The organism is Candidatus Didemnitutus sp., from assembly GCA_019634575.1.
Classification (GTDB): Bacteria; Verrucomicrobiota; Verrucomicrobiia; order Opitutales; family Opitutaceae; genus Didemnitutus.
Genome location: JAHCAY010000001.1, coordinates 3388986 through 3446656, shown reverse-complemented (window position 1 = coordinate 3446656; position 57671 = coordinate 3388986). Strand labels below are relative to the sequence as shown.

Genomic DNA, 57671 nt, shown 5'->3' with positions numbered 1-57671 from the left:
ACACGCTCATCGCGAAAGACCGCCAGGCCGAGGCCAAAGCCCAAGCGGCACTGCCCGCCGCCGCTCCGCACGCCGCGCATTAATCCACGTCCAACTTTGGCGGGACGAGCCGCAGGGGCCGATCCACATCCCTGCGCGCAACGCTCGTCCCGCCACTTCCCTCCCATGAAAACTTTCCGTCTCTCTCTTCTCCTGCCGCTGCTCGGCGTCGCCGCTTCCGCCGCAACCGATCTCCCGCCACTGCCGCGTCCGCTCACCCTCGAAATCTCGCTCGACTACGCGCTCGCGCACAGCCCCACGCTCCTCCGCACCCGCGAACAAATCCGCGAGCAGGAAGGCGTGCTCGTCACCGCCAGCGCCGCCCGCTTGCCGAGCGTCACCGCAGCCAGCAGCGCCGCGCGCTACGACGAACACCGCCTCGAATCGCCGCTCGCCGACGACCGCGCGTGGAGCGTGAGCGTCACCGCCTCGCAGGTCATCTACGCCGGCGGCAGCCTGCAGGCGCAGCAACGCGCGCAGCGCGCCCAGCTCGACGCCGCGCGCCTCGCGTTCAACGCCGCCGTGAGCGACACGCTGCTCGGCGTCCGCCAGCAATTCTACGACGTGCTGCTCGCCCGCGAGGTCATCGCCGTGCGCGAAGAGGCGTTGAAGGTGCTGGAAAACGAGCTCGCTTACGCGCGCAGCCGCCGCGATGCCGGCACCGGTTCCGACTTCGACCTGTTGCGCGCCGAGGTTGCCGTCGCCAACGCGCGCCCGGGCCTCATTCGCGCGCGCAACAGCTACAAGATCGCGCAGGAAAAACTCCGCACGACGCTCGGCGCCACCTCGACGCCCGCCGGCGACCTCGCTGTGCAGGGCACGCTCGTCGTCCCGGCGCGCGACGTCGCCCTCGCCGACGCCGTCTCCGCCGCACGCGCGCACCGGCCGGAGCTGCAACAGCAGGAACGCCTCGTGCAAGCGGCCGATCAAGCGGTCACCGGCGCCCGCAGCGGCTATCAGCCGACGGTGAGCGCCGTCGGCGGCTACGCGTGGTCGTCGCCCTCGCTCACCACGACCGCCGGCAATCTGCACGGCTGGTCCGCGGGCTTGCAGGCGAGTTGGAACATCTTCGATTCAAAAGCCACCGCCGGCAAAGTCACCCAAGCCCGCGCCCGCGCGCAGCAATCGCGTTTCGCCCTCGAGGAGCGACAGCTCGCCGTCGAACTCGAAGTCCGCACCGCGCACGCCAGCCTGGTCGAAGCATCGGAGGTGCTTCAGGCCTCCGAGCAAGTCGTCACGCAGGCGCGCGAAAGCCTCCGTCTCGCCCAGACGCGCTACCAAGCCGGTCTCTCCACACAGCTCGATGTGCTCTCGGCCCAGTCGTCGCTGACGGAGGCCCGCTCGAATCTCGCGCAAGCGCAGCACGACTACGCCGTCGCGCTCGCCAGCCTGCAACGCGCCACCGGCGCGCCCGGCGTGTGAGCACTCCGGGAGCTTCCTCCGCACTCAGTCCACGCATTCCCCGTCGCACCCATGAAATCCACGCTCTGGCTCTGCACGCTCGTCCTCGCGCTCACCTTGCGCGCGCAGGACGACGCGGAAACTCCCTCGCTCACGCTCTCGGCACCGAGCGCCACGCTGCCCGGAACCGGCGGCTGGCAGATCCAGCTCGTCGCGCTCAACCCCGGCACATGCACGATCTATTACCGTCCCCCCGCGGCGCTGGAGGGCCGCGCACGCGCGACCGGCGCAGACCTGCCAGTCGTGTTCCGCACCGGCGACGAAGCGACCCTCGTGATCGCGCCCGGCACGTTCGCCACGCGGCTCTACACCGCGGAACAACCGCCGGTGGTCTCCGGTGACATCGTGCTCGAGTTCGCCGCCGGACTACCCGCGCCGCTCCGCACGGCTCTCAAAGTCGACGCCAGCGCCACGCCCCGCGCCGACGTCGGCGATCCCGCCCAATCGCTGCGCCACCTCACGAACCTCACACCAGCCGTCAGCGCACTCGAGCGGACGTTCGCCGGGCGCCTCGGCCTCCACGAGTCGATCTATTTCATCTACGGCCCGGACGCGCCGGCCGCGAAGTTCCAAATCAGTTTCAAATACAAGCTGATGGATCTGAACCAACCGGCACCCGGCGGCTTCACGCACACGCTGCAAGCGGGCTACACGCAGCGCTCGCTGTGGGACATCAACGCGAGCTCCAGTCCGTTCTACGACACGAGTTACATGCCCGAGCTCATGCTCGAAAGCCTCGCGCCGATGCCGACCGGGCGCGACGGCTGGCTCACGCGCCTCGGCTCGCAGCTGGCGATCAAACACGAATCCAACGGCCGCGACGGCCCGGACTCGCGCAGTCTCAACACGATCAATCTGCGCGCCGCGGCGATGATCGGCCCGATCGACGACTGGCACCTGCTCGTCATCCCCGAGGTGTTCACCTACGTCACCTCGCTGAGCGACAACCGCGACCTCAAGGACTACCGCGGCTACGGCCAGCTGCGCCTCGGCCTCTCGCGCGACGCCCGCCGGCCTTCAGTGCTCTATGCCGTGCGCGCCGGGAAGGATTTCAACCACTGGACGCACCAAGTCGACCTGACGCTGCCGTTCCGCACCAAGTGGCTGAACATCGAGACCGCGTTCCTCGTGCAGTATTTCAGCGGCTACGGTGAAAGCCTGCGCTCCTACACGGAGCGCTCGGAGACCGTCCGCGCCGGCTTCTCGCTCGTGCGCTGAGGCGAGGCGCGCCTTGCCACGACGCAACCGCTGCGTTACCCGTCGCCCATGGAGCTGCGTCACCTGCGCTATTTCAAAGCGGTCGCCGAGCTGCTGAATTTCAGCCGCGCCGCCGAGCAGCTCCGCGTGGCCCAGCCGGCGCTCAGCCGCCAGATCCGCGCGCTCGAGGACGAGCTCGGCACGACGCTGCTCGATCGCAATCACATGCGCGTGCGCCTCACCGACACCGGCCGCACCTATTACGCGCACACCTGCAAGATCCTCGCCCAGGTCGACATGGCCGCCGCGTCCGTGCGCGAAGTCACCGACGGCAGCGCCGGCGAACTGATCGTGTGCAACGACTGGCACCTCGGCGGGCGCATCGTGCCCGCGGCGTTGAACGAGTTCCGCCAGCTCCACCCGCGCATCGACGTCGTGCTGCACGACCGCCGCGTCCACGACCAGCTCGCCTTGATCGTGAACCGCCGCGTGCACCTCGGTTTCATGGTGCGCGAACTCCTCGGCAACCGCCGCGAACTCGAGTGCCTCGATATTCTCAGCTCGCAGCTCATGGTGGTCATGCCCAGCGGACACGCCTTCGCCGCGCTCCCCTCGGTGCGACTGGCCGAGCTGGCGGAGGAAACTTGGATCACGGTCGATCCCAAGGAATCGGCGCAATACCGCAGCTATTTCAACCGGCTGTGCCGCTGGAGCGGATTCACGCCGATCATCGGGCCGACCGGCACCACGCTGGAAGGCATCGCCGGACGTGTCGCCAGTGGCTACGGCATCGCGATCATGCCGGAGCACATGGTCGAAGCGATGGGCCCGGGCCTGTGCGCCGTCGCGACCGATTGCCCGCCGGTCGAACTCTGCGCCGTCTGGCACCGCGACGAGAAATCCAAGCTGCTCGAGCAGTTCATCGCCGTGTTGCGCCGCCACGCCGTCCGCGACCTTGAGAAACCGGTCTCGCCGCGCCGCAAGCGATAGCGCCCCGGTATGGCGGCATGCCCTGCAGAGGCATTTCCCTGCAGGAGCGCGGTCGGATATGCTGATCGCGCACTCATGCTCGCCGTGTTCATCCTCGCTCTGCTTACGTTGCTCGTCGTTTTCGACAGCGGCGGCGATTCGTCGACGTGAGACGGAGCAACCGGACCGATGCATGGGGCTGGGCATCAGTATTCCAACCGGCGCCATCGCCGCGTCCGTGTGAAATCGCTCGCCGGCGCGCTGACCTACCGTGCTTGGCCGCGAGCGGGCGCCGGCAAATGTAACCTAATAGGTTACATTTGCCGAAACCGCCAGAGCGAAGACCGGGGGCGACGAGGGGCGCGAGTTCAGTAGCCGGCCGCGGCATTCGTGCGGCGCGGGTCGGCGTAGCCGGCGTAGCTGCCGTCGGCGTGGCGTTCGATGACGTTGATGCCGCCGAAGCGGCGGCCGGTGCCGGGAGCTTCGCTGAGATCGACTTTCCAGCCGAGCGCGCGGAGCGCGGCCACCTCGGACTCGGGGAGCGAGCGTTCGGCTTCGACGGTGTCGTCGTCGCCGCGGCGCCAGTTGTTGTCCCAATGAATGCGTGTGTCGCCGATGGCGTCGGCAAACGGGCGGTTCAGCACGATCCGATCGATCAGTGCCTGCAACATCGCCGTCGGGATGCGGGCGGCGCCCGGGATGCCCATCGCGAAAACCGGTTTGCCGTCGTGAACCGCGATGAGCGGCGAGATCGTGCTGCGCGCGCGCCGGCCGGGCGCGAGGTAGTTCAGGCTGCGCGGCTCGCTGAAGGAGAAGTTGCTCATCGAATCGTTCATCACGACGCCCGTGCCGGGCGGAACGACGCCGGCACCGAAATGCAGGCTCTGCGATTGCGTGGCGCAGACGAAATTGCCCTCGGCGTCCGCGACGGCGAAGTGCGTGGTGGCCGCGGCGATGTCGGACGAGAAACCGCCGTCATCGAGCCACGCCGCGGTTTTCGCGGGCGCGAGGTGCGCAGCGTGGACTTGCGCGCGGAGCCGGGCGATGGAATCGGGGGCGACGAGTTTTTCGAAATTGAACCACGACTGCGGCGCGTCGGCGATGTCGCGATAAACGAGCGGCGAGATGACGCGCCAGGTGCGGCCGAGGAGGTCGAGGTTGTCGGCGCGGCGCAGCGGGCCGCCGCCGAAATTCTCCTCCTCGAGCACCTTCATGATCGTGAGAAACAGCGCCGGGCCACTCGCGGGCGGCGGCGCGGCGAGCAGACGATAGCCGTGGAAATCCAGCACGAGCGGCTCACTGATGCGCGCCTCGTAGTGCGCAAGGTCGTCGAGCGTGATCGCGCCCCCGCCCCGCTGCGAGGCGGCGACGAGCGCGGCGGCAACCGGGCCCTGGTAGAAGCCGTCGCGACCGTGCGCGGCGACGAGTTCGAGCGTGTGCGCGAGGTCGGCGTTGGCGAGGCGCGTGCCGACGACGGGCAGTTCGCGGTTCGGCAAATAGAGGCGCGCGATCTCGGCGTCGCCGCGCCGGAGCTTTTTTTCCTGTTCGGCGAAGAAGTCGCGCGTCTTGGGCAGCACAAGGAAGCCGCGGCGCGCGAGCGCGATCGACGGCGCGACGTCGTCGGCCCATTTGAGGCGGCCCCATTTCTCGTGCGCGAGCGCGAGGCCCGCCGCGAGGCCGGGCACGGCGACGGAGCCGTAACCGTAGTTGCGGACTTCGTCCGGGCGCTTCACGTAGGCGGCGACATCGACCGAGGGCGCGGCATCCATCGCGTCGATGGCGAACGTGCGGCCGGATTTCGCGTCGTGGTAGAGCAGCATCAGTTTGCCGCCGAGGCCGGAGCCGTAGGGCTCGGCGACGCCGAGGGCGAGCGAGACGGCGACGGCGGCATCGATGGCGTTGCCGCCGGCTTTCAGGATCTCGACGCCGGCCTGCGCCGCCTCGGGATGACCCGCGACGACCATGCCGTGCGGCGCGGTGACCGGTTCGACGCGGACCGGGACGGCGGCCGTCGCAGCGAGCGCGACGACGGAGGACAGAAGGCAGAGGACGGAGAACCGAGGGCGGAGGACGAGGAACGCGCGAGACATGAGAGATGAAGGCGAGGCGTGTGGCGTGATTCGCGGCGGGCCCGGCAATCGCGCCCTACCTCACGCGGCGGCAGCTACAGTCGCAGGACGTTGCGGGCGCCTTCGGCATCCGCGTTGAAGGCGCGGTCCCATTTGGCGATGATGAGCGTGGCGACGGTGTTGCCGATGAAGTTGGTGATGGCGCGCGCTTCGGACATGAAGCGGTCGACGCCGAGGATGAGCGCCATGCCGGCGACGGGCACGTGACCGGTGGCCGAGAGCGTGGCCGCGAGCGTGATGAAGCCGCTGCCGGTGACGCCGGCGGCGCCCTTCGAGGTGAGCAACAGCACCAACAGGAGACCGAGCTGATGCACGAGATCGAGCGGCGTGTCGGTCGCCTGCGCGATGAAGAGCGCGGCCATCGTCAGGTAGATGCAGGTGCCGTCGAGGTTGAACGAATAGCCGGAGGGCACGACGATGCCGACGACCTGCGGCGCGCAGCCCGCGCGCTCCATCTTTGTCATGAGGCCGGGCAGGCCGGCTTCGGACGACGAGGTGCCGATGACGATGAGCAGTTCCTCGCGAATGAATTTGAGGATTTTCCAGAGCGAGAAGCCGCTCGCGCGCGCGATGCCGCCGAGCACAACGACGATGAAGACGATGCAGGTGAGGTAGACGCAGGCCATGAGGCCGGCGAGGGACTTGAGCGAGCCGAGGCCGTATTTGCCGACGGTGAAGGCCATGGCGCCGAACGCGGCGATGGGCGCGAGCTTGGCCACGAGGTTCACCATCATGAAGAATGCCTTCGAGACCTCGTGCAGCAGGTCCACGAGCGGGCGGGACTTGTCGCCGAGCTTCGCAAGGGCGAAGCCGAAGAGCATCGAGATGAGCAGCACCTGGAGAATTTCTCCTTCGACGAAGGCGCTGACGAAGGTGTTGGGCACGAGGTGCAGCGCCCAATCGACGAACGACATCTCCTTCGCGGCCTTGGCGTATTGCGCGACGGCGGAGGCATCGAGCGACGCGGCGGTGGCGTGGACGCCGGAGCCGGGCTGGAAGACGTTGGCGACGACGAGGCCGATGATGAGGGCGAGTGTCGTGACCGCCTCGAAGTAGAGCAGCGCCTTCGCGCCGACGCGGCCGACCTGCTTGAGATTGCCCATGCCGCCGATGCCGGAGACGACCGTCGTGAAGATGATCGGCCCGATGAGCATCTTGATGAGCTTGATGAAGACATCGCCGAGCGGCTTCAGGTCGGCGCCGAGCGTGGGTTGATAATGGCCGAGCAGGATGCCCGCGCCAATGGCGAGCAGGACCTGCACGTAGAGGTGACGCAGGAATCTCATGTGGGGTAGCCGGCGCGAGGGGTGCGCGCGGACGCGGCGGAAAAAAGCCCCGCGGGTGGCGCGGGGCGAGGTTATTCCGGAAGCGTCAGAGTTTCTTGGTCAGCTGCACCGACCATGAGAGGCCGCGGGCCATGAGGTTGTAGACGGACGTGTCGTAGCCGCGGGAGTCGGCGGAGAGCGGCGGGATGCGATCGAAGAGGTTCACGACGCCGACGCGGATGGTGGTGTCGTTGGTCCACTTGTTCTTCGTCTGGAGGCGATATGAGACGTAGGCGTTGGTCATGATCGAATCGCGGACCTTGTAGCGATAGGTCGTGGTGCCGTTGCTGTAGACGGGCACGATGTAGGTCGGCGAACCGAGGGACTGCCAGGTGGCCTGCGTGGTGGTGGCGTTCACGTCGGTGTAGGTGCCGGTGTAGTAACCGGCGAGACCGGCGGCCCATTGCTTGCGGCGCCAGGTGAGGGAGGCATTGCCGCGCCACTTGGGCGTGGCGCCGCCGACGTTCGTGGTATTGGAGTCGCGGTAATCGACGCGCGGACCGGTGGCGGAGTTGTAGGCGTGGAAATCGTTCAGGTAGGTCCACGTCGTGTTGAACGTGAAGTTGCCGATCGACCACTTCGGGAAGCGATAGCTCAGGTCGAAGTCGAAGCCGTTCACGAACTCCGAGGCTTTGTTGAAGTAGGTCGTGCGCAGGATATCGATCGCACCGACGACGGCGCGCTGGTTGCCCGGCGTGCGCGAGGCGTTGTAGGCGGCGAAGAAATCGCGGTCGGCCTGCGTGACGGGGAGGCGGACGACGGCGGGGTCGCCTTGGTAGTTCGCAGTGCCGGAGCCGAGGTCGATGGAGTTGATGTTCTGGCCGGCGGCAAGCGCGGCCTGCGTGGCGGCGAGCAGCGCGGCGGTGTCGTCGGCGATGGAGCCGGAGGAGGCGATGACGTTGCTCTGACGAACTTCCCAGTAGTCGACGCCGAGCGAGAGGCCTTTCACGAACGGCACATCGACGACGATGCCGGCGGATTTGCCCTTCGACTCCTCGGGGGCGAGGTTCGGGTTGCCGGACGCGACGCTGCGGCGGTTCGACGGACCGTCGGTGGGCAGGCCGGTGACGGTGCTGCGGTAGGAATCGGTGCTGCCGGTGACGGTGCGGATGAGCGTGCCGGTGAAGAGCTGCGCGAGGTTGGGCGCGTGGAAACCTTCGTTGTAGGAGGCGCGGACCATCGCCCAGCGAACCGGTTGCCAGCTGAGGCCGAACTTGGGTTTGGTGGTGTTGCCGAAGTCGGTGTAGCGTTCATGGCGTGCGGAGGCGGTGAGCTCGAGCGATTCGACGAGGGGGAACTTCGTCTTCTGACCGACGAGAGGAATGACGGTCTCGGCGTAGGCGGCGGTAACGTGGCGGTTGCCGTGCGTGTCGGAGTTGGGCGAGAAGCCGAGGAAGTCGTTCGCCGCCGGGTCGAGGCCGGAGCCGGCGGGATTCAGGCCGGCGTAGGGCGGGCGGAAGTCGTCGTAGACTTCGCGGCGATACTCGGTGCCGACGGCGAGGCCGATGGTGTTGCCGCCCCAGAGATCGAGGACGTCGCCGCTGGCGCGCGCGTCCCAGCTGCCGAGCTTGGTGATGCCGTTGCGGATGAACTGCGAGCGGAAGGTCTGCTGCACGCTCTCGGGATTCTGGTAGTCGCCGGTGACGACGAGCGTGCCGCCTTGCACGGCGAAGGTGCGGGTGAAGGGATTGAAGGCCTTCGTGGGATCGGTCTGGTTGATGGCGGCGATGAGGAGGCTCTTGCGGGATGGGCCGCCTTCGTCGTCGGTCACGCGGGACTCGCCGTAGAGCAGCGCGGATTCCCAAGACCAGCTGCCGTGGAGTTTGCCGCGCGCGCCGGCGACGCCGCGATAGACGGTGTTGTCGACGGTCGAGGTGCGCGTGGCGAGGTCGGTGAGGCGCTTGTTGCTGATGAGGACGGCGGCGGGCGTGCCGGTGAGGCGGGCGGAGCCGTCGGCGTTGGGCGCGCCGGTGGGCGACCAGAAGCGGGAGCCGAAGGGATTAAAGGGATTATCGACCGGCACGATGATGCTGCCGTCGGTGGAGGCGGTGATGCCGTCGGGCTCGCGGTAGGTGACGGAGTGCGCACGGTAGTAGTTGAAGTCGGCGAAGAGCGTGAGGTTTTCGCGGAGGTCGTATTCGCCGGCGAGGAAGAGGTTGCCGCGCTTCGTCTCGGGCTGGAGGACGCGGTAGGCGTTGTTGTTCCAGTAGAAGTCGTGCGTGACGCCAGCGCGGCTGGGCGTGCTGGTCTGGAAACCGACGCCGGTGGCCGTGGGCACGATGTAGAACTGGCCGGAGCTGGCGACGAGCGACGAGGGAATGCCACTGGTGCGGCCGGCGGTGAACACGCCGTTGGTAACCGTGCCGATGGTGAAGTTGCCGTATTCGGTGGTGGCGGAGCGGGCGTTGAACGTGGTGTTCGTGGAGACGTTCCACGGCGCAGGGGCGCGGTAGCTCATGTCGGCCTCGGCCATGAAGGCGCGGTCGCGCGCGTAGGTCGCGTCGCGTTGGAAGAGGTCGAGCGTGAGGATGCCGCGGCCCTTGCCGTTGGCGAAATCGAAGCCGTGCGTCAGCGAAGCGCGCGTCTCGGCGCCGTCGCCGTAGCGCGTCTCGCCGTAGCGGAGCTGGAGCTCGGTGCCGCGAAATTCGCGGCGCATGATGTAATTCACGACGCCGGCGACGGCGTCGGTGCCGTAGATGGAGGACGCGCCGTCGCGGAGGATGTCGATGCGTTGGATGCCGCGGTTCGGGAGGATGTTGACGTTGGTGGTGAGCGTCGGGACGCCGGCCTCGGACTGCGAGATCGGGTGCGGCGGGAGGCGGCGGCCGTTGAGGAGGATGAGCGTGTTGCTGGAGGGCAGGCCGCGGAGGGAGCTGGAGGAATTATCGCCGCGCGCGGTGGCGCCGAGGGTCGCGGTCTCGTTGCCGGGCAGACCGGTGACCTGCGGGATCGAGATGAGGAGGTCGGCGGGCTGCGAGGCGTCGCGCACGTCCATGGCGTCGCGATCGATGACGGTGACGGGAAGCGTCTTTTCCTGGTCGATGCGTTTCAGGTTCGAGCCGGTGACGACGTATTGATCGAGCTTCACGGGCTGCTCGTCGCGCGGGGCGTCGGGCGCGGGGGCGGCGGATTGCGCGAACGAGAGCGGAACGAGCGCGAGCGGCGCGAGGAGCGCGAGCAGGCGGAGGGTGCGCGAGGTGTGGTTCATGGGCGTGCGGGGTGTTAGGTCGGCTTGGTTCAGTGCGAAAAAAGGAGGCGGGCGGCAGCGGGTGCCATGGCTTTGTTGTTGTGGGCGACACCGGGGACAGTCGAGAGCTTCCAGCGGAAGTCTGCGTCACCTGCCGCGGCGGTCTGTTGCGCGAAGCGGAAGAAGAACTGCCCGCGCGCGAAGCGATAGAGCCCCTGCGCGTCGGCCTCGGGCGTGCGGCGCAGGGATTGGTGGTTCGCATCCGTGTCCGCTTCGCCGAGTAGAACGATCAACGGAAAAGCGAAAACGCGGCGCAACGTCGCCGCATCGGCGGGCGTGCCCCGCAGGCCGTAGGGGAAAGCCCGCTCGAGATCCGGGAGCATATACCAGCCGGCGTTGGCGGCGACGGCGCGGGTGGCGCGGCTGGCGGGAACGAAATAAAGGAAGCGCTGCACGAACTGTGCGCCGGCGGAGTGGCCGTAGATCGCGTAATCGTTGCGCGTGCTGCCGAGGTGCGGGCGCGCCGCGTCGAAGACCGGCTCGATCATGCTGTAGGACCATTGTTCGCGCGGCCGCAGACGGCCCGCGGTGTCGAAGAGGTTGCCGGAGTTGAACGATTCCTCGCCGGGGAATTCGGCCTTCGAAAACTCCGGCACGATGAGCGCGAACTTCAGCGCGTCGGCCTGCTCGATCCAGTCCTGCAGGTATTCCTCGGCGTTGCGGCCCACACCGTGGATCACGACGAGCACCGGTGCATCGGCCGGCGCCGCCGCGGGGCGGTGATACCAGACGGTCAAATGGTGGCCGCCGCTGGTGAACGCGAAGCTGTCGTGCGCGGCGCGCGTCACGGTCGGCATGGCGGCGGCCAGGCTCCAGCAAAACACGATGAGTCGAGCAAAGCTCACGCGAGGATCAGCACGGTCAGTGGGGGCAACGGGGTGAGAGAGGTAAGAGTGCCGGGCCGCATGCTACCAGATTCAGGCGCGTCGCCCAGATGGGGCTCTGCCCGTCGCCATGGCGTATAACTACGTAACGAGCCACGCGATCGGCGGACGCAGCGCGCGCAGCTAGAGCGGGATGTAGCACACCGTGTTCGAGATCATGATCATGATGAACACCAGGCATGTCGTCAGCGGACCGAGGTAGATGCGACCGGTGAGGTTGAAGAAGGCGCGGTTGAAATACGGCAGCACGAACATCATCGGCACGACCGCGAAGAGCAGGTTGATGTAGAGCCAGCCGTCGGTCCAATGCACCGTGCCGGTGCGGGCGTAGGTCGCGTATTGGACGATGATGATGAGCAGCAGTCCGAGCGAGTTGGCGAGGCCGCCGAGCAATTTGCTCCGCCACTCCGGCAGGCCCGCGGGCCGCATCGCGCCGTTCACCCGGAGCGAGTTCGCGAGGAAGAACGGCAGGAACGCCGGCGCATACATCGCGAGGAAGATCAGCAGCGCCGGCTGGAAGACACGCACGCCGAGAAACAGAAACCGGTAGTCGACGTGGAAGACCGCGCTCACCACGAAGAGCAGGCCGTAGAATCCGGCGAACAGCGTGAGCGCGAGCACGGCGGTGCGCGCCAATTCGCCGAGACTCGTGGTCGCGCCCCACATCGCGGGCGTCACGCCGTGCCGGCGGCCGTGCGTGCGGTAACCAAGATAGAACAACAGGAAACCCACCGCGCCGTTCAGCAGCGCCCACAGCATCACGGCGTTGTTCATGCGCTGCGGGAAGAACCACGTCTGCTCGCGCCCTGCCGCGGCGGCGAACCAGCGTTGCGACAGCTCCGCCAGCGGAATGTAGCTGAAGCACGCGACGACCGCGCCCGCGACGAGCAGCGTCCAGAACATGAGCCGGCCCGCGCCTTGCGCGCGCGGTTGGGGCGGCGGCAGCGGATGCGCCAGCGGCTGGAAGAAGCGCACGTGGGCGAGCAGCAGTTGCGCGGCGGGCACGAGCGCGACCAGCGCAGCCACGAGCGCGACGAGCGTCAGCAGCTCCTTCCAGAACCACACTTGATCGCGACTCGAGAGGCCGCTCTTGAGATCGAAAACGCGCTCGAAGAACTCGAGTTGGTTGGCCATCGCCGCGACGCTGTAGGGCTGGAGCGGATGCAGCGTCCGCTCGTTGTGCACCACACGGAGATTCCGCGCCGCCGCATTGCCGTAGAAATGATCCAGCTCCACCTCCGCCACGGGAGTCGTTGCGAGCGCCGCGGATGAGTTGACGAGCCGCAATGCCTCCGGCGCACGCCGCATGTCGCCGTGACCGAGCTCGTTCCGGTAAGCGCCTTCGTCGTAGAGCGCGTAACTGATCCCGAGATTCGAGCGCGCGCGATCGAGCAGCTTGTCCGTCAGCGACAGCACGTAGCCGGAGATGAACGCCGAGTGGAGCTTGCTCGGCCGGCCCGCGCGCTCCGCCTCGCGCCCAAAATACGCCGCGGCTTGCATGACGGCGTTGCCGCCCGCCGAATGACCGGTCGCGCCGAGGCGAGACTTGTCGACGTAGTTGAGCAGCTCGGTGTTCGCGGCGAGTTCCACCACGGCAAACAGACCGTAGCCTTCCAACGTCGCCGACTGCGGACTCATCGACGCGCTCGAGCTGCCTTGCGCGTAAGGATCGATCGCGATTGCGACGACGCCGCGGCGCGCGAGCTCGAGCGCGACATTCGTCATCGTCTCCTTCGAGCGTTGAAAGCCGGGCACGACGACGACGAGCGGCGCCTTATGCTCGACGGTCGCGCTGCGCGGACGGAAAAGGTCCGCCGCGAGCCACTGGCCGTTCTGCGTCGGCAGGTTCAACCCGACCACTTGCACGCGGCCGCCGGAATTCTGGATGAGCGAGGCGAGCAGCGCACTGCCGAGCACCAACAGCACGCAGGCCGCGAGCCAGCGCGCGGCGCGACGGGTCGAGGGCTCGGCCAGCACAGTGGACGCCGGCGACAAAGGAGCAGCGGAAGGGGGCATGGGCAACGGGCGCAGCAGCGTAGCAGGCGGGTCGGCGGCGTCTAGCAGGGAGCCTCGCTGCCCGCGTGGCGTAGTTCTACGCCATGGGCCGCGCGCTTGCGCTCTGGTAAGACTTCGGTGTGTTAGACGTGTCCATGCCCGCCGCCCCCTCCGCCGCACTCACGTTCGTGCTCGTCGACGACACGGCGACGTTCCGCGGTTTGCTGAAGGACGCATTGCAACGCCGCTTCCAGCCGCGCGCGCTGCACGATTTCGGCAATGCGCACGAAGCGCTCGCCGCCTGCCTGGCGCAGCCGCCGGATCTGTTGATCGTGGATCTGTATTTGCGCGAAGCGGACGGCCGCGATCTGGTCCGCGCGCTGCGGCAACGCGGCCTGGCCACGAAAGTCGTCGTGCTCACCGCGCATCCCGAAGCGCAGTTGCCGGCGGAACTCGTCGCGCTGGGCGTCGCCGGTTTCGTGGACAAGAATTCGCCGTTCGAGCAGATCGACCGCGCGGTGCAATGCGTGCTCGACGGCGGCATGTTTTTCTCGGCCACCGTGCCGCCACCCGTGCCGTCGTCGCTCGCGAGTCTGCCGGATTTGCCGCGCCTCGGCGCCGACGCGCTCTCGGAACGCGAACGCGAGGTCGTGCGCCTCGTCGCGCGCGGCATGGTTTCCAAGGAAATCGGCGCGCAGCTCGATCTCAGCACCCGCACCGTGGAAAAACACCGCGCGCGCATTCTCGCGAAGCTCGGCCTGCACGACGTGGCGACGCTCGTGCGTTGGTGCCTGCGCAACGGGCTGGGTTGAGCGGCCGAGCGTTGTGGGAGCGAGCTTGCTCGCGACGGCAGCGAGTCGCGAGCAAGCTCACTCCCACAAGAAACCCTCACTTCGCCGCCACCGGCAGCAGCACGCGGAAGACCGCGCCGCGACCGGGCTGCGATTGCACTTCGAGGCGGCCGCCTTGCAGCGTGAGCAGTTCGCGCGCGATGAAGAGGCCGAGACCGGTCGAGTCTTCCCCTTCCCCGGTCGGTTTCGCGGAGAGGCGCTGGTAAGGCGCGAAGATCTTCGCGAAGTCCGCGGGGCCGAGGCCCGGACCGCTGTCGCGCACTTCGGCGAAGGCCCACGCGCCGGCTTCGCCGAGCGCCACGGTGACGTCGCCGCCGGGCGGCGAGAATTTGAGCGCGTTACCGATGAGATTGTCGAAGACCTGACGCAGGCGCTCGGGATCGGCGAGCACGGGCGGCACGGGAGCGGCGGCGGGCGCGAGCGCGAGGCGCTGGTCCTTTTGCGCGGCGATGGGGCGCAGGCTCTCGACGGCGGCGCGCGCGAGCTCGGCGAGGTCGAGCGCGGTGGTGTGGAGCTGGAGATTGCCCTCCTCCATCGCGGAGGCGTCGAGAAAATCGCGAACCAGCGTGCGCATGCGCGCGGTGTCGGCCTGGATGCCAGCGGCGAGGCGGCGGACGTTCGGTTCGTCGTGCGGGGCGCGTGCGATGAGCCCGGCGGTGGCGTTGAGGGCGGTGAGCGGGACCTTGAGATCGTGCGAGGCCATCTGGAGCAGGCGCGATTTCAACGCCTCCGCCGCCTCGGCTTGCGCGCGGGCCTGCTCGGTGGCGGCGCGCATCCGGCGCTCGGCGCGCAAGCGGACGAGTTGCACGAGAATGATCGCGCCGAGCAGGGTGACGCCGCCGATCAGGCCGGCGGCGAGCGCGAGGTTTTGGGAGCGGCGCTGCTCGAGTTCCGCGGTCTTCACGTCCTGCTCGCGGCGCAGGAGGCGGATCTGGAGCTCGCGCTGTTCGTCGCGATAGCGCGCGCGGAGCTCGTCCATGCGGCGGCGGTCTTCCTCGCGCTGGAGTTGTTCGGTGGCGGCGGCGAGCTTGCGCTGGCTGTCGAGTGCGAGGGCGAACTCGCCGCGCGCCTCGTAGGCGATGGCGAGCTCGCGATGGATTTCGGCGAGCACCTCGGCGCTCTCGAGCGTGCCTGCGACTTGGAGCGCGGTGAGGAGGTGCGCGAGGGCCTCGTCGAGCCGGCCGGCATGGCGGAGCACGGTGCCGAGGCGGCGGTGGGTGTTGGCGATGTAGCGGCGATACTTGAGCGCCTCGAAGGTGGTGAGCGCGCGGTTGAGGTAGCTGAGGGCCTTTTCGGTTTCGCCCTGTCCATCGGCGGCGAGGCCGAGATTGGTGAGCGACTCGGCGATGGCGCGGCGGTTGCCGTAGCCTTCGCGCACGTGGAGGGCCTCGCCATGGATCGAGATGGCGCGCGGGTAATCGCGTTTGCCGAGGTAGTAGTTGCCGAGGCTGTTGAGCAGGCTGGCGCGCATGCGCTCGTCCTTCGCCTCGGCGGCGTAGACGAGGCCGCGGTTGAAGTGCTGCAACGCATCCTCGTCGCGGCCGTAGCGCTGATAGGTGAGGCCGAGGCCGCCGTGCGTGCGGGCGAGCAGCGCGGCATCGCCCAGCGATTCGGCGAGGTGCAACTCCTCGAGGTGGCGCTCGAGCGAGTCGGGGTAATCGCTGAGGTTCCAGTAGAGACGGCCGAGCAGATAGAGAAAATCGATCTGCAGACGCACGTCGCCGAGCCGGCGCGCGCGAGAGAGACCATCGCGGGCCCCGGCGATGCCATCGGAATAATCGCCGCGCCGCCGCTGGAGGTTCACGACGGTGACGAGCGCGTGGAGCGCGTCGGATTCGTTGGCGGATTGCGCGAGCGTCTGGCGCGCGGTTTCCCAGACCTCGTCGCCGTCGGGTGTCTCGGAATCCGTGGCGGTGGAAATGGGCGGGCCGGCGTCGCGCACCGCGCGCGGTGCGGGTTGGGCGCCGGCGAGAAGCGGCAACCCGAGGATCACTAGCAACCGGCACGTGCGACGAAACACAGCCGGCAAATCGCCAGAAGGGGCGCGGGCTTTCAACGCCAATTCCCCGGCCCGGAAAACATGAAGGGGCCGCCTCTGCAGGCGACCCCTTCACGACCTAACACCAAGCAAACCGTAAGAACTATCGATGGGAAAGACGCAGCCCTGCCGAAAACGTTGAATCTTTCTGAAAGTTTTTTCGCGGCGTTTCCGCGGTCGGCGAAACCGACCCCCGAAAACATGAAGGGCGCCCCTTGCGGGGCGCCCTGCATGACCTAACACCAAGCAAACCGTAAGAACTACAAACAAATGATACGCGGAGATAGACGCGGGTTTGCTCAGAAACGTTGAAAATTTTCCGGATAAATTTTGTGAACAACTTCTTCGAAATTCAGCTGGTGTTTCGCGTTGGCGGGGCGTGAGTTAGGCGACGGTTCGGTTCCGGTTTCAGGGCGCGGCAACGCGTCCCGTCTTGTCATAAACGCACGGAAACCATGAACCCTCGTCCCCACCTGTTCGGCGTCCTCGCCGGACTGTTTCTCGCCGCCGGCCTCGCCGGCTCGGCCGCCATCGTCGCTTCGACGCTCACGCGGTTGAACGACAGCAACTCCATCAACGTCACCGGCGCCGCCCGCCGCAACGTCCGCTCCGATCTCGTAATCTGGAACGCCAGCTTCAGCGCCGACGCGCCCACGCTGCTCGAGGCGCAACAACGCCTGCAAGCCGACCTCGCGAAGGTCACCGAGTTTCTCCGCCAGCACAACATCCCGGAGATCGCCGCCGAGCCCGTCGTCATCCGCGAGCTCACCACGAAGCGAAAAGTCGAGGGCGAGGACGACAACTACGCCGTCGTGCGCGTCGGCTATCGGCTCACTCAGGCCTTCGAGGTGCGGTCGGGCGACGTGGAGGGCGTGCCGAAGCTGGCGGCGAACTGCGGGCCGTTGATCGAGCAAGGAGTCGCGCTCGCGTCGAGCGGCTTCGCCTTCATCTACACGAAGGCCGGCGAGGCGAAGGTCGAGATGATGGCCGAGGCGACGAAGGACGCGCGCGCCCGCGCGGAGTTGATTGCCGCGCAGGGCGGGCGACGCGTCGACGGCCTGCGCAGCGCGAAGGTGGGCGTCGTGCAAATCAACCCGCTGCACTCGAGCGCCACGAGCTGGGAGGGCAACAACGACACGACGGCGCTCGACAAAACGATCATCGCCACGATCAGCGCGTCGTTCGCGATGCAGTGACGGCGCGCACGACGCGGAGCCGTCCGGCAGGGGCGCTTGCCCTCAAGCGCCCTTAAAGCGAGGCGCACGTGTGAGATTGCCGAGGGCCGTTGAGGGCAACTGACCCTACCCTCGTCGCAGCGTCGTTTCGCGCAGGTGGGCGCTGACGTCCTCGGCGGCACCGCGCGAACGTGGTGCATGCCGCGAGGGCTGATCTCGTCGCCGCCGGGACGGCGGCGACCACCTCAGAGATGCACTTCCGCCGGCACGATCTTGCCGGCGTTTTCTTTTTCGCGCACCGGCGTGCTCTTGAGCGGATAGCGGAATTTCCGGCCCTCGAAGTTGTGGAACACCACTTCGTCGTCGGTGATTTTCTCCAGATACTCGGGATTGATCGGCACCTTGCCGCCGCCGCCGGGGGCGTCGATGACGTATTGCGGCACGGCGTAGCCGGTCGTGTGGCCGCGCAGCGCCTGGACGATCTCGATGCCCTTCCGGACGTCGGCCTTGAAGTGCGCGCCGCCCGTGATGAGGTCCATCTGGTAAATGTAGTAAGGCCGCACGCGCATGCGGAGCAGGCGGTGCACGAGTGCCTTCATCACGTCGGCATCGTCATTCACGCCGCGGAGCAGCACGCTCTGGTTGCCGAGCGGCACGCCGGCGAAGGACAGGCGCTCAAGCGCGTCCTTCAATTCCCGCGTGGCTTCGCGCGGGTGATTGGCGTGGATGCTCATCCAGATCGGGCCGTGCTTCTTGAAGACCTCGCACAGCTCGGGCGTGATGCGTTGCGGCAGGAAAATCGGGATGCGCGAGCCGATGCGGATGAACTCCACGTGCTTGATGGCGCGCAGGCGGCCGAGCAGGTGATCGAGCTTCTTGTCCGAGAGCAGCAGCGGATCGCCGCCGGAGAGGAGGACGTCGCGCACTTCCGGATGCGCCTCGATGTAGCGGAGGCCCTGCTCGTATTCCGGGTGGAAGTTATAGTCCTGCGCGTTCGAGACGAGCCGGCTGCGCGTGCAATACCGGCAATAGCTCGCGCAGCGATCCGTCACGAGAAACAGCACGCGATCCGGGTAGCGGTGGACGAGGCCCGGCACCGGCGAGTGCTCGTCCTCGCCGAGCGAGTCGAGCATCTCTTCCTGCGACGTGATCGATTCGTCGATGCGCGGGATGACCTGCTTGCGGATCGGGCAATTCGGGTCGTCGCGATCGATCAGGTTGAAAAAATAGGGCGTGATCGCGAGGGCGAGCTTGTGGCTGGCGAAGAGGCAACCGGCCTTCTCCTCGGGCGTGAGCGTCATCAACCGCTCCAGTTGCTCGACCGTCGTGATGCGGTTCTTGAGCTGCCACGTCCAGTCGCGCCAGTCGTTTTCCGGGATGTGCTGCCAGAGTCCTTGGCCCTCGAACCAGGCGGCGCGATCTTCGATGTAAGGCATGATGCTGCAAAACGGCTATTCGGTTGGCCGGGGGTGTCAAACGGCGGTTTGCCGACATGACCCGCACAGTTCCGCCCGAATCTTTCCGGTGCGGCCTCGCGCCCCAACCCGGATAAGCCACGGGCAATTAGCGATTTCTTAGCGCCGCGGCACCGGGACTTAATTAGGCGGCGCAAGCAGCGAACGATATCTTCGGGTATGACCGCCGCCGATGTCACTTACCTCGCGCTCTTCGTTGCCGTGCTCGTGCTCGCCACGCCACCGCTGGGCGCCTGGCTCGCGGCGGTCCTGCGTGGCGAGCCACCGGCCCTTCTCCGCTGGCTCGCGCCGGTCGAACGCGCGATCTACCGCCTGGGCGGCCTCGACGCTTCCGCCGAGATGACGTGGCCGCGCTACGCCGGAGCGCTGATCGTCTTCAATCTCCTCGGCGGCGGCTTCGTCCTCGCGCTCCAGCTCGCCCAAGCGCACCTGCCGCTCAACCCGCAGGGCTTCGCCGCCGTGCCGCTCGGCGTGGCGGTGAACACCGCCGTCTCGTTCCTCACCAACACCAACTGGCAAGCCTACTCCGGCGAGGCGTCGCTCAGTTACCTCACGCAGATGGCCGGGCTCGGCGTGCAAAACTTCCTCAGCGCCGCCACCGGTCTCGCGGTGATGGCCGCGCTCGCCCGCAGCTTCAGTCGCAAATCCACCGCCGGACTCGGCAACTTCTGGGCCGATCTCGTGCGCTCCACGCTCTACGTGTTGCTGCCGCTCTCGCTCGGGCTCGCCGTCGTGCTCGTTTCGCAAGGCGTCGTGCAGTCCTTCGCGCCCTACCCGACCGCCACGACGCTTTCCAGCGCGCCGCAAGTCATCCCACTCGGCCCGGCCGCCTCGCAGATCGCGATCAAGCAACTCGGCACGAACGGCGGCGGCTTCTTCGGCGCGAACTCCGCGCATCCGTTCGAGAACCCGACACCGCTCTCCAACTTCCTCGAAACGCTCGCGATCCTGCTCCTGCCCGCCGCGTGCGTCCGCGCCTACGGCTTGCTCACCGGCGCGCGCCGTCACGCGTGGGTGCTCTACGGCGTGATGCTGGCCTTCTTCCTCGGCGCGCTTGGTCTCTCGCTCTGGGCCGAATACGCCACACCCGGCTCCGCCGCGCTCGCGCTCGAAGGCAAGGAGCTGCGCTTCGGCATCACGCCGTCGATTCTCTGGGCCAACGCCACCACCGTCGCCTCCAACGGCTCGGTCAACGCCATGCACTCCTCGCTCTCTCCCCTCGCGGGCGGGCTGGCGCTGTTCAACATTCTGCTCGGCGAAATCATCTTCGGCGGCATCGGCTCCGGCCTCTACGGCATGGTGGCGATGGTCGTGCTCGCGGTGTTTCTCGCCGGCCTGATGGTCGGCCGCACACCCGAATACCTCGGCAAAAAAATCGAGGCCTTCGAGGTGCGCATGGCCGTGCTCGCGATTTTGCTGCCCTGCGCCGCCGTGCTGCTCGGCTGCGCCGCGTCGTTCGCCACCGCCGCCGGCCGCGCCGCCGCCGGCAATGCTGGCCCGCACGCGTTGACCGAAATCCTCTACGCCTGGGGTTCGATGGCCAACAACAACGGCTCCGCCTTCGGCAGCCTCACCGCCACCGGCGACCTCTACATCTGGGGCGGTGCGCTCGCGATGCTGCTCGGGCGCTTCGGCGTCATCGTGCCCGTGCTGGCACTCGCTGGCCGGCTCGCCGCGAAAAAAATCACGCCGCCCTCGAGCGGCACGTTCCCGACCGACGGCCCGCTGTTCGCCGTGCTCCTGAGCGCCGTGATCCTGATCGTCGCCGCGCTCACCTACTTCCCCGCGCTCACCCTCGGCCCCGTCCTCGAACACCTCCTCCTCGCCGCCGGCCGCACGTTCTGACCACCCCGCGCGTCCCCGGTAATTGTAACCTAATAGGTTACAATTTCGCCGACCACGCCGCTGCTTCACTCCTCCCCTTTCCGCTTTCCGCCCATGAAAACCGCCCGCGCTTCCGCCTGGGATTCCACTCTGCTCCGCCGCGCCGCGCTCGATGCCGTGCGCAAGCTCGACCCGCGCGCACTCTGGCGCAATCCCGTCATCTTCGTCACCGCGCTCGGCGCCCTCGCCGTCACCGCCGTCGCCGCGCGCGATCTGCTCGCCGGCGCGCTCACCGGCTTCACGCTCCAAATCACGCTCTGGCTGTGGTTCACCGTGCTGTTCGCGACGTTCGCCGAAGCGATCGCCGAAGGCCGCGGCAAGGCCCAAGCCGACTCGCTCAAGCGCGCCCGCGCCCAAGTCTTCGCGCGTCGCCTCCGCCGCGATCACACGGAAGAACGCGTCGCCGCCACTGATCTCCGCAAAGGTGACGTGGTCGTCTGCGAAGCGCGCGACGTCATCCCGGCCGACGGCGAAATCATCGAAGGCATCGCCAGCGTGGACGAATCCGCCATTACCGGCGAGTCCGCACCCGTCGTCCGCGAGAGCGGCGGCGACCGCAGCGCCGTCACCGGCGGCACGCGCGTGTTGAGCGACCGCATCGTCGTGCGCGTGACCGTCGAGCCGGGCGCAGGTTTCCTGGACCGCATGATCGGCCTCGTCGAAGGCGCCTCGCGTCAACGCACACCGAACGAAATCGCCCTCGGCATCCTGCTGGTCGCGCTCACGGCCGTCTTCCTCGGCGTCGTGGCGACGCTGCCGTTTTTCGCCCGCTTCAGCGAGTCGCTCGCCGGCCAACCCGGCGCGGTGGACACTTCGCTGCCCGTGCTCGTGTCGCTCTTCGTCTGCCTGATTCCCACGACCATCGGCGGCCTGCTCAGCGCCATCGGTATCAGCGGCATCGACCGCCTCATCCGCCGTAACGTCATCGCCACCTCCGGCCGCGCCGTCGAGGCCGCCGGCGACATCGACGTCCTCCTCCTCGACAAGACCGGCACTATCACGCTCGGCAACCGTCAGGCCGTCGAGTTTCTCCCCGCACCCGGCGTCACTGCCGAGCGACTCGCCTCCGCCGCGCAACTCGCCTCGCTCGCCGACGAGACGCCCGAGGGCCGCAGCATCGCCGTGCTCGCAAAGGAAAAATTCAACCTGCGCGAACGCGAGGTCGCCGCGCCGCACGCGACATTCGTGCCCTTCGCCGCGCAGACGCGCATGAGCGGCGTCGATCTCGCCGGCCGTTCCATCCGCAAGGGCGCCGCCGACAGCGTGCGCGCGTGGGCCGCCGCGCAAGGCGGCGCGTGGCCCGCCGAGGTCGCCGCCACGGTCGAGCGCATCGCCAAGGCCGGCGGCACACCGCTCGTCGTCGCCGAGGGCGCGACCGCGCTCGGTGTCGTTTACCTCAAGGACGTCGTCAAGGGCGGCATCAAGGAGCGCTTCGCCGAACTCCGCCGCATGGGCATCCGCACCGTGATGATCACCGGCGACAATCCGCTCACCGCCGCCGCCATCGCCGCCGAGGCCGGCGTGGACGACTTCCTCGCGCAAGCCACGCCCGAGATGAAACTCGCGCGCATCCGCGCCGAGCAATCCGCCGGCCGTCTCGTCGCGATGACCGGCGACGGCACCAACGACGCGCCCGCGCTCGCCCAAGCCGATGTCGGCGTCGCCATGAACACCGGCACGCAAGCCGCACGCGAAGCCGGCAACATGGTGGACCTCGACTCGAACCCGACGAAGCTCATCGAGATCGTCGAGATCGGCAAACAGCTGCTCATGACGCGCGGCGCGCTCACGACGTTCTCGGTCGCCAACGACGTCGCGAAATACTTCGCCATCATCCCCGCGATGTTCGCCGGCCTTTACGCCGTCGCCGGCGGCGCCGGCCCGCTCGCCGCGCTGAACCTCATGGCACTGCACTCGCCGCAGAGCGCGATTCTCAGCGCCGTGATCTTCAACGCGCTCATCATCGTCGCGCTCGTGCCGCTCGCCTTGCGCGGCGTCGCCTACCGCGCGTTGCCCGCCGCCGACCTGCTGCGCCGCAACCTCGTCGTTTACGGCCTCGGCGGCCTCGTCGCGCCGTTCGCCGGCATCAAGCTCATCGACCTGCTCCTCGTCGCCACGCATCTCGCGTAATGCACGCCCGAGCCAATTCAATCTTGAACACAGAGGTCACAGAGGACGCAGAGAAATTTCACCCGAAGAATGCGCCGGCAGGAAGCGCAGAGCGCCGACCGTCGCTGCCTTCGCTTCCTTCGTGTGAGCCTCCGGACTCTCTGTGTCCTCCGCGCCCTCTGTGTTAAAACTTCTGCCGAATTTCATGAAAACCACTCTCTCCGCCCTGCGCCTGCTCATCGCGCTCACACTTCTGGCCGGCCTGCTCTACCCGCTCGCCGTCTGGGCCATCGGTCGCGCGTTTTTCCGCGACGCCGCCGAAGGCTCGCTCGTGCGCCGCGACGGACGGCTCGTCGGCTCCGCGCTGCTCGCGCAAAAGACCACCGACCCGCGCTACTTCTGGCCGCGCCCGTCCGCTGGCGACTACGCCACGGTCGCCTCCGGCGCCAGCAACCAGGCCTGGACCAGCGCTGCGCTGGCCAAGTCCATCGCCGAGCGCCGCACCGCCTTCGCGCCTTTGGACATCACCGGAGTCCCTGCCGATCTGCTCACCGCCAGCGGCAGCGGGCTCGATCCGGACCTCTCACCGGCCGCCGTCCGCTTCCAAATCGATCGCGTCGCCTCCGCCCGGCACCTCACGCCGGCCCAACGAAATGCGCTCGTCGAACTCGTTGCGCGCCACACCGAAGGCGGGCAGCTTAGTCCGGCCCGCGTCAACGTCCTCCGCCTCAACCTCGCGCTCGATCGCACCTTCGCCGCTCCGTGAACGACTCCGTCCGACCCGATCCCGATTCGCTGCTCGCTGCGTTGCAGACACGCGCGGCCCGGGCGCGGCGCGGACACTTGAAGATCTTCCTCGGGATGTGCCCCGGCGTGGGCAAGACCTACGCCATGCTGCGCGCCGCCCAGCGCGAACGCGCCGCCGGCACCGACGTCCTGGTCGGCCTCGTCGAGACGCACGGCCGCACCGAGACCGAAGCGCTGTTGTCCGGCCTGACCGTTCTGCCGCGCCGCGCCATTGAGCATCGCGGCGCGCAACTCGGCGAACTCGACCTCGAGGCCGCACGCGTCCGTGCACCACGCCTGCTGCTCGTCGACGAGCTCGCCCACACCAACGCTCCCGGCTCGCGCCACACCAAGCGCTGGCAGGACGTCGTGGAGTTGCTCGAGTCCGGCATCGACATCCTCACCACGCTCAACATCCAACACGTCGAGTCGCGCGCCGACGCCGTGCGCGGCATCACCGGCGCCGTGCAACGCGAGACTGTGCCCGACTCCGTGCTCGACCTCGCCGACGAGCTCGAGCTCGTCGACCTCACGCCCGAGGCGTTGCTCGAGCGCTTGCAGGAAGGCAAAGTCTACCTCGGCGAACGCGCGGCGGCGGCCGCGGAAAACTTTTTTCAGGAATCCCACCTCGCCGCGCTGCGCGAACTCGCCCTCCGCTACACCGCCGAGCGCGTCGACCGCCAGCTGCGCGATCTGCGTTCCGGTGCCGCCAAGCAGACCGTCTGGCGCAGCGGCGAGCGTCTGCTCGTCGCCGTGGGCGCGAGCCCATTTTCCACCCAGCTCGTGCGCTGGACGCGCCGCCTCGCCGCGGCGCAAGGCGCAGCGTGGCTCGCCGTGCACGTCGAACCGCTTTCGCCGCTCGCGCCCGAAGACCAGCGCCGACTCGACCAGAACCTCGCTCTCGCACGCGAACTCGGCGCCGAGATCGTCGTGACGCAGGACGAGGACATCGCCGCCGCGCTCGTCCGCTCCGCCATCCAGCATAACGCCACGCAGATCGTCATCGGCAAGCCGCGCACGCGCCGCTGGCTCGACCTCTGGCGCGGCACGTTGGTCGACCGGCTGCTCCGCCTCGGCGGCAAGATCGACGTCTACGTCGTGCCGGTCGAAGACCGCGCGCCGCTGATGGATCTCGTGCGCTTCGACCACGAGCTGCGCAGCGGCGCAGGCGAATACGCGTTCGCTGGCGCCACACTGGCCGTCATCACGCTCGGCGGCCTGCTTTTGCCGCCGAATTACTACCTCGCGTGCGGCCTCGTCTACCTGCTCGCCACGATCCTGCTCTGCCTGCGCGTCGGCCGCGGGCCGGTCCTCGCGGCCGGCGTGCTCAGCGCTCTGGCATGGAATTTCCTCTTCATCCCGCCGCGTTTCACCTTCCGCATCGAGAAGGTCGAGGACGGTCTGCTCTTCGGCACGTATTTCGTCGTCGCGCTCGTGGCCGGTCAACTCACCGCGCGCATCCGCGCCCAGGCGGTCGCCGAGCGCCGCCGCGAGGGGCGCGCCGTGGCACTGTTCCAACTCACCCGCGCGCTCGCCGCCGCGCGCACGCTCGACGAGGCCGTCTTCGCCGCGCTGCGCCAAGCCGACCAGCTCTTCGGCGCCAAGACCGCCCTCCTGCTCGGACACGACGCGGCGACGCTCACGCCTCACTTCGCCGGCTCGTTCGCTCTCGACGCCAAGGAGCGCGGCGTCGCCGACTGGGTGCTGCTGCACCGGCGACCCGCCGGACGCTTCACCGACACGCTGCCGGCCGCGACGGCGTTCTACCTGCCGCTCGTGCGTGAGGACCGCGCCATCGGCGTGCTCGGCGTCGCCGTGCCGCGCGACCGCGACCTGACGCTCGCCCAGCGCGATCTGATCGAGGCTTTCGCCCGCCAGCTCGCGCTCAGCGTCGAACAGGAACAACTGCGCGAGGCGAGCGAACGCGAGAAGCTGCTCGCCGAGTCGGAGAAACTCCATCGCGTGCTGCTCGACAGCGTGTCACACGAGCTGCGCACGCCACTGGCGGTCATCACCGGCTCGTTGGAAAACCTGGCCGACGCTCCGACCAGCCTGCAAGGCACGCTCGTCGACGAAGCGCGCGCCGCCGCGCGGCGGTTGAACCGGCTCGTAGGCAACCTGCTCGACCAGACGCGACTCGAGAGCGGCGCGCTGCGGCCGCGGCTCGATTGGTGCGACGCGCGCGACCTGATCAACGCCGCCCTCGACGGGGTGCGCGACGAGCTGGTCGGTCATCCGCTCGAGATCGTCGTGCCGGCCGACTTGCCGCCCGTGCGCGCAGATTTCGCGCTGACGGAGCAGGCGCTCGCCAACCTGCTGCTCAACGCCGCGCGCCACACGCCGGACGGCACGCCGGTCTTCGTCACCGCCGGCACGGAGCGCGGCGGGCAACGCATGTTTTTCACCGTGGCGGACCGCGGTCCGGGCTTTCCGCTGGAGATGCGCGAGCGGCTGTTCAAGAAATTCGAGCGTGGCGACGCGGCCCGCGCCGGCGGCCTCGGGCTCGGCCTGTCGCTCGTGCGCGGCTTCGTTGCGGCGCAAGGCGGCGAGATCGTGGTCGGCGCCAACCCCGGTGGCGGCGCGGTGTTCACGATTTACCTGCCGCACCGCAAGCCCCAGTCTCCTCCGGCCGAATGACTGTGTCCGCCGCCAACGCCTCCCTGCTCGTCGTGGACGACGAGAAGCAGATCCGGCGGCTCCTGCGCGTGACGCTTGAGTCGGGCGGTTACGTCGTGCGCGAGGCGGAGAACGCCACGCTCGGCTTGCAGGAGGTCGCGCATCAGGCACCGGACGGCATCATCCTCGATCTCGGCCTGCCCGACCTCGATGGCGTCGAGGTCATCCGCCGCCTGCGCGAGTGGTCGCGCGTGCCCGTGCTGGTGTTGTCCGTGCGCGAAGGCGAAGAGGACAAGATCGCCGCGCTCGACGCCGGCGCGGACGACTACCTGACCAAGCCTTTCGGTGGACGCGAACTGCTGGCGCGCGTGCGCGCCATCTTGCGTCGTGCACCAGCGGCATCGGAGGCGGCGTTGGTGAAATTCGGCGACATCGAGATCGACCTCGCCGGACGCGTCGTGCGGCGCGCTGGCGCGGAAGTGCATCTGACGGCGAAGGAGTTCTCGTTTCTCCGGCTGCTCGTCCAACACCGCGGCAAGGTGGTGACGCAGCGGCAGATTCTCCGCGAAGTCTGGGGCCCGGCCGCCGAGGAGCGCACCGACTACCTGCGCGTGCACATGACGCATCTCCGGCAGAAACTCGAAGCCACCCCCGCCACCCCACGCCACCTCCGCACCGAGGCCGGCATCGGGTATCGGTTGGTGGAGTGAGGCTTGGGGAGCAGCGCCCGCGCTCCGTCTGCGTCACAGCAGGGGGATTTTGGGAAAACCTCTAGACAGGGTCCGCAGAACTGCCTTTCGTGCGTCTTTAATGTCCGCTCCCCAGCCCGCAGTCCTCGCGCTCGAAGATGGCACGGTGTTCCACGGTGCCGCGTTCGGCGCCGCCGCCACCATCGCCGGCGAATGTGTGTTCAACACCTCGCTGACCGGCTATCAGGAAATCCTCACAGACCCCTCCTACTTCGGCCAGATCGTCACGATGACCGCCGTGCAGATCGGCAACTACGGCATCAATGTCGAGGACGAGGAGCACAGCGGCCCGAAGGCGTCCGGCTTCGTCGTGCGCGAGGTCTCGCCCGTCGTCAGCAACTGGCGCAGCCAGATGTCGCTCGACGCCTATCTCAAGAAATACGGCATCCCCGGCATCAGCGAAATCGACACCCGCGCGCTCACCAAAAAACTCCGCGTCACCGGCGCGATGAAGAGCTGCCTGAGCACATTGCCCATCTCCGACGCCGACGCCGTCGCCCGCGCCCGCGGCTGGCAGGACATGGCCGGCAGCGATTACGTCAAGGACACGACTTGCAAGGCGCCCTACATCTGGAGCGACACCGACCCGACGCGCCACAACGCCGCCTATCTCCCCGTCGGCACCACGCTCGGCGTGCAGCCGCCGCACACGAAGAAGTTCAAGGTCGCCGCCTTCGACTACGGTGCGAAATACACCATCTTCCGCAAACTCGTCCGTCACGGCTTCGAGGTGCACGTTTTCCCCGCCACCGCCACGCACGAACAAGTGCGCGAAGCCGGCGTCGATTGCCTCTTCCTCTCCAACGGCCCCGGCGATCCGGCCGCGTTGCCCTACATCCACCAAACGGTCAGCGCGCTGCTGCCGGATTACCCGACCTTCGGCATCTGCCTCGGCCACCAGATGATCACGCACGCCCTCGGCGGCACGACCTACAAGCTCAAGTTCGGCCACCGCGGCGGCAACCAGCCGGTGAAGAACCTCGAAACCGGCCGCGTCTCGATCACCGCGCAAAATCACGGCTTCGCCACCGACCCGAAATCAATCGAGGGCAAGGGCGCCGTCGTCACGGAGATCAACCTGAACGACAACACGGTCGAAGGCCTCCGCCACAAAGAGCTGCCGGTGTTCTGCGTGCAGTATCACCCCGAAGCCGCCCCCGGCCCGAACGACGCCGACCCGCTCTTCGAGGACTTCTACAAGATGGTCGCCCAGCGCAAGGCGGGCAAAATCTGAACCGAGCGGCCGCGCCGGAGTCTGACACGACTGTGTCCGCCCCGACCGCTCGCGCATTGGTCGCCGCTCTCTCCCTCGCTCTTGCCAGTTGCATGAGCCGACCGTCGACATCGCCCTACCGGCGCGTCGACCAGACCACGCCCGCCTACCGCGAGGCGGTCGCCCACGAGACCGCCACCGCAATCGCCCAGGGCAAGTCCGCCGCCGAAGTCGAGAAATCCGCCGAGCGCCGCGTGACGAGGCAGTTCGTCGCCGCCGAGAAGCAGCGTCGCCTCGACTTGGTCGCGCCTTTGACCGCGGCTCTGACGACTTTGGACCAGCCGCGGGGCTGTTGGGCCTACACTATGACGATTCGCACCACCCGCGACGGCCGCACGACCGTCACCGTGGAACGCTTCGATCCCTATCAACCGGAGGAAAAGCTCTGGACCCTCTTGAACCGCGACGGCACGACGCCCACCGAAGCGACGCAGGCCGACTACCGTCGCACCAAGCTGCGGGCTTGGCAGAAACAGCAAGCACACGACGCGAAACGGAAACTCCCGCTGGCCGAGCAGATCCGCGCCAACGCTCTCTACACCGAGTTGGAGACCGAAACCGCCGCAGACCCGGGCGTCATCACCTACCGCTTCGTGCGCGAGGCGGTGCACTGGACCTTCATCGGCGACCTGCCACGCCAACGCGAGACCTACGTCGTCGACACTGCAACAGCCGCCGTGCGGCGGCACGAAACGGTTTATCTCGGTCCGTCCAAGATACTCGGCCGCCTGACCATTGAAGCCTTCGATCAGGCGACCGATTACGGCATGATCGACCCCGCGCTGCCGCCGTTCCCGGTCAAGGGGACCGCCCACTCCCGCTACCGCACGTTCGCGGGCCCGATCCACGAGGAAACCGTGGAGAAGACCTATTCCGACTATCGCCGCGTAAAGTGCTACGATGACCGCTTCCAAGCCATCCCCGGCGAGCTGCGACCGATCGACATCGTGCCTGGCGACGAGTGAAGGAATCTTACTCCGCCTTTTCCGGAACCGGCATTCCCGCCAGCAGCCGGTCGAACCACTGGCGCACGTCGCGGACGATCGGCATGAGCCGCATGGAGAGCACCAGGTGGTCGTCGTTCTCGAGGATGCCGATGCGACTGCCGTGTGGTGCCTGCGCGAAGAGCCGGCGGCTGTTGTCGGGCGAGAGCCAGCGGTCCTTGGCGCCGTGGAAGAACAACTCCGGCGCCTTCACCCGCGGCATCGCGGCGAGCACGTCGCCATCCGCCCAGGCGAAATCGCCCTGCTTCTCCGCGCGCGCCACGGCGGCGGCGAAGGTCGCATCGCTGATCTTCGCGGCCTCGTTCGGAGCGACGCCATGGGCGAACTCCACGACGGCATCTCGGGCGTTGCTGAACGGCTCCAGCGCCACGACCGCCGCGACCCGCGGATCGCGCGCGGCGAGCAGCAACCCCGTGCTCGCGCCGTAGGAGACGCCGAGCACGCCGAGCCGGCCGGCGAGCAGCCCGCGACGATCGAGGTCGTCGAGGACCTGCACGAGGTCCTTCGCCTCGAAGGCACCGTAGGCGATCGAATCGCCGGTCGAACGCCCATGCCCGCGCAGGTCGACCAGCACGGTGCGATAGCCGAACTCCGCCAGCACAAGCGCCCAGTGCAGCATGTTTTCCTTGGCGTCGCGGTAGCCGTGGAGGACGAGGACGGTGCCTTTGGGGGCGGCGGCCGGCTGGGGCGGAAGCGTCCAGTCGAGCTTCGGCGCGAGCCGCTTCCGGCCCTGGTCGTTTTGCTTCACCTCGACGTTGTAGCGGAAAGCGTAGTTGCCGGGTTCGAGCACCGCGACGGCCAACTCGGCCGCGGGCAGTCCGACTTTCACGCGCCAGGATTGCGAATAAAGCGCGTCGACGCGCTCGGCGTAGTCGGCGTCCCGCACGACGCGCGGCGGGTGCTCCTTGTTGGGCGCGCTCACGGCCAGATTAGCCAGGATACCGCTCACGCAGCCGCTGAGCGTCAGCATCGCAGCAGCAAGGAGGAAGCACACGAACGTGAGGTAGCGAGGGGAGTAGCGCATGCGCTCAGCGGGTCTGGAGATGATCGCAGAACCAAGCGGTAACGAGCGGTCCGACCTCGTCGAGACGCAGTCCGATGGTGAAATGGTTGTCGTCCGCGAGCACCTCACGACGACTGCCGGGCGGCGCGACGCGGAAGAGGGCTTCGCTGTGCTCCGGCACGATCATCGTGTCGCGTCCGCCGTGGACAAACAGCACGGGCACACGCAATCGGCGCGTCGCCGCGAGCACGTCGACGGCGCTCCAGTCGAATCCAGCCAGACGGGCCGCGCGCTCCTCGGCGGCCTGAAAATCTGCGTCGGAAAATCCATCCATCAACTTTGGCGCGGCGACGCGCGTGAACTCCCGGATCGCCCGGCGGGCGTCGCTGAAGGGTGCCAACGCCACGACCGTGGCCACCCGCGGATCGGCAGCCGCCCATTGGAGCGCCACCGACGCGCCGTAGGAGAGGCCGAGCACGCCAACGCGACCGACGATCAGGCCTCGGTGATCGAGTTCATCGATCACGCGGCGCAGATCGTCCACTTCCCATGCGCCGTAGCCAATCCACTTGCCGGTCGAACGCCCGTGTCCGCGCAAATCGACCAGGATGACCCGATAGCCCGCCTCCGCCAGGGCGAGGCCCCACGGCGCCAGCATCGTCTCCTTGCTCATCATGATGCCGTGCAAGAGCACGACTGTGGCCTTGGGCGTGAGCAGAGCATGACCATTCGTGACATCCCACTTAGCGCGAACGCGGAGAGTGGCCGGTTCGTCCTTTTGCGCGAGCGTGTGCTCGACTTTAAAACCGAACCTGTAGTCGGCTGGCTCGAGGACCATCACTTCGATTTGCGCGCGGGGTTGCGCCGCAGGCACCTGCAGAACCCGCACCAGGCGCTTCTCCGTCATGGCGCGGATCAGGCCTTCGCCTTCGCGCAGCGCCTGGCTCATCAACGCGGGTGTATGGCGGTTGGGCGCCTCCACCAGCCGCTTGGCTAGCATGCCGCTGACGCAGCCACTGAGAGCCAACGCCGCGCCGAGGAGTAAAACAATCCGGGCGGCGCGGCGAAGGTGCATGGGCTCAGGCTTGGCCCAAATGCGCCTCGAACTTCGCCGCGTCTTCGGCGGTGTCCACGCCGATGGTCGGGTCTTCGGTGACGTCGATCGCGATCGGGTATCCGTTTTCGAGGACGCGGAGCTGCTCGAGCTTCTCGATCTGCTCCAGTTTGCCCGGCGCCATGCGGACGAATTTTTCCAGAAACTCGCCGTGATAGGCGTAGAGGCCGAGGTGCTTGTAGCAGCCGTTGGCGGCCAGCCAGGCGTCGTCGACCTTGCCGGCGAGGTCGCGGGCGTAGGGCATCGGGGAGCGCGAGAAGTAGAGCGCACGGTTCGCGGCCGGCGCGCGGACGACCTTCACTTGGTTGGGGTTGTAGAAATCCTCGGCCTTCTTGAAGGGCGTGCAGAGCGTCGCCATCGGGGCGTCGCCTTGGATGAGCTTTTGGAGCGCGCGGATCTGGCCGCCGGAGACGAGCGGCTCGTCGGCTTGGACGTTGATGACGTAGCTGGCGCGCACGGTGCGGTTGGCCTCAGCGAGGCGGTCGGTGCCGCTGGGGTGGCGCGCATCGGTCAAAATTGCCCGAAACCCGGCATTTTCCATGCAGTCGGCGAGCAGCGGATGATCCACGGCAAACCACAATGGAAGATCGGGCGCCTCGGCCGTGATCCGCTCGGCCACCCAGAGCACAAGCGGCTTGCCTTTAATGACATGCAGCAGCTTGCGCGGGAAGCGGGTGGACTCCAACCGACAGGGCACGATGAGCGCGAACGCGGGCATAATCGGGAATCTGGTTGCAAGCCGGAGGCGGAGCGGCTTTTTCGGAACCCTTTATTTTGAGCCGATAACTACCTGCAATGGAAAAGAGTGACACCAATACCGCCGCCACCCACGTGAGGGAGCTCCTTGTCGAAAACAAGATGGGCATCCACGCGCGTCCGGCCGCGATGATCGTGCGCGTCACCAACAAGTTCAAAGCCGACGTCTTCGTGGAGAAGGACGACGAGCAGGTGAACGGCAAGAGCATCATGGGCCTCATGATGCTGGCCGCCGCCAAGGGCTCGAAAATCAAGTTCGTGGCCACCGGCGAGGACGCCGAAGCCATGCTCAACGAGCTCGGTGCGCTCTTCGCCAAGAAGTTCGACGAGGCCTGAGTGGGCCTTGCGGCGCGAAGACGCCAAGGAGCGAGCAACACGTGCCAAGTAGGGCCAGTCGAAGACCGGCCTTTTTGTTTGCGGATGGTCGCTGGCGTCCCGACGGCGACACGATCGAGGCACAGACATTCGCCCGCTTCTTGTCGCCGGGACGGCGGCGACCACCTCAAGGCCTGCACGCCTCAAATCCCGAAAAACCGCCGCGCGTTCGCCGTCGATCGCACCGCAAGCTCGTCGACCGTCACGCCGAACACGCCGGCCGCGAACTCCGCCGTGTGTCTCAGGTAGGCCGGCTCGTTTGGCTTCCCGCGGTGCGGCATAGGCGTCAGATACGGCGCATCCGTCTCGAGCATGAAGCGCTCGAGGCCTTGCGCCTTGGCGGCCGCGCGGATGTTTTCCGCCGTCTTGTAGGTCAGGATGCCCGTGAACGACCCGATGCCGCCGCGGCGGTTCAGCTCGGCGATCTCAGCCGTCCCCTCGGTGAAGCAGTGGAAAACCACCTTCGCCCAGTCGATGCCGCTCGCATCGATCATCTCGACGCATTCGCGGAACGCCCCGCGCGAATGGACGACGACCGGGCAGTCCAGTTTCTTCGCCAGCCCCAGCCCCGCGCGAAATGCCGCCTGTTGCGTGGCGAACACCCGCTCGGCCGCCGCCGCGTCGTCCTTGGGCAGGTGAAAGCGATCCAAGCCGATCTCGCCCAGCGCGACCGGGCGCGGCCCATTTTGTCCGGACCAAAACGCCTCCAACGTGGCGAAACGCTCCGCCCAGCGCTCGTCCACGCTGCACGGATGAATGCCGGCGGAGTAGTAGACGAATCCTGCCCGCACCGCCGCGATTTCGCGGTAAAGGCCCCAGTCGTCCGCATCGGTCCCGATCGTGATCATCGCTTCCAGGCCGGCGGCGCGGGCGCGGTCTAGGATCGGCGCCAGCTCGCCGCGGCGGGCGAAGCTTTCGAGGTGCGTGTGGGTATCGATCAGGCCCATCGCGCGAATTGAATGTCCGGAAAAGCGAGAGGCCAGCGCTTTCGCGCTGGCCTCATGCACACACACCTGGCGTTAGGCCGGTGAAATTCAGTTGGCGCGGATCTTGATGTCGCCACCGCTCGAGCGGAGCTTCAGGCGCGGACCGCCGCCGTTGACGGCGCCTGCGAGCCGGCTTTTGCCCATGCCGCCCTTTTCGATCGTCAGCGTGAGACCGTCCGCGTCGACGTCGCCCCCCGAGGTGCTGGCGTCGAGCTGGAAGCCGGTGCCTTTCTTGACGTGCACGACGACCTGGCCGCCGGAAGTGTGCAGCTCGGTGTCCTGTTTGATCGGACCCGTGATCGTCGCGTGGATGTCGCCGCCGGAAGTGCTGGCGCTGATCAATTCCTCGACCGACTCGAGCTTGATGTTGCCGCCGGACGTGGTGACGGAGGTCGGACCGCCCGCGCGACCGACGAAAATGTCGCCGCCGGACGTGTGCAGATTGGCCTTCGCGGTGCCCTCTTCGAGCTGGATGTTGCCGCCGGAGGTGTGTCCGTCCACGGAGCCGTCGATCTTCGCGAACTTCAGGTCGCCGCCGCTGGTGCGGGCCTTGACCGTGCCCTTGATGCTGCCGACCTCGATGTCGCCGCCCGAGGTGCGCAGGTCGAGGTTGAACTCGCGGGGGACGGTGACCGTGTAGGAAACACTGACCTTCGATCCGACGCCGAACCAATTGGTGGCCTTCTTCTCGTAGCGTGACTCGGCGATGACGCTGTTCCCCTGTTGTTCGAGGCGGAAAACCATCTCGGCCAACAGCGCGTCCGCTTCCTTGTCGCTGTCCACGCGGAACGTCTGCTTGGCCACGACGTGCACTTCAGCCACGTCGCCGCTCGTCACCTTGATGTCGCCGCCCTGCGTGAGGCCCGAAAAATCGCCGCCGGGCTGCACGGCGAAGGTCTTTTCCACGGTGCGGACGATCTTGGCGTCGACGGCGGCCGGAGCGGCGAGCATCGCGCTCACGGTGAGCAGGCAAAGCAGGGATTTCATGGTTGTGCCTCTGAATACCCGCCGGCGCCGCCGAAGTTACACGAATTTTCCGCTCAGTCCGGCGTCTGCAGCCGCACCTTCATCCGCGCCAATCGCCGCAACAGCCGCAGGTCGCCCCGAATCGGCCACCAATCGTAGAGATAAATCTCCAGCGGCCGCCACATCGCCACCCAGCCGACGATGTGCAAGCCCAGCTCGACAAACTCGCCCCACCGCGCCGGAAACATCGGTCGCAACAGCGCGCCCAGCGCGAAACACGCCGCAAGAAAAACCACGCCGATCAGCATGCTGGCCCGCCCGCGCCGCAACAGTTGCCGCAACTCCCGCTCCTTGATCGCCGCGCGGCTCGCGAAGTAGTGATGCACCGCCTCCTCGACCCCTGCCGCGCGCTCCGCGTCCGGCTTCTCCGCCAGATGAATCAGCAATTCCAGTTCGCCGTGCGGCGGATGCTCGCGCGCCCAGCTGACGATGAATTCCTCCGCATCCGCATCGAGATCGCGGTCGATGAACGGCGACGGATCGAGCGAGTTGAACAACTGCGCCAGCTCGCGGAGACGGACTTCGATGCGGGCGTGATCCACGCCCGCATCCAACGCCGTCCACGCGCTCGGCGCAATCCCCGTCGCGCCGGCTTACTTCGCGAACAGTTCCGCGAAGAACAGCTTCATGTGCTCCCACGAACGGCGCGCCGCCGGCTCGTTGTAGCGCACCGGGATGTTGTTCTTCTTCCCGAGTTCGTCGGCGCCGGGATTGCTGAACGCGTGCACCGCGCCGGCGTAGGCAACCCACTGCCAGTCGAACTTGCCGGCGTCGGCCGCCTTTTCCCACGCCGCGATTTCCTCGGGCTTGATGAAGAGGTCCGCCGCGCCGTGCAGCATGAGGATCTTCGCGTGGTTGCTCGCGCCGTCCCACGCCGCGATCGGCGAACCATGGAAACTCACGATGCCGGCCAGCGGCGCGCCGCTGTAGGCCAGCACCTGCGCCGCCGAACCGCCGAAGCAGAAGCCGATCGCCGCCACCTTGTCCGGCGCGACCTTGCCCGTCGCCAGCAGCTGGTCGAGCCCGGCGCGACCGCGCGCGGCCCACTTTTTCGCGTCGCCGTAGAATGGCTTCGCCAGCTCGCTCGCGCGGCTCGCCTCCGTGGTCGTCACGCCGGCGCCGTAGTAATCCACCGCGAACGCCACGTAGCCGAGCTCCGCGAGCTGCGTCGCGCGGCTCTTCGCGTAATCGTTCAGGCCCCACCACTCAGGCAACACGAGCACGCCCGGACGCGGCGTCATGACGGCGTCGTCATAGGCGAGGAAGCCTTCGAGCTTCACGCCGTCGTGTTCATACGGGACGGCTTGCGTGACGACCTTGGCGGTCAGGAGCGTGGAGGCGGCCAACACGGCCACGGTGGCGAGGAAGGTGCGGGAGTGCATGCGCGCACCGTAGCGAAGCCCGCCCGTTGCGCAACCGCGACCCCGCAACCGCACCTCAAACCGCCGGCGGCAGCCACCGCGCCAGACACGCGCGCAGCTGATCCTGCCGCACCGGCTTGGTCAGGAAATCGTTCATGCCCGCCGCGAGGCACGCTTCGCGATCCTCGGACCGCACGTTCGCGGTGAGCGCGACGACCGGCAGCGGCCGGCCCTCGAGTCGCTCGCGGATGAGCCGCGTCGCCTCCGTGCCATCCATCCCGGGCATCTGCATGTCCATCAGCACGAGCGCCCAGCCGCCTTCCGTGGCACGCGCGACGGCATCGGCGCCGTTGTCGACCAACACCGCCTCCACGCCAAGGCGGTGCAACATCAGCGCGATCACCTTCTGGTTGCCCCAATCGTCCTCCGCCACGAGCACGCGGCCGGCGAAGCGCATCGGCGCGGCTTCGCTCGCCGCCAGGGCCGGCACCACCGTCGCGCGATGGACCAGCGGCCAAGTGAGCTCGAAGGTGAACTCGCTGCCGCGCCCGTGCGTGCTCTCGACCTCGATCTCGCCGCCCATGCCGCGCACGAGGCTCTGCGAGATGGCCAGCCCGAGCCCCGAGCCGCCGTAGCGGCGGGTCATCGAGCTGTCGCCCTGCGTGAATTTCTCGAACAGCCGCGGCAACAGCGCCGCCTCGATGCCGATGCCGGTATCGCGCACGCGGAAACGCACCGCCGCGAATCCACCCTCGATCCTCGCGACCTCCAGCGCCACGGCGACCTGGCCGCGCTCGGTGAATTTCACGGCGTTGCCGATCAGGTTGAGCAGCACCTGCCGCAGACGCATCGCGTCGCCGCGCAGGCAGGCCGGCAACTGCGGATCGACCTCGAACTTGATCGCGAGGCCCTTGGCCCGGGCCCGCGTGCCGAACAACGCGACGACCTCCGCGGCCACCTCCCGCGGCGAGAACTCGATGTCCTCGAACTCGAGCTTGCCGCTCTCGATCTTGGAGAGGTCGAGGATGTCGTTGAGCAGGTGCAGCAGCGTGTCGGCGGACTTGTTGGCCACGTCGACGTGCTGCCGCTGGTCCGCATCGAGGCGCGACTCGCCCAGCAGCTGCAGCATGCCGAGGATGCCGTTCATCGGCGTGCGGATCTCGTGGCTCATCGTGGCGAGGAATTCGCTTTTCGCCTGGTTGGCCGCTTCGGCACGGCGCTTGGCCACGCTGAGGGTCGAGACGAGTTCGTCGTTCTCGAAGATGAGCCGGTAGAGTTTGGCCAGATCGGCGTGGTGCAGGTGCGCGGTGTTGATGAGGAACAGCGCGTAGGTGAACGTGATCGCCCCGAGCATCCACGAGCCGGGTTCGCTCGCCGTGCCGAACCGCACCACCGCCGGCCCGAGCGTGGTCGCGACGTAGAGCCAGTAGGCCGGCCGCACCGGCGCCAGCGACCGCGCGGCACCTGCGTTCATGCCCGCGATGATGAACGCCGCAAGACAGCGCGGCACGATGCCGTCCGCGACGATGAAAAACCAGCCGCCCACGCCCCACGCGACGCCGGCGCAGGCCAGCTCGACGACGAACGCCGTGCGCCACCGGCCGAGCTCCCCGTCGGCGCGCCCCTTGCGGGCGAAGGCGAGGTTCGTCGCCAAGCGCATGCACGACAGCGCGAAGATCACCGCCAGCCACGCGATCGTGATGTGCGGCGGAAAATAATTCCAGACACCTGCCGCCAGGATGGCCGCGAGCACGAAATTCGAAAACAGCCCGAAGCCCGCCGAGCGATACAGCATCCGCGTGAGCTCGGCCTCCACTCGAAACTCGATCGTGCGCGCCGCCTCGAGCGACGTCAGGCTGTGGTGCTCTCCCGCCATGTCCTGCAAGAACACTTTTCGCCGGAAACGGCGGCAAGGGAATATGCCTAAGCTCTATCCCCTACCCCAAAGTCCGAGGTAATCCTACGCACGCCGGCGCAGTTCCACGACGTCGCCGGATTTGAGCTCGTGATCCTCCAGGCCGGCCCGCACGCGGCGCAGGTCCGCCGCGATGCGCTTGCTGCCGCGAAAAATCGTCGCCGCCTCATACGCGGCCCCGAGTTGGCCGCCCTGCGTCGTCGAGTAGAGCCGCATTCCTTCCTGCCACGGCAGCTCGGTCACCGTGCCGGAACTCGCGTCGACCGCCACGACCATGCCGGTGCGCGCCAGCTTCGCGGCCGACTCCATCGACAGTGACGCGACGTCGCCCGAGGAAGTCACCGCCGACGACACCACCTTGCCGGTCGTCGTCACGGTGGCGACGGTCACCTTGCCCGCCGTCTTCACGGTGGCCGCCGTCACGGTCGCGACCGCGACGCCGGTGGCGACCACCACGGAGCAACCGCTCAACGCCAGCGCGGCCCACGCCAGCAAGACGAGGCCCGCCGCTCCCCGTCTCACGCCGAGAGTCCGCCGCCGATGTATTGCCGGAGCGATTCCGCCTCGGCGCGGTGCGAGTTCGCGACCCAGCGCGACACGTCGCCGATGGAAATGAGACCGAGAATATTGCCGTCCTTCACCACGGGCATGTGACGGCAGCGTTTCTCCGAGAACGTGTCCATCATCTGCTGCATGGTCGTCTCCGGCGCGATGGTCAGGACGTTGGCGGTCATCACGCGCGAGATCGGCGTGGATTTCGGATCGAGGTCGGCGGCGACGACGCGCGTGAGCACGTCGCGCTCGGTGAAGATGCCGGCGAGGCGCGGGCCGTCCATGACGAGCACCGAGCCGATCTTGTGGCGGTTCATCTCTTTCACTGCGTCAGATACCGAAACCGTGCTGGCCACCGAGCGAACCGCCGCGCCCTTGTGTTCCAGCAAAGTCGCAATCGAGGTATTCATGCGTTTTGGGGTGGGGTTGCGCGGCAAGCTACCGGCCGGCGGCGCACCGGCAATCTCAAAGCCACGACACGCCGTCCGCAGTGCATCTCGCTCTTCCGAGCATGCCCACTCCCCTGGGAGTATCCGCCCGCGATCTCGCGCCATGCGCCCCAAAGCATCGCGCGCGGCGCCCAGTCGCTCGCCGCGGAACATTACGTAATACGTAATGAACGCCGCTGCACCCCTACGCCGCCAGCGGCTCAGCGCGGCAAGTTTCCCAGCGCCCCGAAACTCTTGAGCACCGTCTTGCCTTTCGCGGGCAACGGGACCGCCACCTTCGGCTTCTCCGGCGCCGCGGCGAAAGCCGGCGCGGGCTCGCCGTCCTTGCCGGCCGCGAGATCGCGCAACGCCTTTTCCAATCGCACCGCCGAAACCGGCTCCGCCGTCCCGAGCTCCTGCGCGAACAGGCTCACGCGGAACTCCTCCACCAGCCAGCGGAACTCCCCTGCCCGGTCGCCGAGCCGCGCCAAGGCCTGCACGAACGGCTGCAACTCCCGCGCGCGCGACGCGTCCTTGGCCGGGTCGCGCTTCCAACGCTCCGCGCGCGCCTGCATGCCCTTCAGGTAGCGCGGCAGCTCCTTCACGCGCGCGAACGGCGTGCGGCGCAGGAAGTCCGGCGGCAGCAGCGCGCCGAGATCGTTTTCCAGGCCCGGATACGGCGTCTTGTGCGTCTGCAGCGCGAGCCGCAGCGTCAGCGTCTCGCGCAGCCAGTCCACGAGCTTCGGCACGAGCCCGCGCAAATCCGCCTTCGCGTCGCCGCAGGCGCGCTCGAAATCCGCCGTCGTCAGGTAGGGCGCGGCGTCCTCGCCGAGCCTCCCCGCAGGCAGCGAACTCGCCCGCGCCCGCCCGATCCTCGCGCCCTCGGTCACCCAGCGCCGGATCGACTCGAGCGCGTCGGCCTGCAATTTTTCCAGCGGCGCCAGCGTCACCGCCAGCGTGCCGATCGCGCGCAAGTCGCGCAGGTCCTTCTCGAGCCAGCCGAGCTCGTAGCGCAGCGCCGTCTCGAGCAACCTCCGCATGCCGCCGTGCGTCGCCGCGCGCGCCTCCTCGGGCGTGGCGAACAACCGCACCGCCACACCGGCGTCGCTCGCCTGCAAACCCGGATAAGCCAGCACCGGCACGCCGGCCTGCTCGCTGACCACCACCGCCGCGGGCAGGTCGCCGAACTTCCAGCTGTCCGCCGGCGGTTTCTCCCACTTCTCCCGGGCCGCGCGCCAAGCGGAGTTGTCGGCCTTCGCCGCGCGCTGGCTGACCTCGCGCTGCTTCGTGCCGAGCTGCGCCTGCAATTCCGCCAGGTCGCGGCTCGCCCCGAGCACCGCGCCGCGACGGTCCAAAACCTCGACGCGCACGCGCAGGTGATCGGGCAGCGTTTTCGCATCCCACCCGCGCGGATCGATGCGCACGCCGAGGCGCTGCGTCAGCACCTCGGCCAGCGCCTGCGCGAGCGTGGGCTGCGGCGAACGCGCGGCGATGAGCTGGATTTCGCCGGCGATTTTCTGCGCGGTCTCGGCGAGCGGGATGAGCGTGCGGCGCTGCTCCTTCGGGAGCGCCTTCAGCATCAGCTCGATCTTCTCGCGCACATGCCCGGGCACCGCCCAATCGAGTGTCGCGGGCGAAAGGTCGGCGGCCTCGTCGAGATTCACGCGGAGCGTCACGCCGTCGTCGTCCTGCCCGGGCTTGTAGGCGTAGTTGAGCGGCAGTGCGCGGTTCTCGAGCGGGAGCTGCTCCGGAAACGCGCCGTGGTCGTGCGTCTCCTCGACCTGCGGCTTCAGGTCGTCCTCGCCGAGAAAGAGGAACTTCGGCTCGGTCGTCTGCCGGTGCCGCACGTGATCGACGAGCTCGGGCACGCTCGAGATGCCTTGGTAAGGCGGGGGCGTTGGACCCGCCGCTTCGGCCAGGTTCGTCGGCGCGCCCGGCGGTCGCACCCGGCCTGCCAAGCTCTCCGGCATCAATCGCCGCGCGTAGAAGCGATACAGCGCCTCGTCGAGGTTCATGTAACCCGCCGCGCGCAGGCGCGTGAGCACGCTCTCGGTTTGCTCGCGCACGCGGCGGTTGTGCGCGATGAAGTCGAGCGGGAACGTCACCGTGTCGCCGACGAGTCCCTCGCGAATGAAAATCTCCGTCGCGTGCCGTGGATCGATTTTGCCGTAGCCGACCGAGCGCGTGTCGAGCTCGAGGTTGTAGAGGCGGCGGCGCTCCTTCACGAGCACACGGCCGCTCTCGATGCTCCAAAACGGTTCGCTGTGCGCCACGCGCAGCAAATGCGCGCCGAGATCGAGCGCCCAGGTCGGATCGATGCGCGCACAGGTGCGGGCGTAGACGCGGCCGGTCTCCATGATTTCCGACGCCATGAGCCAGCGCGCGACCTTCGGCTTCGGGGGTCCTTCCTTGCGCGGCGCGACGACTTTTTCGCGCTGCGGTTTCTCGAAAAGCGACGAACCGGGGAACACCGCGACCTTGCGATCGTGCGCGGCGTGATACGTGCCGTCGTCGAGCCGCGTGGCGATGTTGCCGAGCAAGCCGGCGAGAATGGAGCGATGGATCGCGCGGTAGCCCGGCGTGCCGGGCACGAGATCGCGCACCGACTCGGGCGTCGCCACCGCCTTGCGCCGCGCGGCGCGGCCGCTATCGCGCGGATCGGCGCCGGTGCCGTCGAAGACCGACGTGTCCTCGAAACCTTCGCCGCCTTCGATCGTGTCGATGAGTTGCGCATGCACGTCGCGCCACTCGCGCATGCGCATGAACGACAGGAAATGCGCCGTGCAGAATTTCCGCAGCTTTCCGAGCGTCATCGTCTCGAAGTCGTCGTGATACGCCTCCCAGATCGAGAGCAGCGTGAGAAAATCCGAGTCGGGATGCGTGAAGCGCCGGTGCGCCGCGTCGGCTTTTTGCTGCGCATCGAGCGGACGCTCGCGCGGGTCCTGAATGCTCAACGCGGCGGCGATGATGAGCGCCTCGGCCAGGCATTTCTCCTCGCGCGCCTGGAGCACCATGCGGCCGACCGTCGGGTCGACCGGCAAGTGCGCGAGGTCGCGGCCGAGGTCGGTGAGCACGCCGGAATCGTCGATCGCGCCGAGTTCGTGGAGCAGCGCGTAGCCCGCGCGAATGCCCTTCGCCGGCGGCGCGTTGAGGAAGGGGAATTCCTCGATGTCGCCGAGGCCGAAGGCCTTCATGCGCAGGATGACGTCCGCGAGATTGCTGCGCTGGATTTCCGGCTGTGCGAAACGCGGGCGCTCGTTGAAATCCTGTTCCGAGTAGAGACGGATGCAGACGCCGTTGCTGACGCGGCCGCAGCGGCCCTTGCGCTGGTCGGCACTGCTCTGCGCCACCGGCTCGACCGGCAGGCGGCGCGTGCGGCTTTGCGGCACGTAGCGGCTGATGCGCGCGAGACCGGTGTCGATGACGAAGCGGATGCCGGGAATCGTCAGCGACGTCTCCGCGATGTTTGTCGCGACGACGATCTTGCGCTTCTGCGTGGGCGCGAAGACGCGTTGCTGCTCGGCATTGGTCAGGCGACCGAAGAGCGGCACGATCTCGATGGCGCGCGTGCGGCGGCCTTCGAGTTGGTCGGTGACTTCGCGGATGTCGCGCTCGGTCGGCAGGAACACGAGGATGTCGCCGTCCGCGCTCTCGCGCAGCACGCGCTCGACCGCCTCGACCGCACCGTCGATGTAGGTGAACTCGTCGTTGCGATCGGGCTGATGGGGCGGGATCGCCGGGCCCGCCGCTTCGCGTCCGTCCTTCGGTGCGCCCAATTCCTCCAGCGGCGCGTAAATCACCTCCACCGGATACGTGCGCCCGGAAACCTCGACGATCGGCGCGCCGTCGAACGCGTCGGAAAACGCCTGCGTGTCGATCGTCGCGGAGGTGATGACGATTTTCAGATCGGGCCGGCGCAGACGCAGCCGGCGAAGGTGGCCGAGGATGAAATCGATGTTGAGCGAACGCTCGTGCGCCTCGTCGACGATGATGGCGTCGTATTCGCGCAACTCGGGGTCGCCCTGCAGCTCGGCGAGCAGCATGCCGTCGGTCATGAACTTCACGACCGTCTGCGCCGACGTCTGGTCGGCGAAGCGGATCTTGCAGCCGACCTCCTTGCCCCAATCGACGTTCAGCTCCTCCGCCACGCGACGCGACACCGACGCGGCCGCCACGCGGCGCGGTTGCGTGCACGCGATCTTGCCGCGCGTGCCGCCGCCGGCGGCGAGCACCATCTTGGGAATCTGCGTCGTCTTGCCCGAACCGGTCTCGCCCGCGAGCACGATGACTTGGTGTTTCAGCAGCAGGCCGATGATTTCGTCCGCGCGCGCGCTGATCGGCAGTTCCGGCGGGAACTCGATGCGAAAACTCGGTTGAGGACGTGGCGGCGGCATGCGCGAACAGACAGAGTGAAAGCGCGAACGTTGCCGCGTCGAGGCATGAAAAATCGGCTCCCGGCCGCCCGCCGGACCAATATCGCGCTTGGCAGGCACGACGGCGCCGCCCATCGATGACGGTCCGCATGTCCCGCGTCACACCGCCGCTCCTACCCGAACAACGCCTCGAAAAGGTGCTGGGCGTCGCGCGCGCGGACGCGCTCGGCGTGCTGGTCTGCGCCGGCGCGAGTCTCCTCGTCAGCGGCACGCAGCAGGATTGGATCATGTGCGGCTTCTCGCTCCTCGCCCTCGTCGCGGGCGGCATGGAATGGCACGGGCATCAGCGCCTGCGCGACCGCGATCTCGGCGGGCTGCAATGGCTGCTCGGTGCGCAAGGCTGCCTCTACACCGTGATCGCCGGCTATGTGCTGTGGCGACTGCAGCATTTCAACGCTGTGACGTATTGGGCGGAGCTGCCGGCCGAGGCGCGCGACCAGATCGACGCGCAGCTGAAGCAGAGCGGCCTCGACGTCGAAACGGACCGCGTGCTCCTGCTGCGCACGATGAACTTTCTCGTCTGCACCGTGCTCATCTTCGTGAGCACGCTCTATCAGGGCGGACTCGCGTGGTTCTACCGCCGCCACCGCGCCGCGATCTCCGAGGCGCTGAACGGCCGTTGAGCGCGCCGCCGAAAGTGTCACCTATTAGGTGACAATGCGGCCGGCCGACGAGCCGGGCTAAAACCCCCTCGACGCCCGCGTCATACTGCGGTTCACTCGCCGCCCCATGAGCAAGGCTGCGTTCTTCCCCCAAGACATCATCATCAAGAAGCGCGACGGCGCCGCGCTGACCAAAGACGAGATCGAATTCTTCGCCGCCGGCGTCGTGAACGGCCAGTTCGCCGACTACCAGGCCACGGCGCTGTTGATGGCCATTTTCCTTCGCGGCATGACGCCCCAGGAAACCGCGTGGCTGACCGACGCCATGATGCGCTCCGGCGACGTGATCGATCTCCGCGATTTCCCCGCCGCCAAGGTCGACAAGCACTCCACCGGCGGCGTCGGCGACAAGGTCTCGCTCATCCTCGCCCCGCTCGCCGCCGCCTGCGGCGTGCTCGTGCCGATGATGTCCGGCCGCGGCCTCGGCCACACCGGCGGCACGCTCGACAAGCTCGAGGCGATCCCCGGCTTCCGCGTGCAGCTCGACGTGCCGGAATTCCGCGCCATCCTCCAAAAAGTCGGCATGGCCATGATCGGCCAGACGCCGAAAGTCGTGCCCGCCGACCGCAAACTCTACTCGTTGCGCGACGTCACGGGCACCGTCGAATGCATCCCGCTGATTTGCGCCAGCATCATGTCGAAGAAACTCGCCGAAGGCATCGACTCGCTCGTGCTCGACGTGAAGTTCGGCAAGGGCGCGTTCATGAAGAAAAAGGACGACGCGCTCGCGCTCGCCCGCGCGATGGTCGGCACCGGCAAGGCCGGCGGCAAACCCGTCCGCGCGCTCCTCACCGCGATGAACCAGCCGCTCGGTCGCTGCGCCGGCCACACGACGGAGGTCATCGAATCCGTCGAATGCCTCAAGGGCCGCGGCCCGGCCGACCTGATGGAAGTCACTTACGCGCTCACCGGCCACATGCTCATCCTCGCCGGTGTCGCGCAAAACGAGGCCGAGGCGCAGAAGAAAATGGAAGCCGCCATCGCCAACGGCAGCGCGCTCCAGAAATTCCGCGAGATGTGCATCGCCCAGGGCGGCGACCCGCGCGTCGTCGACGACTACACCATTCTCCCGACGGCGAAGCGCATCTATGCTGTCACTGCGCCGGCCGGCGCGAGCGGCTTCGTCAGCGAAGTCGACGCCCTCAAGTGCGGTCACGCCATCATGGCGCTCGGCGGCGGCCGCGCCGCGGTCACCGACAAGGTCGACCACGCCGTCGGCATCGCGGACCTGATCAAGATCGGCGAACCCGTCGCGCCCGGCACGCGCCTCTGCACCTTGCACGTGAACGACGACGAGAAAGCCGCCCGCGCCGAGGCGCTCATCCGCGAAGGCATCAAGTTCGCGGCCACCGCGCCGACGCAGGAGCCGCTGGTGCAGGACCTGATTTCCTGATTCGCCGCCGCCTGGGCTATTGCGACGGCGGCGCGTAGCGCGCGGCGAGGTCGGTCTTGCCCCAGGCGGCATACAGGCGTGCGAGGCGCTCGCGATTCGGGGCCGTCTCGTTTCCGCACGGCCCGGCGATGACCGGCAGTCCGCGTTCCGCCTCTTTCAACAAGGTCTCCGCCTCGGCGTAACGTCCGAGATCGGTCAGCGCCGAGCCGAGCAAGCTCTTGACCGCGCAGACGCGCCAACTGCCTTCGGGATAAGAGCGCCGCAAGAGCACCAAGGCGTCACGCAGCAGCGGTTCCGCCGCCGCGCCGGCGTGCCGCAAAACCTGCACGCGCCCGGCCTCGATTTTCAGATCCGGTTCGAGGATGCGGGCATCCTCGGCGTTCGCCTGCGCCATGCCCTGCGCTTCCCGCAGCAGCGCGTCCGCCTCGTCCAGACGCCCTTCACGCGAGCGCAGACCGGCGATCTGCCCCATCAGCCGCGCCGTGCGCCACTGGGAACCGAGGGCCTGACGGAGAATCGGCAGCGCTTCCGCATAGCGCCGATCCGCGGCGGCGAAGTCGCCCAACTCGCGCTCGGTCAGCGCGAGGCCGGCCAGCGACAAAGCAGTGTTCGGATGCGCGCCGCCCAATACGCGACGGGTGATTTCGTAGCCTCGCATCCCGTAGGCATGCGCCTCTGCGAGTTGGCCCTGATACCAAAGCGCCTGCGAGAGACAGAAGCAGGTAACCGCCACATCGTTTTCCTCGCCGCCGAACTTGCGATGAATCTCCAGCAAGGCGCGAAACGTTTCCGCCGCGGTCTCGAACTCGTCGAGTGCCAGCTGCACACGGCCGAGTTCGATCAGGATCAACGTGAGAGCTAGCGGGTCCGCGTTGGGAACGGCGCGATGGCGACTGAGTGCTTCGGTGAGATAGTCTTTCGCCGGGCCGAAATCCATTTCCTCCCGGGCGAGCACGCCCATCTGCACGAGAGCGTCGGTGTAGTTCTCGTCGCGCACGCCGGTGGCGAGCGCCTCGGTCAACGCGGCGCGCGCCTCCCGATGATTGCCCAGCCGGAGGTAGACGCGCCCGACCGCAGCGAGCACCTGGAGGCGCAGCGCCGGCTCGTCCGCCAGCTCGCGTTTCGCCTGTTCCACCGTGCTCGCAAACAATCCGGCCATCGGGTCGCCCTTGGTCGGCGCCCGGAACGGGTCGGGCGCGGCGAGCAGGCCGGTCAGCAGCCCGCTGACGCGCGCGGCGCGTTGCGCCGACAAGCGCGCGCGGTCGCGCTCGGCGGCGATACGATGGGCGTAGTATCCGGTGAGGGACCCGAGCACCGCGAAGCCAGCGAGCACCGCGAGCACCGCCGAGGTGTGCCGGCGCACGAACTTCGCGCAGCGGTAGGCCATCGTGGGGGCTTGCGCGCTCACCGGCTCGTCGCGCATGAAGTTCAGGATATCCCGGGCCAAATCCTCCGCGCTGTCGTAGCGGTGCGCCCGGTCGGTCTCGAGAGACTTGAGCACGATCTGGTCGAGATCGCCGTGCAGTTCGGCGGCGAGTTTCGCCGGCGAGAGGTTGCGGGCGGCGGCCAGGCGGAGGCGCGCCGCATCGCCGAGTGCGCGAAAGCGCTGCGAGGGCGGCACCGGTGCCGGACGCCGGAGCAGATGTTGCAGCGGCGCCGTGCTGCCGTCGGGCAGCGGTGGTGGATCGAACGGCGGCAACCCCACCAGCAATTCGTGGAGCACGGCCCCGAGGCTGAAGACGTCGCTGCGCGTATCGATGCCGCCGCTGGCGCCGTAGAGCTGCTCCGGACTCATGTAGGCCGGCGTGCCGACGAAGAGGTTGAGCCGGGTGAACGAAGTGGGCTCGACGCCGCGCCCGCCCGCGGCTTTGGCGATGCCGAAATCGATCACTTTCGCGACGAAATGCTGGCCGTCGCGGCTGACGAGCATGTTCGAGGGCTTCAGGTCGCGATGGATGATGCCCTTCTGGTGCGCGTGCTGCACCGCGCGGCAGACCTGCAGGAAAATCCCCAGCCGCGCGCGCAGACCGAGTCGCTCTTCGCGACAGAACGTCGTGATCGGCCGGCCGCTGACCAGCTCCATCACGAAATACGGCCGGCCCGACGGCGTCGCGCCACCGTCGAACACGCGCGCGATGTGCGGGTGGTCCATCAAGGCCAGCGCCTGCCGCTCCGCCTCAAAGCGTGCCACCACCGCCCGCGTGTCCATGCCCAGCTTGATGATTTTGAGCGCCACGCTGCGCCGCATCGGCTGTTCCTGCTCGGCCCGGTAGACGACGCCGAAGCCGCCTTCGCCGAGCTTCTCCTCCAACACGTAGGGTCCGATCCTCGTTCCGGGGCCCTCGCCGATTTCCACTTCGTCCCCACCCAGGAAGGTGCCGGCCGCATCGGCCGCCGCCAGCAGCGCTTCCACGCGCGCCCGCAGCGTGCCGTCCTCGCCGCACGTCTCCTCGACAAACGCGGCGCGTTGCGATCCCTGAAGTTCGCAGGCGATTCCGAAAATTTCGTGTTCGCGATTGCGCATGGTCGCAGAGCAACTTCAGGACTGGCGCGGAGCGAACGGCGTGGCGAGCTCCGGTTTGCCCATGCCTTGGTAAAGACGGACGAGGCGCTCGCGGGTGGCCTTGGTTTCCCCGCCGCGCGGGCCGGCGATGTCGGGCAGGATCGCGTGCGCAGCGAGGAGCAGCGGCTCGGCTTCGGCCCAGCGGCGCTGCTGGAGGAGCGCTTCGGCGAGCAGGCTTTGGGTCACGGCCAGGCGCCAACTCGCTGCCGGATACGCCTTCTCCTGTCGGGCCAGTGCGGCGCGCAGCAACGGCTCCGCGCCGCGACCGTCAGCCCGCTGGAGGAGCACGTGCGCGAGTTCGCATTCGGCTTGCGCGAGCAAGGTCGGATCGACGGCGGGAAGATCTCGCAGTTGCCCGACCGTGTCGCGGGCGGCCTGCTCCGCTTCATCGAGACGATTTTGCAGGCGCCAGACAACGCCGAGAAATCCGCCGGCCCGCACCGTTCGCCAGTGCCGCGGGCCAAGCACTCGACGGAGCCGCACCATCGCATCGCGCGCCATCTCCTCGGCACCTGCGAGATCGCCGGCGTCCGCGCAGACCCGCGCCAGGAAAACCTCGCTGGTGGAGAAATTCGGATGCTCCTTCCCCACCGTGCGCCCGAACATCTCGTGGCTCTGGCGCGCCAAGATCGCTGCGTTGTCCACGTGCCCGAGGAGCCACTCGACTTCGGCCACGTCGTCGAGGTTCGTGGCAACTTCGCGATGCTCGCTCCCGTAGGCGAGCCGGCGCAGGTGCAGTGCGCGCTGGTAGAGCGACTCGGCGCGTTCGAATTCGTCGACGGCGATGCAGGTGCGCCCGAGCTCCACCAAGGAGACCGCTTCGTCGTTGGGTCCCACTTCCGCGAGGAGTTGATGGCGCACGCGCACCGCTTCCTCGAGAAAGCGGCGCGCGGTCCCGAAGTCGGCACGCTCGCGATGGAGCACACCGAGGTCGTTCAAGGCTTGTCCGAAATAGGGCAAGGGATGTCCGACCTCGCGCCCAGCCGCCACCGCCTCTTCGAGCACGGCTTGCGCCGGCGTGTGCTGCCCGCGGCGCAAGAGCACGCGACCCACGGAACTGAGGATGTCGAGGCGTGCGGCTGGATCGGCCGCGAGATCGGTCCGCACCCGGGCCAGCAACTCGGCCTGCTCGTCCGGCTTCGGCACATGGTAGGGGTCGGAGGAGTCCAGCTGCGCGATGAGCAACGCGCTCACACCCTCCGCGCGCCGCGCGGCGTTTTTGGCGAGGTCGCGCTCCGCGGCGAGGCGGTAGGTGTAGAAACCGACGACCGCCCCGAGCGCGAGCAACGCCCCGCCGCTGATCGCCACGGCCAGCGCGTGGCGCCGCGTGAACTTGCCCGCGCGATACCTCAGCGTCGCCGGCCGCGCGCTCACCGGCTCGCAACACAGGAAGTTGTCCACGTCGCGCGCCAGATTCTCCACGCTGTCGTAGCGGCGGCTCCGCGCCGGCTCGAGGCATTTGAGCACGATCTGGTCGAGGTCGCCTTTGAGTTCCGCCACCAACCGCTCCGGAGCCAGCCCGCGCTCCGCCGCCGCCCGGCTCCGCGCCGCATCGCCCAGCGCGCGCAGCCGCTGCGAGGGTGCCTGCGGCTCCGTCCGTTTCAGCAGGTGCTGCATCGGCGGCGTGCTCCCGTCCCGTAGCGACCGCGGATCGAACGGCGGCGCTCCCGTCAACAATTCGTAGAGGACCGCGCCCAAACTGAACACGTCGCTGCGCGTGTCGATGTCGCCGGTCGCGCCGTCGAGCTGCTCGGGGCTCATGTAGTCGGGCGTGCCGACGAAGAGGTTGAGCCGCGTATACTGCGTGCGCGGGTCGCCGTCGGCGCGTGCGGCTTTCGCGATGCCGAAGTCGATCACCTTCGTGGTGAAGTGGTCGCCTTCGCGACCGACGAGCATGTTCGAGGGCTTCAGGTCGCGATGGATGATGCCTTTTTGATGCGCGTGCTGCACCGCGCGGCACACTTGCAGGAAAATCCCCAGGCGCGCGCGCAGGCCGAGTCGTTCTTCGCGGCAGAACGTCGTGATCGGCCGGCCGCTGACCAACTCCATCACGAAATACGGCCGGCCTGCCGGTGTCGCGCCGCCGTCGAACACGCGCGCGATGTTCGGGTGGTTCATCAGCGCGAGCGCCTGTCGCTCCGCCTCGAAACGCGCGACCACGGCCCGCGTGTCCATACCGAGCTTCAGGATCTTCAACGCCACGCTCCGGCGCATCGGCTGCTCCTGCTCGGCCCGGTAGACGACGCCGAAGCCGCCTTCGCCGATCTTCTCCGCGAGCACGTAGGGACCGATGCGCGTGCCGATCTGCTCGCCGACGTCCACTTCGTCGCCGCCCAGAAAATCGCCCGCCGACTCCGCGGCAGCCAGCAAACCCTCCACCCGCACCCTCAACACCTCGTCCCCGCCGCACGCCCCGGCCAAATACCCGCTCCGCTCGGCAGGCGGCAGGTCCAAGGCGGCGGCAAAGAGCTCTTTTTCCCGGCTGGGCATGGCGGCGCGTGGATCAGGAAATGGGTGGCAACGGGAGCACTGGGATACGCAACTTCGATCGCGCCGCGCAAGCCAAGTGCGACAACCTGCGCCTGCGCGGAACTCAGCTCAGGGTGAGGACGGACGGTAGAGTCGCGCCTTTTCCGTCTCCCCGGTCGCCTCATAGAGGCGGGCGAGGCGCTCGCGGGTGGCCTTGGTTTCCCAGCCGCGCGGACCGGCGATGTCAGGCAGGATCGCGTGCGCGGCGAGGAGCAGCGGCTCGGCTTCGGCCCAGCGGCGTTGCTGGAGGAGCGCTTCGGCGAGCAAGCTCTTCGTGCTCGCCACGCGCCAGCCTTCCGGCGGATAGCGGCGGCGCTGGATCTCGAGCGCGGAGCGGAGGAGCTTCTCGGCCTCGGCGGCCATGCCGCCGCGGAGCAGGAGCACGCGGGCCAGCTCGAGTTGAGTGACGGCGATGTGCGTCGGATTGTTGGTGGGGTCCTCGCTCATGATCGCGAGCGCGGTGCGCAACTCGCGTTCGGCGTCGTCGAGCCGCCCCTCGCGGCACCAGGTGGCGCCGAGGCGGCCGCGCGCGGAGGCGACGCGCCAGTCCTTCGGGCCGAGCAGACGCGTATCGAGGACGATGGCGTCGTTGAAGTATTTCTCCGCACTGGCGAAATCGCCCATGTCGAGGCGGACCCGGCCGATCGCCACGTAACTGGAGGCGATGTTCGGATGCTCCGCGGTGACGAGGCGCCGGAACATATCCGAGGCGAGGCGCAAATCGCGATCGGCCTCGGCGAGTTTGCCGAGATGCCATTCGACGTCGGCGATGTCGCCGAGGACGGTCGAAATCTGCCCGTGCTCCGCACCGTATTGCACGTGGCGCAATTCCAGCGCCCGGCGGAAGTTCACCTCGGCGTGTTCGACTTGCTCGAGCGCCATGTAGTTTCGCCCGAGCTCCATGTAGGTGTTGGCCAGGCTGTCGAGCCCGTCGACCGGGCCGAGTTCGTGGTCGACCTTCAGCGAGCGTTCGAGGCAGACAATGGCGCGCATGAAGTCGCCGCGTTCGCGGTAGATAATCGCCATATCCCCCAGCGCCCGGGCGAGTGCCGGCGTGGGCGCGGGCAGATCGCGCGAGGCCAGAAGGGCGCGCTGCAACAAGGTCTCGGCCTCGCTGCGCTTGCCGCCGCGCATGATGGTGCGCGCGGTGGTGCCGAGGATTTCGACCTGCATGGCCGGGTCGTCGGCAAAGTCGCGCTGCACGTTGGCGATGGCTTCGTCCCGCTCCTTCGGCCCGAAGATCTTCTGCGGATCGTTGGCGCCGAGTTGGAGCATGAGCAGCTCGCTCACGGCGGCGGAGCGCTTGCTGGCGCGCTGGGCGAGGTTGCGTTCGCGGGCGAGGCGGAAGGTGTAGAAACCGACGACGCCAGCGAGAACCAGGACCGCGGCGGAGGTCACCGCCACGGCCGCGGTGTTGCGGCGGACGAATTTGCGGCAGCGATAGCGCAATGTGGCCGGGCGCGCGGTGACCGGTTCGTCGCGCAGGTAATTTTCCACATCGCGCGCGAGGTCCTCGGCGCTGTCGTAGCGGCGGTTCCGGTCGGACTCGAGGCACTTGAGCACGATCTGATCGAGGTCGCCCTTCAGGTCGGCTGCGAGGCGCGCCGCGGTCTGGCCTCGTTCGGCGGCGCGGCGGTCGCGCTCGGTGACATCGAAGGCTCGGAGGCGTTGGGAAGGCGCGAGTGGATCGGGACGGCGGAGCAGGCGTTGCATCGGCGGGGTGCTCCCGTCCCAGTTCAGCCGCACATCGAACGGCGGCACACCGACGAGCAAATCGTAGAGGACGGCGCCCAAGGCGAACACGTCGCTGCGCGTGTCGACGTCGCCGGTCGCGCCGTCGAGCTGCTCGGGGCTCATGTAGTCGGGCGTGCCGACGAAGAGGTTGAGCCGCGTATACTGCGTGCGCGGGTCGCCGTCGGCGCGTGCGGCTTTCGCGATGCCGAAGTCGATCACCTTCGTGGTGAAGTGGTCGCCTTCGCGACCGACGAGCATGTTCGAGGGTTTCAGGTCGCGATGGATGATGCCTTTTTGATGCGCGTGCTGCACCGCGCGGCACACTTGCAGGAAAATCCCCAGGCGCGCGCGCAGGCCGAGACGTTCTTCGCGGCAGAACGTCGTGATCGGCCGGCCGCTGACCAACTCCATCACGAAATACGGCCGGCCCGCCGGTGTCGCGCCGCCGTCGAACACGCGCGCAATGTTCGGGTGGTTCATCAGCGCGAGCGCCTGTCGCTCCGCCTCGAAACGCGCGACCACCGCCCGCGTGTCCATGCCGAGCTTCAGGATCTTCAACGCCACGCTGCGGCGCATCGGCTGTTCCTGCTCCGCGCGGTAGACGACGCCGAAACCGCCTTCGCCGATCTTCTCCACGAGCACGTAGGGGCCGATGCGCGTGCCGATCTGCTCGCCGACGTCGGACTCGTCGCCGCCCAGAAAACCGCCGGCCGTGTCCGCGGCTTCGAGCAGGGACTCGACGCGGGCGCGCAGCGCGCGGTCGTCGTTGCAGGCATGCGCGAGGAAATCGGCGCGCGCGGCGGCCGGCAATTCCAGGGCTTCGTCGAAGATCTGCCGCTCGCGATTGAGCATTTTCAGGACGCGGGCGTTTCGACCGCCCGGATCCGCTCGAACAGCCAGGCGCGGGCGTAGGCCCACGTGCGCTTGGCGGTGCGTTCGGAGATGCCGAGCAGTTCGGCGGCTTGCGTGAAGGTGAATCCGCCGAAGAAGCGCAGGCGCACAAGCTCGGCGGCGTCGGGGTCGAGCGCGGCGAAGCGCTCGAGGGCGTCGTTGAGCGCGAGGACGCTTTCTTCGGTGGCGTCGGCGGCGACTTGGATGGCGTCGAGATCGACGCGCACGAGCTTGCCGCCGTGGCGGACGGCCGCCTTGCGGCGCGCGCGGTCGACGAGGATGTGCCGCATGGTTTCGGACGCGGAGGCGAAGAAGTGCCGGCGGTTTTCCCAGGTGCGGGTCGGATCGGCGAGGAGCTTGAGGAAGGCTTCGTGCACGAGCGCGGTGGGTTGCAAGGTCTGGCCGGCGGGTTGCTTGGCGAGCTTCAGGGCGGCAGCGTGGCGGAGCTCCTCATACATCAACGGCAGGAGCTGCGCCGCGCCTTGCGGGTCCTGCTCCTGCGCGGCGCGCAGCACGTGGGTGAAGTCAGACATTCGCCCTTGTAAATAGACTAGCCCCGTCCGCCATGCAAGGCGGGCGGGGCTAGCCGAAAGGCCGTCAGGTTACGGCGTGGTGACGATGCCAGCGGCGCTGACGTTGACCTTGAGCGTGCCCTGGCTCGTGGTCGTGAAGCTGCCACCGGGCGCGAAGGCGATGGTGGTGGAGCCGTTGGCGACGGTCGCGGTCACGCTGTAGCCGGTGCTCGGCGCGAGGTCCGCGACGAGGACGTAGGTGGCGGCGGTCGGGATCGTGAGCGTGAAGCTGCCGGCGATGGGCGTGGCGCTCTTGCTGAAGAGCACGGCGTAGCTGCCGACCGAGTTGTGGATGAGCGTGCCTTCAGCGGAGGCGGTCGAGAGCGCACCGGAAGCGGCGGTGAGCGGGCTGGCCTCGCCGGCTTGCGCGGCGGATGCAGCGGCGTCGAACACCGTGAGCCAGGTGTTGCTGGTCGTCGGGGCGCCCGAGCGGACTTCGAGGCGGTAGACCTTATGGTAGTCGAAGACGTCCACGTTCTTCACGACGTGACCGGCGGGCAGCACCGTGGTGACGCGACCGCGGTAGAGATTGCCACCGAAGCCGGGGCGCGTGTCGACGACGTCGAAGCGGTGCGTGCCGGCGACGGCGGATTGCTCGACCGGAGCAGCGGCGACGTGCCAGGCCATCCAGTTGTCGGCGTTGGGATTGTCGACGCCGGTGCGGTCGTGGACGACGAAGAGCTGCGGGCGGAGGTAGACGACGGTGCGATCCCAGAGCGAGATCGGGTGATCGTTGTAATACATGCCTTCGAGGTTGGCGCCGCGCGCGAGGACGTAGTCGTTGCCCTCTTCGAAGCGCGACAGCGTCGTGGCGGTCGTGCCGGGAGTGAAGGCACCCTGACCATAGTAGCCGGCCGAACGAACGGCGTAGTAGGTATTGAAGACGCGGCGAGGGCTGCCGATGCCATCAAGGCTCGTGCTGTAGACTTCGTTGTAGATGGTGTTGAAAACCTCGCCGTGATGCGCCTGCCGTTCCTTCTCGGTAAGATCGGGCGGCAGATTGGCGGGAATGTTGCCGTCGTCGGTGCCTGGAGTGTTGCGGAGCGTCGCACCCCACGCGTTGACGAGGAACTGCACGCCGCCGCGCTGGATCGCGAGGGAGCCTTGGTCGAATTGCTCTTCGGCGGAGCCGGGATAACCGACGTAGGGCCCGGACTGGAAGGAGGCCCAGACGGCATCGGTGTTCCACGAGCTGCGCATGGCCACTTCACCCGTGCCGGTGGTGTGGTAGCTGAGGTCGGTGCGATAGTTCGCAGTCGGCGCGGAGGCGTCGAACAGGAGCATATCGGTCCAAGGCTCGCTGGCGTTGTTGCCCTGCAGGGAGCGGAGGTCGAGCGCGTAGCGCTGGGCCATCGGGGCGTTGTTGGCGTTGGCGAGGCGAAGGAAGCCGGCGTATTGCGTGGCCCAGTCGGCATCGGTGGCGGTGAAGTTGTCGCCATCGTAGAGAAGGCCGCGGTCAGAGACCGTTTTCATGTCGGGCCAAGTGAAATGGGCGACCCATTTGACGTTGCCGTCCGGATAGTCGTGGGGATGGGCGGCATCGTGGATGAGGTCGAGGCCCTTGGCGGTGAAGGCGGCGGCGAGCGGGCGGAGCATGTTGAGGGTCTCGAGCTTGCCGTAGCCCCAGCCGTCAGGCGCGGAACCGTTGCTCATCCATTGTTGGTGATAGGGCTGCACGAAGCCGTAGTGGAGCTTGGTGAGCCAATCGTTCCACATTTCCGGGCCGATCGGGTTCTCGCCTTCGGTCGCGAGGGCGCCGATGGCCTTGGCGGCGTAGTAGCCGGCGAAGTAGTTGCCTTGCGGGTAGCCGCGTCCGAAGCCACCGGCTTCGTAGTCGGCGATCCAGCGGTTGATCTCCGTGAAGATCTGCGCGCGGTCGGAGTCGCTCAGCGTCTCGAAGATCCAGTCGTAGCCGATGGCGAGCGCCGGGACATAGGTGCGGATCGGGTAGCCATCGTCCTTGAGGGTGAAGCCGTGATGCACGGGATCGGAGAGGGCGAGGAGGACCTCTCGCTCCTTGGCGGCGTAGAGCGCAGCGCGGGTCGGGTCGACCGTCTTCGCGATCATGTAGCCGAGCGAGAGCTCATATGACGGGAGCGCGTAGTCGTAGTAGTTGTAGCCGCCGCAGATGGTGTTGCTGGCGTTGGGCTCGTCCGGATAAGCGACGCGCCAGGTGACGTAGGTGTCGCAGGCGTTGCGCAGGCGGATCCAGGCGGGATCGTTGGCCTGGGCGCGCGCGACGAGCGCCGGGAGCGAGGCGGGCGTGACCCAGATGCGCGGGTGCGTGACGCTGCCGGTGCCGGGCACGTAGATCGTGACGACCGTGGTGCGCGTGCTGGTGCCGATGTCGTTGGTGGCGCTCAGCGTGTAGGTGGTGGTGGCGCTGGGCGTGACGGTGTAGTTGTCACCCGTGACTTCGCCGATGTCGGGCGAGATCGAGACGTGGTCCGCACCCGAAATCGTCCAGCGGAGCGTGGAGGACTCGCCGTCCTTGATGAAGGCTGGCTGGGCGTAGAACGCGCCGATAACGGGCGCGGTCGGACCGGTGACAGTCACCGTGGCGCTGGCCGTGGCGCTGACGCTGCCGAGCGAGGCGGTGAGCGTGTAGGTGGTGGTGGTGGTGGGCGAGACCGGCAGGCTGTTGCCAGTGACCACACCGGGGCTCGTGCCGGCGTCGGCGACGATGGTGACCGTGTCGGCGTTGGCGACGGACCAGTTCAGCGTCGTGGAGGAGCCGATGGCGATCGTCGCGGGCGAGGCGGCGAAGGAGTTGATCGTCGGGGTCGGCGGCGGGCCGACGCGCACGGTGACGGATTTGTAGATGACGGCGCCGATATCACCGTTCCAGCCGGAGATGGTGTAGCGGGTCGTGGTTTGCGGGTGCGCGACGTAGCTGCCGTTGGGCGCGACGGAACCGGGGTCGCCGCCGGCGTCGGCGGACATCCACAGGCTGCCCATCTTGGTGGTGGTCCAGGTGAGCGTGACGGCTTCGCCGACCTCGATGCTGTCGGCCGAGGCGGTGAAGGTGTCGATCGACGGACCCGTGGAGGCGTTGACCGTGACGGTCGCCGTGGACGTGACGCTGCCGGTCGTGTTGGTGGCGGTGAGCGTGTAGGTGGTGGTGGCCGTCGGGGAAACGGAGCGCGAGTTGCCGGTGACCGCGCCGATGTCGGGCGAGATCGTCAGCGTGTCGGCGCCGGTCACGGACCACGCGAGCGTGGCCGAGCCGCCGGACTGGATCGTGCTCGGCGTGGCGGTGAAGGAATCGATCGTCGGGGCCGGAACGGCGGGCGCGGAGACCGTGATCGTCGCTTGGGCCGAGGCGTTGGCGTCAGCGGCGGCGACGGCCTTCACATGGTAGGTGCCGGCGACGGCGGGCGCGGTGTAGAGGCCCGAGCTGGTGATGGAGCCGCCGCCGGTTTCGACGACGCTCCACACGACGTTTTGATTGGTGCTGTTCGCGACGGTGGCGCTGAAGGTTTGCGCGGCACCGGTGTTGAGCTGGGCGGTCGAGGGCGTGATTTGCACGGTCACCGGAGCGGGCTCGGTGACGGTCACCACGACGTCGCGCGTGACGCTGCCGGTGACATTGGTCGCCGTAACCGTGTAGGTGGTCGTCGCCGCGGGGCTGGCCGGCACCGAGGTGCCAGTGACCGCGCCGATGCCAGGCGAGACGGAGATGCTGTCGGCACCGGTGATATCCCAGCTCAACGTCGTGGCGGAGCCGCGCGTGATGCTGGCGGGATTCGCGGCGAAGGAGTTGATCACCGGGGCGGGCGTCGCGGCTTTCACGATGATCTGGGTGAAGCTGTGCGATACGACGCCGCCGGGGCTCGTCGCGGTCATCGTGTAGTTGGTGGTGGCCGCGGGCTTGACCACGTAGGAGCCGGCGGGACCGGTGACGACACCGGGGCTCGCGCCGACATCAGCCTCGACGGAGAGCGTGGCGGCGCCGGAGACATCCCAGCTGAGGGTCGAGGTCTCGCCGACCGTGATGGTATTGGGAACGCTGACGAAGGAGCGGATGACCGGAGCCGGATCGAGGACCGTGACTTTCACGCTGGCCGTGACGGAGCCGGTTTCGTTCGCGGCGGTGAGGATGTAGTTGGTCGTCGCCGACGGATGGACGTCGAAGGAGTTGCCGGTGACGACGCCCGGGGCGTTGCCGACAT

At 67.9% G+C, this 57671-nt stretch carries 39 protein-coding genes (2 of these 39 cut by a window edge); 16 read left to right on the top strand and 23 right to left on the bottom strand.

All coding sequences use genetic code 11. The features are described 5' to 3' along the window. The 4 genes from KF715_14380 to KF715_14365 all read left to right on the top strand — a co-directional run. A protein-coding gene (locus KF715_14380; GenBank protein MBX3737879.1) for an efflux RND transporter permease subunit crosses the window boundary here: on the top strand, positions 1-83 show its end. Its footprint begins 3019 nt before the window's first position; only the last 83 of its 3102 coding nucleotides appear in the window; its start codon lies beyond the left edge, outside the window; its stop codon occupies positions 81-83. A gap of 82 nt (positions 84-165) precedes the next feature. Further along, the gene (locus KF715_14375; GenBank protein MBX3737878.1) at positions 166-1461 is read left to right on the top strand and encodes a TolC family protein; all 1296 of its coding nucleotides are present in this window, start codon (positions 166-168) and stop codon (positions 1459-1461) included. A gap of 51 nt (positions 1462-1512) precedes the next feature. Then, positions 1513-2718 carry a phospholipase A gene (locus KF715_14370; GenBank protein ID MBX3737877.1) on the top strand — a complete coding sequence of 402 codons (1206 nt, stop codon included), beginning with the start codon at positions 1513-1515 and terminating at the stop codon, positions 2716-2718. 48 nt (positions 2719-2766) lie between these two features. After that, a complete protein-coding gene (locus KF715_14365; protein MBX3737876.1) occupies positions 2767-3687 on the top strand; it encodes a LysR family transcriptional regulator in 921 nt (306 codons plus the stop codon). A 347-nt stretch (positions 3688-4034) separates the two neighbouring features. Here the strand turns inward: KF715_14365 and KF715_14360 are convergent, their stop codons facing one another. From KF715_14360 to KF715_14340, 5 genes are all read right to left on the bottom strand, one after another. Continuing rightward, positions 4035-5756 carry a gamma-glutamyltransferase family protein gene (locus KF715_14360; protein MBX3737875.1) on the bottom strand — a complete coding sequence of 574 codons (1722 nt, stop codon included), beginning with the start codon at positions 5754-5756 and terminating at the stop codon, positions 4035-4037. A gap of 74 nt (positions 5757-5830) precedes the next feature. After that, positions 5831-7081, bottom strand: coding sequence for a dicarboxylate/amino acid:cation symporter (locus KF715_14355; protein ID MBX3737874.1), 1251 nt, complete (start codon positions 7079-7081; stop codon positions 5831-5833). Positions 7082-7166: 85 nt separating this feature from the next. Continuing rightward, complete coding sequence (locus KF715_14350; GenBank protein ID MBX3737873.1) at positions 7167-10328, bottom strand: TonB-dependent receptor; 3162 nt, start codon at positions 10326-10328, stop codon at positions 7167-7169. Positions 10329-10357: 29 nt separating this feature from the next. After that, a complete protein-coding gene (locus tag KF715_14345; GenBank protein ID MBX3737872.1) occupies positions 10358-11212 on the bottom strand; it encodes a hypothetical protein in 855 nt (284 codons plus the stop codon). A gap of 162 nt (positions 11213-11374) precedes the next feature. Next, positions 11375-13246, bottom strand: a complete 1872-nt coding sequence (locus KF715_14340) for a hypothetical protein (protein ID MBX3737871.1) — start codon at positions 13244-13246, stop codon at positions 11375-11377. A gap of 155 nt (positions 13247-13401) precedes the next feature. Here KF715_14340 and KF715_14335 point away from each other — a divergent pair, with 155 nt between their 5' ends. Continuing rightward, positions 13402-14058: a response regulator transcription factor gene (locus KF715_14335; GenBank protein MBX3737870.1), complete on the top strand. Its 657-nt coding sequence runs from the start codon at positions 13402-13404 to the stop codon at positions 14056-14058. Between the two features lie 76 nt (positions 14059-14134). On the opposite strand, the gene KF715_14330 is transcribed toward KF715_14335, so the two are convergent. Further along, on the bottom strand, positions 14135-16096 hold the full coding sequence (locus KF715_14330; protein ID MBX3737869.1) for a tetratricopeptide repeat-containing sensor histidine kinase: 1962 nt from the start codon (positions 16094-16096) through the stop codon (positions 14135-14137). A 494-nt stretch (positions 16097-16590) separates the two neighbouring features. Between KF715_14330 and KF715_14325 the strand changes: the two genes are divergently transcribed. Next, on the top strand, positions 16591-17331 hold the full coding sequence (locus tag KF715_14325; GenBank protein ID MBX3737868.1) for an SIMPL domain-containing protein: 741 nt from the start codon (positions 16591-16593) through the stop codon (positions 17329-17331). Between the two features lie 224 nt (positions 17332-17555). Here KF715_14325 and KF715_14320 read toward each other — a convergent pair whose 3' ends face one another. After that, positions 17556-18746 carry a KamA family radical SAM protein gene (locus KF715_14320; protein ID MBX3737867.1) on the bottom strand — a complete coding sequence of 397 codons (1191 nt, stop codon included), beginning with the start codon at positions 18744-18746 and terminating at the stop codon, positions 17556-17558. 198 nt (positions 18747-18944) lie between these two features. Between KF715_14320 and kdpA the strand changes: the two genes are divergently transcribed. From kdpA to KF715_14285, 7 genes are all read left to right on the top strand, one after another. Further along, complete coding sequence (gene kdpA, locus KF715_14315) at positions 18945-20630, top strand: potassium-transporting ATPase subunit KdpA (protein ID MBX3737866.1); 1686 nt, start codon at positions 18945-18947, stop codon at positions 20628-20630. A 93-nt stretch (positions 20631-20723) separates the two neighbouring features. Next, positions 20724-22799: a potassium-transporting ATPase subunit KdpB gene (kdpB, locus tag KF715_14310; protein MBX3737865.1), complete on the top strand. Its 2076-nt coding sequence runs from the start codon at positions 20724-20726 to the stop codon at positions 22797-22799. 184 nt (positions 22800-22983) lie between these two features. Beyond that, positions 22984-23544, top strand: a complete 561-nt coding sequence (gene kdpC, locus KF715_14305) for a potassium-transporting ATPase subunit KdpC (GenBank protein MBX3737864.1) — start codon at positions 22984-22986, stop codon at positions 23542-23544. Next, entirely contained in the window at positions 23541-26201 is a 2661-nt protein-coding gene (locus tag KF715_14300) for a sensor histidine kinase KdpD (protein MBX3737863.1), read from the top strand. Before kdpC ends, KF715_14300 begins: the two co-directional genes overlap by 4 nt. Next, positions 26198-26890, top strand: coding sequence for a response regulator (locus tag KF715_14295; GenBank protein ID MBX3737862.1), 693 nt, complete (start codon positions 26198-26200; stop codon positions 26888-26890). The genes KF715_14300 and KF715_14295 overlap by 4 nt, the downstream gene beginning before the upstream one ends. A 100-nt stretch (positions 26891-26990) precedes the next feature. Next, positions 26991-28163, top strand: a complete 1173-nt coding sequence (gene carA, locus KF715_14290) for a glutamine-hydrolyzing carbamoyl-phosphate synthase small subunit (protein ID MBX3737861.1) — start codon at positions 26991-26993, stop codon at positions 28161-28163. Positions 28164-28255: 92 nt separating this feature from the next. Continuing rightward, on the top strand, positions 28256-29167 hold the full coding sequence (locus tag KF715_14285; GenBank protein ID MBX3737860.1) for a hypothetical protein: 912 nt from the start codon (positions 28256-28258) through the stop codon (positions 29165-29167). A 7-nt stretch (positions 29168-29174) separates the two neighbouring features. Here the strand turns inward: KF715_14285 and KF715_14280 are convergent, their stop codons facing one another. Genes KF715_14280 through kdsB form a run of 3 tightly spaced genes read right to left on the bottom strand, consistent with a single transcriptional unit; the run spans position 29175 to position 32041 of the window. Beyond that, positions 29175-30230 (bottom strand): alpha/beta fold hydrolase, encoded by a 1056-nt coding sequence (locus tag KF715_14280; protein ID MBX3737859.1) that lies wholly within the window; start codon positions 30228-30230, stop codon positions 29175-29177. A 4-nt stretch (positions 30231-30234) separates the two neighbouring features. Continuing rightward, complete coding sequence (locus KF715_14275; protein MBX3737858.1) at positions 30235-31284, bottom strand: alpha/beta fold hydrolase; 1050 nt, start codon at positions 31282-31284, stop codon at positions 30235-30237. Positions 31285-31288: 4 nt separating this feature from the next. Further along, positions 31289-32041: a 3-deoxy-manno-octulosonate cytidylyltransferase gene (gene kdsB, locus KF715_14270; protein ID MBX3737857.1), complete on the bottom strand. Its 753-nt coding sequence runs from the start codon at positions 32039-32041 to the stop codon at positions 31289-31291. Positions 32042-32118: 77 nt separating this feature from the next. On the opposite strand from kdsB, the gene KF715_14265 reads away from it, so the two are divergent. Further along, positions 32119-32415 carry an HPr family phosphocarrier protein gene (locus tag KF715_14265; protein MBX3737856.1) on the top strand — a complete coding sequence of 99 codons (297 nt, stop codon included), beginning with the start codon at positions 32119-32121 and terminating at the stop codon, positions 32413-32415. 182 nt (positions 32416-32597) lie between these two features. Here KF715_14265 and KF715_14260 read toward each other — a convergent pair whose 3' ends face one another. The 8 genes from KF715_14260 to hrpA all read right to left on the bottom strand — a co-directional run bounded on the left by KF715_14260 (position 32598) and on the right by hrpA (position 43116). Further along, a complete protein-coding gene (locus KF715_14260) occupies positions 32598-33401 on the bottom strand; it encodes a TatD family hydrolase (GenBank protein MBX3737855.1) in 804 nt (267 codons plus the stop codon). 87 nt (positions 33402-33488) lie between these two features. Then, positions 33489-34427 (bottom strand): DUF4097 family beta strand repeat protein, encoded by a 939-nt coding sequence (locus tag KF715_14255; protein ID MBX3737854.1) that lies wholly within the window; start codon positions 34425-34427, stop codon positions 33489-33491. Between the two features lie 53 nt (positions 34428-34480). Then, positions 34481-35008, bottom strand: a complete 528-nt coding sequence (locus KF715_14250; GenBank protein ID MBX3737853.1) for a hypothetical protein — start codon at positions 35006-35008, stop codon at positions 34481-34483. Positions 35009-35059: 51 nt separating this feature from the next. Next, complete coding sequence (locus tag KF715_14245; protein ID MBX3737852.1) at positions 35060-35848, bottom strand: dienelactone hydrolase family protein; 789 nt, start codon at positions 35846-35848, stop codon at positions 35060-35062. Between the two features lie 55 nt (positions 35849-35903). Further along, positions 35904-37718, bottom strand: coding sequence for a response regulator (locus KF715_14240; GenBank protein MBX3737851.1), 1815 nt, complete (start codon positions 37716-37718; stop codon positions 35904-35906). A gap of 69 nt (positions 37719-37787) precedes the next feature. Further along, entirely contained in the window at positions 37788-38264 is a 477-nt protein-coding gene (locus KF715_14235; GenBank protein MBX3737850.1) for a hypothetical protein, read from the bottom strand. Further along, on the bottom strand, positions 38261-38704 hold the full coding sequence (locus KF715_14230; GenBank protein ID MBX3737849.1) for a CBS domain-containing protein: 444 nt from the start codon (positions 38702-38704) through the stop codon (positions 38261-38263). Before KF715_14230 ends, KF715_14235 begins: the two co-directional genes overlap by 4 nt. Before the next feature lie 239 nt (positions 38705-38943). Continuing rightward, positions 38944-43116 (bottom strand): ATP-dependent RNA helicase HrpA, encoded by a 4173-nt coding sequence (gene hrpA, locus KF715_14225; GenBank protein ID MBX3737848.1) that lies wholly within the window; start codon positions 43114-43116, stop codon positions 38944-38946. A gap of 128 nt (positions 43117-43244) precedes the next feature. Between hrpA and KF715_14220 the strand changes: the two genes are divergently transcribed. Beyond that, complete coding sequence (locus KF715_14220; GenBank protein MBX3737847.1) at positions 43245-43778, top strand: hypothetical protein; 534 nt, start codon at positions 43245-43247, stop codon at positions 43776-43778. A 106-nt stretch (positions 43779-43884) separates the two neighbouring features. Further along, entirely contained in the window at positions 43885-45210 is a 1326-nt protein-coding gene (locus KF715_14215; protein MBX3737846.1) for a thymidine phosphorylase, read from the top strand. A gap of 16 nt (positions 45211-45226) precedes the next feature. On the opposite strand, the gene KF715_14210 is transcribed toward KF715_14215, so the two are convergent. From KF715_14210 to KF715_14190, 5 genes are all read right to left on the bottom strand, one after another. Then, positions 45227-47734, bottom strand: a complete 2508-nt coding sequence (locus KF715_14210; GenBank protein ID MBX3737845.1) for a protein kinase — start codon at positions 47732-47734, stop codon at positions 45227-45229. A gap of 15 nt (positions 47735-47749) precedes the next feature. Beyond that, complete coding sequence (locus KF715_14205) at positions 47750-50263, bottom strand: serine/threonine protein kinase (protein MBX3737844.1); 2514 nt, start codon at positions 50261-50263, stop codon at positions 47750-47752. A gap of 108 nt (positions 50264-50371) precedes the next feature. Then, on the bottom strand, positions 50372-52888 hold the full coding sequence (locus KF715_14200; protein MBX3737843.1) for a serine/threonine protein kinase: 2517 nt from the start codon (positions 52886-52888) through the stop codon (positions 50372-50374). A 2-nt stretch (positions 52889-52890) separates the two neighbouring features. After that, the gene (locus KF715_14195) at positions 52891-53460 is read right to left on the bottom strand and encodes a sigma-70 family RNA polymerase sigma factor (GenBank protein ID MBX3737842.1); all 570 of its coding nucleotides are present in this window, start codon (positions 53458-53460) and stop codon (positions 52891-52893) included. 69 nt (positions 53461-53529) lie between these two features. After that, positions 53530-57671: the 3' portion of a hypothetical protein gene (locus KF715_14190; protein ID MBX3737841.1), read on the bottom strand. Its footprint extends 1882 nt past the window's final position; 4142 of the gene's 6024 nt are visible here — the last part of the coding sequence; its start codon lies off the right edge, out of view — the gene reads right to left on this strand; its stop codon occupies positions 53530-53532.

Coding starts and splice junctions, on each gene's coding strand:
- KF715_14265 (MBX3737856.1), top strand. CDS start 32,119: ATGGAAAAGAGTGACACCAATACCGCCGCCACCCACGTGAGGGAGCTC.
- KF715_14320 (MBX3737867.1), bottom strand. CDS start 18,746: ATGCCTTACATCGAAGATCGCGCCGCCTGGTTCGAGGGCCAAGGACTC.
- carA (MBX3737861.1), top strand. CDS start 26,991: ATGTCCGCTCCCCAGCCCGCAGTCCTCGCGCTCGAAGATGGCACGGTG.
- KF715_14365 (MBX3737876.1), top strand. CDS start 2,767: ATGGAGCTGCGTCACCTGCGCTATTTCAAAGCGGTCGCCGAGCTGCTG.
- KF715_14200 (MBX3737843.1), bottom strand. CDS start 52,888: ATGCTCAATCGCGAGCGGCAGATCTTCGACGAAGCCCTGGAATTGCCG.
- kdsB (MBX3737857.1), bottom strand. CDS start 32,041: ATGCCCGCGTTCGCGCTCATCGTGCCCTGTCGGTTGGAGTCCACCCGC.
- kdpB (MBX3737865.1), top strand. CDS start 20,724: ATGAAAACCGCCCGCGCTTCCGCCTGGGATTCCACTCTGCTCCGCCGC.
- KF715_14260 (MBX3737855.1), bottom strand. CDS start 33,401: ATGGGCCTGATCGATACCCACACGCACCTCGAAAGCTTCGCCCGCCGC.
- KF715_14360 (MBX3737875.1), bottom strand. CDS start 5,756: ATGTCTCGCGCGTTCCTCGTCCTCCGCCCTCGGTTCTCCGTCCTCTGC.
- KF715_14280 (MBX3737859.1), bottom strand. CDS start 30,230: ATGCGCTACTCCCCTCGCTACCTCACGTTCGTGTGCTTCCTCCTTGCT.
- KF715_14195 (MBX3737842.1), bottom strand. CDS start 53,460: ATGTCTGACTTCACCCACGTGCTGCGCGCCGCGCAGGAGCAGGACCCG.
- KF715_14375 (MBX3737878.1), top strand. CDS start 166: ATGAAAACTTTCCGTCTCTCTCTTCTCCTGCCGCTGCTCGGCGTCGCC.
- KF715_14255 (MBX3737854.1), bottom strand. CDS start 34,427: ATGAAATCCCTGCTTTGCCTGCTCACCGTGAGCGCGATGCTCGCCGCT.
- KF715_14325 (MBX3737868.1), top strand. CDS start 16,591: ATGAACCCTCGTCCCCACCTGTTCGGCGTCCTCGCCGGACTGTTTCTC.
- KF715_14370 (MBX3737877.1), top strand. CDS start 1,513: ATGAAATCCACGCTCTGGCTCTGCACGCTCGTCCTCGCGCTCACCTTG.
- KF715_14335 (MBX3737870.1), top strand. CDS start 13,402: ATGCCCGCCGCCCCCTCCGCCGCACTCACGTTCGTGCTCGTCGACGAC.
- kdpA (MBX3737866.1), top strand. CDS start 18,945: ATGACCGCCGCCGATGTCACTTACCTCGCGCTCTTCGTTGCCGTGCTC.
- kdpC (MBX3737864.1), top strand. CDS start 22,984: ATGAAAACCACTCTCTCCGCCCTGCGCCTGCTCATCGCGCTCACACTT.
- KF715_14245 (MBX3737852.1), bottom strand. CDS start 35,848: ATGCACTCCCGCACCTTCCTCGCCACCGTGGCCGTGTTGGCCGCCTCC.
- KF715_14220 (MBX3737847.1), top strand. CDS start 43,245: ATGTCCCGCGTCACACCGCCGCTCCTACCCGAACAACGCCTCGAAAAG.
- KF715_14210 (MBX3737845.1), bottom strand. CDS start 47,734: ATGCGCAATCGCGAACACGAAATTTTCGGAATCGCCTGCGAACTTCAG.
- KF715_14355 (MBX3737874.1), bottom strand. CDS start 7,081: ATGAGATTCCTGCGTCACCTCTACGTGCAGGTCCTGCTCGCCATTGGC.
- KF715_14350 (MBX3737873.1), bottom strand. CDS start 10,328: ATGAACCACACCTCGCGCACCCTCCGCCTGCTCGCGCTCCTCGCGCCG.
- KF715_14205 (MBX3737844.1), bottom strand. CDS start 50,263: ATGCCCAGCCGGGAAAAAGAGCTCTTTGCCGCCGCCTTGGACCTGCCG.
- KF715_14275 (MBX3737858.1), bottom strand. CDS start 31,284: ATGCACCTTCGCCGCGCCGCCCGGATTGTTTTACTCCTCGGCGCGGCG.
- hrpA (MBX3737848.1), bottom strand. CDS start 43,116: ATGCCGCCGCCACGTCCTCAACCGAGTTTTCGCATCGAGTTCCCGCCG.
- KF715_14295 (MBX3737862.1), top strand. CDS start 26,198: ATGACTGTGTCCGCCGCCAACGCCTCCCTGCTCGTCGTGGACGACGAG.
- KF715_14215 (MBX3737846.1), top strand. CDS start 43,885: ATGAGCAAGGCTGCGTTCTTCCCCCAAGACATCATCATCAAGAAGCGC.
- KF715_14230 (MBX3737849.1), bottom strand. CDS start 38,704: ATGAATACCTCGATTGCGACTTTGCTGGAACACAAGGGCGCGGCGGTT.
- KF715_14285 (MBX3737860.1), top strand. CDS start 28,256: ATGAGCCGACCGTCGACATCGCCCTACCGGCGCGTCGACCAGACCACG.